The organism is Metabacillus sp. Hm71, assembly GCF_051842955.2.
Lineage (GTDB): Bacteria > Bacillota > Bacilli > Bacillales > Bacillaceae > Metabacillus.
In genome coordinates this window covers 5,878,794-5,936,464 of sequence record NZ_CM200278.1, presented here as the reverse complement: position 1 = coordinate 5,936,464, position 57,671 = coordinate 5,878,794, and the positions used below count along the sequence as shown (strand labels likewise).

Here is a 57,671-nt window from a genome sequence, read left to right as displayed (position 1 = left end):
GGCACACTCTACAGCTGATACTGTACGTCCGGCGTTGCAAATTATTAAAACAAAGGAAGGAATTAAAAAGACTTCCGGCGTCTTCATTATGGTTCGCGGTGATGAGAAATATGTATTTGCTGATTGTGCGATCAATATTGCGCCAGACAGCCAAGATCTTGCGGAAATTGCTGTTGCGAGTGCGGATACAGCAAAAATGTTCGGTATTGAACCACGAGTTGCTTTGCTAAGCTTTTCAACAAAGGGCTCAGCAAAATCACCTGAAACAGAGAAGGTGGCAGATGCCGTCCAGATCGCCAAAGAGCTTAATCCAAGCTTAACATTGGATGGAGAGTTTCAATTTGATGCAGCATTTGTTCCTTCTGTTGCTGAAAAGAAGGCACCTGGTTCTGTTCTGAAAGGTGATGCAAATGTATTTGTATTCCCAAGTCTGGAAGCTGGAAATATCGGCTACAAAATTGCTCAGCGCTTAGGGAATTTTGAAGCGGTGGGACCTATCCTTCAAGGGTTAAATAAACCGGTTAATGATTTATCACGCGGCTGTAATGCAGAGGATGTTTATAAGTTGGCATTGATAACGGCGGCGCAGGCATAAAACGATTTTATTTCATAAGAAAGGAGGATGTCTCAAAAGGGTCAGCCCCTTCCTGAGGCATCCTCTTTATTTGCTAAATTCTGTAGATCCGTAATCTGTTATCGTTAATTGGACATTATACTTAATTGGTACCTTGCTAAAGGTTTGGTCCCAATCCTTTTTGACCTTCTCCCACATTTGGGGGTAATGTATTCTCAATTGGTTTCCGAAGCCGGCAACGTCCACTTTATAATCTTCTTGCATAAGTTTTAACACATGATCTACTAATGAATTTACCTTTTCTTCAGCTGCTTTTTCAGCATTCTTTAAAAAAGTACTTTTAGATTCTTCTTCTGAAACCATCCAATTTTCAGATATACGCCCCTCAGATTCAATTTTCACATCAAAAGAAATGTTGTTTCCCTTTACATGAGGGATGATTTTACTTTTCATCGTCTCTACTTCATAAAGGATTTGCTGATCAGTCTCTTTATCAAAGGTTTTGACTAAACCGCCTTTTCCCATGCCAGTAATCCATGTTAAGCCTTCCAATTCCTCTTCATTCAAAAATCCTCGAAGCTTTTTACTTTTTGCTTCAATCACTGCTGCCCCTGAAAATTTCACCTCTCCGTTTGTCGAGATCACATTTTGCAACAAAAAGCTGGAACTTGATTGCAGCTTTCCCACTAATTTTGCAAGTGATACCGGAGCTAAAATTTTTGTTGTTCGATATTCATTATCAGAAATGCCAATGAGCCGAAAGGTTGGAATTTCTTCGGGTGCATTTGTTTCCAATGTAACGCTCGCCTGGCCTTTGCTTATAAGCAATAAACAGCTGGGCCTAATCTCATTATCACGGAGAAATTGATCAAGTAATTGTTCTAAACTGTATTTTCGTGCCAGGTTCTCACTTATGACAATGACTTTTAAATGCTGACTGAAAATGGGGCGCTGACTTCTTAATGAAAATTCCCGAGTCATTTGATGGACGGAATCGCCAGTTTCAGAAATATTAATATATGCTTTTTGTTGACCTTTCCCATCACTTTTTGATTCCGCTCCATGTGGATTAACGAATTGATAGGTCAGGGTCAGAATATCCCTTTTGGGGTATAATCCATCCTGTTCCTTGAGCTCTTTCTCTATAGAAGATTCTTTTCCTTGATCTAATGCCAAGCCTACACTTAAGCCGACATCTTCAATTTCATGGCTGCTCCAGCATCCAGTCAGAGAAAGGAAGGGAAAAACAAATAGTACGCTTAAAAGGAAACGAACCTTACTATGCCCCATACTTCCCACCCCTCCATTTTGAAATAATAAGAAGAATCAGAGGAAGCAGACCAAATAAGTACAGTGCAATAGTGCCGATGATATCGCCTAATTTAAATAACTCATCAATACTTTTTGGAATCGTGGAAATGATGTAGATAATCGGAATTAATACATAAATAAAAGGATGAATGCTTTTTTGAAAAAGATGAGCAAGTCCTAGTGCAGCAATATAAAAGGCAATTGTAAAGCTAGTAAAAATCTGCATGATCCAGATTACGAGCAGCAAGGACTCAAACCGCTCAAATATCAAACCAGGTATTTCAAAACTTCGCATAAGATCAATAGTAGGCCATGTTCTTAATATCACTCCGTCGACAGAAAATGCTCCAATGACCATTATTACGGTTATCACGTAAAAGAAGATAGGTATCGATATGCCAACTAATACGGCTTTTACGGCCTTGTTTGGCTTTTGCATAAATGCAATAAGGAAGAGTATGTATTCAACTCCGGTAAAAGCAAGTGTAGTTGTCTTTATGCCTTTTAGTACGGGTATGACTCCTGATCCTAATACTGGGCGTAAATGATCAATTTCAAACAGTTTAAAGCTCATCATCGTAATCAGCAAAAAAAGGATGACAGTGATAGGTAATATAATTTCAAACAGCCTGGCCATCGGATTAATCCCGCCCATGATGAGATAGAGACCCACCCACATGAATGGCATAATAACAGCCCATGAAGGGGTGCCTTCCAACAACAAGAAGCCGGTTACTTCTGCAAGTGCCCTGACTTCAAATGCAGAAACCGTAAAAAAGTAAATAACAAAAATCAGACTAATAAACCGGCCTGCCCATTTTCCGACAATGTCTTGACTATATTGATAAACGGTTTTTTGGGGAAAACGCTGACATAACTTTACCATAATGATTCCTGCTAAAATCGCAATTAACCCGCCCAAAATGACGGATATCCAAACATCTGGCGTTTTCATCTTCTCAACAGAAGTTCTGGGCAAGGTAAGAATCCCTACAGCAAGTATACTATTACTCAGGATAACAGCAACTTGTTGTGTGGTGATTTTTTCCTTTTGATTGATCATTATCGCTGTTTCACATCCTTTCGTTGAGTAAACTATTTGCGTGAGGGATCTTTTGGATGCATCATTTTCGGACGGCGTTTCATCATCTGGAACGGCATACGTACAATAAAATCTTTCCAGTCGCTTAAGCGATATGGAACTGCTGGAGTGATATAAGGTACCCCGAAGCTTTTAAGCCTGACCAAATGGCTGCATAGCAGGAGAAAAAACAAAAGAACCCCGTACAATCCAAATACAGCTGCGAAAAACATAACCACAAAGCGAAGGAATCGCAATGAAATCCCTGTACTGTACTGTGGAATGGCAAAGGAGGAAATAGCGGTAATAGCCACCACAATGACCATGATAGGGCTGACAATCCCTGCTTGTACAGCAGCTTCCCCAATGATAAGACCTCCGACAATCCCAATTGCTGGACCAATCGGTTTAGGCAGTCGCAATCCTGCTTCCCGCATGATTTCAATAGCTAACTCCATAAAAAGTGCTTCGATAAGGGCTGGAAATGGAACGCCTTCCCGCGTTCCAGTAATTGAAATGGCCAACTTGGTCGGGATCAACCCGGGGTGAAACGAAATAAACGAAATATACAAGGAGGGTCCCAATAATGAAATAACCGCTGCACCAAATCGCAATATTCGGATAAGCGTTCCTGGAATCCAGCGTTCATAATAATCTTCCGGTGATTGTAACATCATGCTAAATGTAACCGGTACAATTAAAGCAAAAGGTGTCCCGTCCAGTAAAATTGCCACCCTTCCCTCCATCAGAGCACTTATGACACGGTCTGGGCGCTCCGTACTCTGTACTTGCGGAAATGGACTTAGATAATTATCTTCAATAAGCTGCTCTACGTAACCTGAATCAGCTACATGATCCATCTTTATTTTCTTGATTCTTTTCTTTGCCTCTTCTACTAAATCTGGATCCGCAATCCCGTCCATATAGACAATGACCAGTCCTTTTTTTGCTCGGCTTCCTACCTGAAAATGAATGATGGATAAGCTTTCATTTTTGCCATGGCTTCGTAAAAGGGCGGTATTATCGCTTAACTTTTCATTGAAGCCGATCCGTGGACCTCTTACCAATGCCTCTGATACCGGTTCTTCAAAATTCCGGGCTTTTATATTTGTTGTGGCAAAAATGAAGGCACCAGTCGAGCCATTGATTAATAGTGCAGTCGAGCCGATTAAAACCTCTGATACCACTTCATGAATGTTTTGGACTTCTTTTAAATCACTGATTGAAAGAACATGATTTTTTAAAAACTCTTTTAAGCTATTTTCTTTTATTGCGGATTGTTCTTGTTTATAGTCTTCAGTAAGCTCTGACATCAAAGGTTTCATAATTTGCTTGTTGATGAAATCCTTATCGGATAACCCTTCAACAAAAATAAGCACAGACCTGATGCCGGTACGGCTGATGTGAAACTCTCGAAAGCGGATATCTGAATTGTGGCCGATTTCTTGCTGGATATGTTCCAAATCCGAGTCTATATCCCCTGTCAGTTGACTTATTTCTTCCTGAGAAAACGCAGATTTCTGGTCTTGATCACTTTTAGCGGAAGAATATTGCTTTTTCCGGCTTGATTTTCGCCATTTCATTCTCATCACTCTTCCTCAAACGTACGAACCCAATTGAAAAATCTGGAGATGACAAATGGGACGAATAATGCAATTAATCCCTGAACAAAGATTTTCCAGTCTGGAAGATACGAAACCACCGTTTTCCACATATGACCACCCTCTACCTAGAAACGCTAAGATTTAATCATTATTATTTGCCGTATTTTACTAGGATATGCGGTGAATGAACTCTTTGAGATTTTGATATACAAATAAAACTTCCTCTTATGTAAATTGAAAGTGATATAATGGAGGGGCAAAAATGTAAAAAGTTAAGGGAGAAATACATGGTATGAACCTTTCATCATCAGCGTCATTAATCAGTCAACCTGAGTGGCGTATCATAGATCAATCCAGTCTTGGTCCGCAATTTGAGGCCAAGCACTCATTTGCCATTGATGATACCTTGTGCGCAAGTGTGGGCAAGCATGAATCACAGGCAACTGCCCGGACGTGGGTGCATCACAATACGATCGTTCTTGGGATTCAAGATACAAAGCTTCCGTATTTAGAGGACGGTGTGCAATTCTTGAGAGAACAGGGTTACCATGTCATTGTCCGAAACTCAGGAGGACTTGCAGTCGTATTGGATCAAGATGTCTTAAATATTTCACTAATCTTCCCGGATCAAGAAAAAGGAATTGATATCAATCGCGGGTATGATGCGATGCTCGAATTGATTAAATATATGCTTGGTGACAATGGCGATAAAATTGAAGCTCGTGAGATTGTCGGGTCCTATTGCCCTGGAAGCTATGATCTAAGTATAAACGGCAAGAAATTTGCCGGCATCTCACAGCGGCGGCTGCGCGGCGGGGTGGCGGTGCAAATCTATCTATGTGTATCTGGCAGCGGCAGCGAGCGCGCTGATTTAATCCGCCAATTTTATGAGATTTCTTTAAAAAAGGAACAAACAAAATTTAGTTATCCTAAGATAAACCCTGCTACGATGGCATCGTTAAGTGAATTGCTGCAAATTGATTTAACGGTTGAAAAGCTGCTATATAAGCTATTAACAGCTTTAAAAGAGCACAGTCAGCGGCTGCTGTCTTCATCTTTAACGGCAGGGGAGCAGCTAGTATTCCAGCAAAATCTATTGAGAATGATAGAACGAAATGAAAAGGTTTTTCTAAGGAAGAATGAGGGATAAAGCATGAGCAAAATTGAAGTGATTGTTTTAAATGAGCGTGATGCCCAAATGGCTGAAGCGTATGGAGCGGATCGGCTTGAATTGGTTACAGCCATTGATGAAGGCGGATTAACACCGAGCTATGGAGTCATTAAACGGGTTGTCCATTCTGTCAATATTCCTGTTATGGTGATGATCCGTCCCCACAGCTATACCTTTGTCTATCAGAAGGAAGAATGGGAGGCAATGAGAGAAGATATTAAAATTGTCCGGGAATTAGGAGCAGCAGGAATTGTATTCGGAGCATTAACGGAAGAGGGAACGGTGGATTTTCCTATCCTTGAAATGGCAGTAAAAGAAGCTGGCAGCATGTCGGTTACCTTTCACCGTGCTATTGATGAAGCCATGCCATTAGACATTTATAAATCTCTTTGCGGTTCACATCTTAAGATCAATCAAGTTTTAACCTCTGGGGGTAAGCCTAGCGTAATAGAAGGATTACAAACATTGCGTAATTTGGTGGGGGACTCTGTGACTGACACTGAAAAACCGGTCATTATGCCAGGTTCGGGACTTACTTTGAACAATATTGAATTTATCCATGAAACACTGAGTGCTCCATATTATCATTTTGGCTCAGGGGTGCGAATCAATGGGGATTTTCGTCATACCATTGATGGTAAAATCCTTCAAAAGATTAAAAGGATCGTCAGTAGCTAAGCTTAATGTAGAAATGTAAGGGTCATTAGAAAAATAAAATGATGGTAACTGGTATTGAATCACAAGATTATGAAAATCTTGTGATTTTTTGTTTAGAATTAAAAATTCCTTACTTTAAAAAAGGGGAATATATAGGCTTTTACTTAGTATAAGCTTAATTTGTAAAGGTTTACATATTGCTAAATAATTTACATATTTACAGTTTAAGAGATGGACAGATATTATAGGCAGGAACTATGTAACAATATGTCAATTAAAATCATGTCATTTTAAAAAATTTAAGAGATTATGGGGGGGGTAATATTTATGGGTAATACCGTTATTTTCTATGATTCTAGTTTTCCAATAGATGGCCAAAGACCGGAAAGATCATTTTTTGAAAGCTTTCGCAATGAAATCATCCTTGCAGATGCTCTTTCATTAGCAGAAGTATTAGCAAATAGTGAAGTGGATTGTTTTGTCAATATGCATGGCCCTTATTTTCCAAAAAGTGCTTGGCAAGCAATATATGATCATCTTAAAAGCGGTAAAGGAATTGTCCATATTGGCGGAATTCCGTTTCGGATTCCATGTTATCTGGCCAATGGCAATTGGGAAAAAGAGCGTGTACAAACGGCTTACCATCAGCAATTAAATATTCATGAGGCTTTGCATGTTAAATCCGAACCGATCGCTTTTTTGCAGCATAATGAGGATATTCCTGTGTTCTCAGGTAAAGAGGATCTATTTCCAATTGAGGATACCTGCAATTTTGTGCTGCATGTAACAAAATCCAGTGCAATTGAGGCTGAAATGGGTTCAGTAGGTCCGATGGATGCACGGATATATCCGTTGCTTAAAGGCGTTTCAAAGAGCGGGCGTGAGGTAGCTGCCCCTGGTGTCTTAATTGAAAATACGAGAGGGAAATTCACCGGAGGACGCTGGATTTTCATTAATCAGAAAGTTAATGAACAATTTTGGATAGAAAAAGGCGCAAAGGCTATCGAGGAATTAGCTTTGTTTGCAACAAATGGAGTAACCGAAATGTGGCTGAAAACAAACTATGCCACGTATGATGAAGGGGAACGCCCAAAAGTAACCTATCAATTACAGTCGTTTAAAAACGAGGTTACAGAATGGACATTAACTTTTACTGTTACAAAAAATAAAGAGACAATCTTTTCTAAAACAGAAGCAGTAACTGCATCCCAACAATTGAATGCCCTTTCATTTATATTGCCTATAGATATTATGCCAGGATTGTATGAGCTAACATGCCATGCTGTATCAAGTACTGGTGAAACCCGAATTCTTCATCAAGGTTTTTGGGGAATGGATAAGCAGCTTTTAACAATAGGTGATCCATTAACATGTGATAGAGATTATTTCCAAAAAGATGGGCGCCCGATGCCAATTGTTGGCATGACGTATATGACATCAGATGTTGCCCGATACTTCCTATTCTTACCTAACCCTTATGTATGGGATCGGGATATGGCACAAATGAAGCATGCAGGTATAAATTATATTCGGACAGGAATTTGGACGGCATGGCGCAACATGATGTTTATCGATGGTCATGTTGATGAAAATGTCCTGCGTTCGATTGATGCTTTTATCTTATGTGCGAAAAAGCATGATCTTGAAGTAACGTTTACTTTCTTTTCCTTTACACCGGAAACATGGGAAGGAGAAAACCCATACCTGGACCCGCGAAGTGTTGAGGCGCAAAAACGTTTTATTACGTCAATCGTTTCAAGGCATACCAAAACGAGCAATATTCATTGGGATTTAATTAATGAGCCCTCATTATTTGATCCGAGCCGTACATTCTCAGGCCCTAGATCACTCCATGATAAGCACGATCGTAAAGCATATCGAGAATGGATTAAGAACCGTCATAGCTCTATTCGTGAGCTTCAGGAAAAATGGAACATGACAGAACAGGAATTGCCATCTTTTGATACGATTGAACCACCTGAACCAAGTGAGATCAATTTTGGGATTAAAGATATGCTTTTTGGAAAAAAAGGCTTAAAATGGCTTGATTATACGTTGTATACGATGGATATGCATAACAAATGGGCAAAGGAGCTTACAGATTCGATTAAGCAGTTAGCGCCAAATCAGCTTGTTACGGTTGGACAGGATGAAGCCCTTGGTTCACAGCGGCCATCACCTCTATTTTACAGTGATGCGGTTGATTATACAACGAACCACACATGGTGGCTGCTCGATCAATTAGTCTGGGATGGAATTTTTACGAAAACCCCTGCTAAGCCAAACCTGATTCAGGAAACGGGAATTATGTATGTAGAAAATCCAAATAATCAAGCGAAAAGGAGTGAAGAGGAATTACGTAACATACTTGAAAGAAAATATGCTTATTCCTTTTCGACTGGTGGAGCTGGCGCTGTACAATGGCTCTGGAACACAAATTACTATATGAACAATATTAATGAATCAAATATCGGGGCAATTCGCGCAGACGGTACCGAAAAGCCTGAAACAAATGTTTCTTATGATTTCGGTGCGTTTATAAAAGATACACGTGATTTATTTAAAGACAGGGTGCTGGAAGAAATCGCCGTCGTATTCCCATATTCAAATGATTTTTCAAATCGAAAGCTGGCTTTAGATGCAACAATGAAGCTTACGAGAACATTGGCGTATGAAATGAATACACCTTTTCGCGCATTAAGCGAATATCATCTTGATGCATTAAAAAGCGAAGCGCCAAAGTTGATTGTTATTCCAAGTCCGCACAATTTTAGCAGCAAGGCACTTACACACATTTTGGAAGTTGTAAAAGAACAAGGTATAACACTATTAATTACTGGACCTATTAACTTAGATGAATATTGGCACGATACAAATCGAATGACTGACATCATTGGTTCAACCAGTATTGAAAATATCCTTCGCGAGGAAATGCTTGAAATAAATGACAAACAATATCCAGTTTCATTTGGAGGAGAACGAATTGCTGAAGCGATGAAAGAGGTTTTAATATCTGATCAAAATTCATCTTCAGTAAAGGAATTTTCATATGGGAATGGTGAAGTGATCTGGTGTCCATTGCCTGTTGAACTGAATGATCGAAGTGAACCGATCATCGCATTATATGAATATGTAATAAAAAAAGCCGGCATCCATCATCAACTGGAATGGCGAGAGGGTGATGTGCCTGGGAATTATGGAAGAAAGCTATCTTTTAAAAATGGCTCATTATTTATTTTTGTGTCCGAATTTGCTAAAGATCTGCAAGTGAAAATTAAAGATCTTGAAACAAATAGAACCTATTCCTTTAGGCTTGAATCCGAACGAACGGTTATGTTTTCAACAGATAAAATGGGGAATCTTACTTCTGTTTACCGTCCTGATGAGGTTGAAATAATAAGCTGAAAAGGTTTTTTAGTATCCTTATTTGCAGATAAATGGTGCACAAATAATCAAATAAATGCTATAATAATTAAATATATGCTATACTAATAGTAGAAATCGGCAATAAGCCGGTTTCTTTTATCTTGTTTTCGACAAATACTATTTTTTGATGGAAGCGCTTCCTTTTAGGGCTGAAAAATTTTTAAGTGGGAGATTTACTTCCCCTGCTGAAAACAATAATCGTCTTCCTAATGCTATTATTCTATCTATTTAGCTTTCTGCCAAAAACCTTTATTGCAGAATTTTCAATTATTTCTTTTCCTCTTTTTAAGATTTTAACAAGTGTTCAAATTAGAGGAAAAAAGATTTAGCATAGACATTTAGGGGGTGGAATTGTGTTGCATAAGAGGATCAAATCACGACTATTATATAAATATATCGTCTCCTATCTGCTAGTTTTCCTTGTTCCATTTCTTGCCATGAGCACAATTATTTACTTTCATTCTGTAGCAAGTCTTCGCGATGAAATTGAACAATCCAATATAAATAAACTGGAACAAGTAGAAAAGCTAACAAATGAGCGAATGAAAGAACTAGCAACTCTTGCAGCAAGAATTTCATATGACCCAAGACTTACTCCGTATATGTTCAGTCATGGTTATTACAGTAGTGAAGCAATTGATGAATTAAAAAAATATAAAGCAAACAGTTCGATCATTGAAGAACTATTTGTTTATTATCATGATGATGAGACAATCTATTCCACTAGCGGTTCATATACGATAGATGCTTTAATGCAGAAAAAATATCGGTTTGGTGAATGGGAAAAAGAAGAACTTATTCGTGATTTACATACGAAAATGCCATTTATAAAGCCTGTTAACAATGTAGTGATTAAGAATGAAATCAATGATAAACATGAGAATATGATTGCTTATTTATTTCCGATCGCACCAAACAATCCCAACCCTTATGGCACAGTCATGTATTTTATTGAGGAATCGACGATGACAGATCTGATTCAAAACATATTAGGTGAATCTAGGGGCAATGTATATATTTTCAATGAAAATAATCAAGCTATTGCTTCTGTTATTAATGATGAATCGATTGATTCAGAACAATTGGATTCTCTTCCTTTTAATCATTACGGTGTTGATAATGTTGAATTAAATGGAAAAGATTATTCGATTGTGTCTGTTAAATCAGAGCTAAGCGACTGGAAGTTTATAACATTGATGGAAGCTGATCAGTTTTTTAAAATTTTAGACAATACGACGATCTTGATTTTTGCCATGTTAATTGTCCTTTTAATTGTTGGCTTTGTATTAGCTGTTTTTCTTGGGAAAAATCAATATAAGCCGATTCAAAACTTGTTTGAAATAACAACCAAAGTAAGAAAGAAAACAGCTGATCTGGAAGGCGGAAATGAATTAGAGACCCTTCGCAAGACGATTGCACATGTATTTGAAGACCATCAGATTTTGAATGAAACGATGTATATGCAAAAACCTTTTGCCAGAGTTCAGTTTTTAGTGAAACTATTAAAAGGTGATATAAGTGATGGAAAAGAAATAGATTCATTACTGCATTCGTTAAATATTCAAATGAAGGATGGCCACTACTTTGTGACGATCGTTTATTTTGAAAAAGGAACTTTTAATGAGGATAATTTGGAAGAGCGGGAAAAGGTGTTTAACAGCTTATCAAATATTTCACTAGAAAACGCCACAGCACATGGTATAGATTTATTTTATCATGATGCAATGGCACTAATTGTAAGCATGGATCAAGTAACAAATGATGCTTATAATGAACGTCAAAGGCTTGTGCCGCAGATTCAACAGTATATTCATAAGGTTTGCCTTATTGATCCAACCATTGGGGTGGGGGGGCTTTATGAAGAAAAAAACCGAATAAACCGATCCTATATTGAAGCCCTTGCAACAATAGAATATAAATTTGCAAAGCCACAAGGCAGCATCATCTATTTTGAGGAAATCAGCGTTCAGCCGGAACAGTCACTTGGCTATCCGATAGAAGAACAAATGAAGCTTGTCCAAAGTTTAAAGCAAGGGGACCAGATTGTTGCTGCTGAAACATTGCGCAACATGTTTACAAATCTGGCTGGTAAAGATCTGTCAATCCAAGTGTTAAAATGCATCTGTTTTGATATTATCAATGCAATTGTAAAAACAGTTTCTGAAATGGGATTGAGTAAATATATCCAGGACTTTAATGTCATAGCAGATTTTAATTCGATAGAACAATTGCACAAACAGCTGCACACGTTAGTTTTAACGATATGTGAAGAGGTTGATAGCAAGAAAGAAAGCCATAATGATAAACTGCGAAATGACATTTTGGATTATATTAAAGACAACTATCATATGTGTGAGTTATCTTTGGAAAGTGTAGCGCTTAAATTTCAACTATCTGTATCTTACCTTAGCCGTTTTATTAAAGGACAAACAGGTGTTACATTTACGCAATATTTACAGGATCTCCGCATGGAAGATGTAAAGAGGCAATTAAAAGAAACGGATAAGCCAATTAAAGAAATCGTCGTTCAAGTAGGTTATTTGGATGTCGCAAATTTTACCCGGAAGTTCAAGAAAATAGTAGGAGTAACACCTGGGCAATATCGAAATTTAAACAGGTAATCGAATACATGAATGACTTAAGGCTATGATTTTTATTAATCATGGCCTTTTTCATTTCTCATCGAGTATTAGCGGGTAAAAGCCCTTCCAAACGGGTTTTGTTATAGTAGTAAGTCAGTGTATCCAAAATAGTCTACGAATTTACGAATAAGGAGCTAGTATTGTTTATGATAACTTTTTATCAGTAGTATTTCCCTCGAAATACTACCGAAAAGGCATTTTAGTGAAAATGTAAAGGTATACATATTGAAATAAAATTGACATATTGCAAGAGGTAGTTGCAAAGTGTTGAAATGTAAGCGGGATCATAGTCGTCATTAATATCCTGACAATACTTAATGAGATTAACATATTAATGGGTGTGATGATTTTCTCTGTGCTTCCAATGATTAAAGTCTATCCATTTTTATAATGCTATTTTGTTAAAGGTGTTATGATAGGCTCGCTGAAAGGGGTAGGGAGTATGGCCTTCTAAACAAAATGTTATTTTGTCCAGGTATTTGCATCTTAACGAATAACTTAAAGTTATCTATGAAGTATCAAATAAAATGGGCATTAATTATTGATTGGGATTAAATAGGAATAGATGGAATGTATTTTTATTCATAAAAAGGAGGATAAAAGTGTCTAATAAACAGCCCAATATTCTTTTTATTTTAACAGATCAACACCGTGTTGATACTTTAAAAGCTTATGGAGGGGAAATTTGCAAAACACCAAATATTGACCTTTTGACAGAGGAAAGTGTTGTATTTAATGGTGCATATGCCAGTTGTCCTGTTTGTACACCTGCCCGTGCTTCACTTCAAACTGGATTATATCCTCACAATCATGAAATGAGAAACAACACCTATGAACCAGGGTGTAGATTTAATGAATTACCAAATTCAACCGAATTACTTAGCAATAAACTTAAAAAGCAACATTACAGTTTAGGTTATACAGGTAAGTGGCACCTAGGATCGGGACCTACCGAAGTTGGATATGAGGGGGATGATTTCCCAGGACATGGTGCAGGTGGACATGATTATGTACAATATCACGATTATTTGAAAGAACATGGTAAAGAGGTTAAGTTAGAAAATAAAATAACTGGACATTATAAAGGACATTGGGCAGCAGAAGTCGTATCTCCTGTTGAAACTACCGTGGAATATTTTTTAACAGATCGAGCCATTCATTATATCGATCAATTCAGACAAAAAGCTAATCCTTTTTATTTCCAGTTGAACTTTTGGGGTCCTCATGAACCATATATAGCACCTACAAAATATTTAGACTTATACCGTGATATAGAAATTGAACCTTGGCCAAATTTTTACGATAAATCCACGAACAAGCCTGCCATTCATAATGTGAAACGAGCTGGTACAACTGAATGGAAAAAGTTTGAACCTTATATAAAGCATTATTATGCCAACGTTAGTTTGATCGATGAACAAATTGGCAGACTTCTCAACTATTTAAAGGAACATGGTCTGTATGAGGATACAATCATCATTTTTTCTGCGGATCATGGAGAATCCCTTGGTATCCATGGAGGATTATGTGATAAAAATTTCTTTATGTATGAGGAAACTTGCCGAATTCCACTGATCGTTAAGCCTGCAAAAAAATTAGAGCAGACGAGATATGAAGATCGTTTTGTTGGAACTTGTGATATTTACTCGAGCATACTTGATTGGGCAGGAGTTCCTGAGGAAGAAATAAATAGTGACGGAAGATCGTTTGTTCCTCTTGTAAATAATGAAAATGTTAGTAATTGGCCCGACCATGTCGTCACTGAAGGAAACGGTCTTGCCGAAATATTGTACACACAGCGTATGATCCGACATGGTCATATGAAGTATGTCTTTAATTGTGGGGATACGGATGAATTATATGATCTGCAAAATGATCCTTACGAACTTATAAACGAGATTGAAAATCTTGCATACAAAGACACACTCCAATCATTGAGGGAACTGTTGGCAGATTGGATGGAGAAACATAATGATCGAGTTTTAGAGCAATACAAGGATTTATGCAAATGATTCAAAATATGAGGAATGGGTAAATTTTGCAAAAGGTGGTTGGCGTTTTGAATAAACCTAACTTTATTATTATTTATTGTGACAAATAGTTTGCTAAGGTGCACATTCCTCATTCTTTTTTCATTTATTGATTTTTTAGTATAAATGAGTGGGGATGTGTGTTTTTTTAAGCTTCGAAAAGATATATACACCAGAAAAAAACATTCGGCAACTAGTTATTTCAGTATTTTTTTATAAGTTACATATAACAAACATATCGAATCTGCATTTTATGGTTTACCGCCTACCCCCATCGTAACAAGTTTAATCATCTATGCTGCCATTAAATTAGCATCTCATATGGTGTGATTTTTGCATCGATCTTCTGAAATAGGAATTCCCCCTAAACACTGCTATGAAGGCATTTAGATAAGAATGTAAAGGGATACATATTGGTGCAAGAGTGACATATTACAAGAGTTGAGAAGCCTTGGAATGTAAGCGTAATCACGTCCGCTGTTATCACATTGACAATGCTTAATAAAAATAACATATTGATTACATTTCCTAAAAAACGCTACCATGAAAGCAGTTTCATACAAAACCAGAAGGAGGGGTTATTGAATGAGTTCAGGTACGGCAACTTCCCCATTACAACAGGAAGAAGAATTTAATAGTGGTTCTGCAAAACCCCATAAATTAACGGAAAAAAAACCTGAAAAAATGAAAAGGAACAGGAAGATCTTACAAAATTGGCAGCTTTATCTATTTGTATTGCCGGCATTTTTATACTTTCTAATCTTTCATTATATTCCGATGTACGGGGTGCAAATTGCATTTAAAAATTTCATTCCAACTTTAGGGATATGGGGAAGTGAATGGGTTGGCTTAGATCATTTTATTAGATTCTTTGAATCCTATTATTTTTGGGATCTAATCAAAAATACATTAGGAATTAGCATTTACGAATTAATTATTGGCTTTCCATTACCGATCATTTTAGCGCTGGCTTTAAATGAGGTAAAAGACAGTATATTTAAGCGGACTGTACAGACAGTAACATATGCCCCTCATTTTATTTCAGTTGTTGTTATGTCCGGAATGATCATCGCATTTCTTTCTCCAGAGACAGGGATTATAAACCATGCGATTAAACTACTAGGTTTTGAACCGATCGCATTTTTGAGTGAACCAGCTTGGTTTAAAACAGTATATGTATTATCAGGTGTATGGCAAAGCACAGGGTGGGGGACGATTATTTACCTTGCCGCTCTTGCTGGTGTGGATCCACAGCATCATGAAGCTGCAATTGTTGATGGTGCGTCGCGTTTACAGCGGATCTGGTATATAAACATTCCGGCACTTGTTCCAACCATGATTATCTTGCTCATTATGAATGTCGGCAGCATCATGGCCCTGGGATTTGAGAAAGTTTTACTATTGCAAAATCCACTTAACCTTGAGTCTTCGAATGTGATTGCAACATTCGTTTATCAAGCCGGTTTATTAGACGCACAATATAGTTTTGCATCAGCAGTTGGTCTGTTCAACGCAGTTATAAATGCAATTTTACTAATCATAGTAAATAAAATTGCGAAAAAAACCAGTGAGACAAGCCTATGGTAAGAGGGGGGAGAGAAAGATGAATTCTTCAATACACGAAACGAAAACAGATAAACTATTTAAGGCGTTTGTTTATGTTTTTCTGACTGCTGCACTAGTGATCGTACTTTATCCATTAATTTATATTGTAAGTGCATCCATAAGTAATCCAGCATCTGTAAACTCAGGGGAGATGTGGCTTTTTCCTAAAGGTATTACATTCGAAGGCTACAAGCTAATATTTGAAAATGGCGCTATTTGGAGAGGGTATCTCAATACAATTTTTTATACTGCTTTAGGTACTTTCATTAACTTAGCAGTTACGATCCCAGCAGCATATGCACTGTCACGTAAAGATTTTGCAGGCAGAAATATTCTCATGGGTATGTTTGTACTGACGATGTTCTTTAGTGGCGGGTTAATTCCAACCTACTTAGTTGTAAAGAATTTGGGACTTATTGACACAATTTGGTCGATGGTGTTACCGAATGCAGCAGCAGTATGGAATATCGTGATTGCACGTGTGTTTTTCCAAACTTCCATACCAAAAGGATTAGAAGAAGCAGCAATCATTGATGGAGCCTCAAATTTTAAAATGTTTATCAAAATAATTTTACCACTATCTGCACCAATTATAGCTGTTATGGCGTTATTCTATGGTGTAGGCCACTGGAACGGATATTTCAATGCATTAATCTACTTATCTGACAAAGAAATGTTTCCGCTTCAATTAGTATTAAGAGAAATACTGGTATTGCAGGAAATGTCATCACAAAACACAAATTTGACAGGCAGCATGGCAGAGGCATTGCATAGCAAGCAGCAACTTGCCGCAATTATTAAGTATGGTGTGATGATTGTCTCTACGCTTCCAATTATTATTGTTTATCCATTTTTACAACGCTATTTTGTTAAAGGTGTTATGATAGGCTCGCTGAAGGGGTAAGGAGAATGGCCTTCTTAACAATATGTGATGATTTAAGGGGGTGATCAGGCAATAAAAAAGATTCATAAGCAAGTATCTTTGTTAATAATGAAAGGGGATGCAAGGATGAGAAAATTGCTGGCACTACTTTTAACAACTATTTTAATCCTTACGGCATGTAGTTCAAAAGAAGACGTAAGCAAAGAAGAGAATCCATCTTCTGCAAAGGTTGAAGTAAATAAAGAAGGATTTCCAATTGTAGACAAAGAAATCGAATTAACATTAATGGCACCAGGCACAGGTTTGGCAGAATGGAAAGACATGCCTACATTACAAGAATATTCAAAGATGACGAATATCAATTTTGAATATACAACACCGCCTCTGAGTGACTTTCAAACAAAATTAAATTTAGCATTTGCCAGCGGGGACGTTGCAGACATTATATATGGAGCTGGATCAAGTAATCTGACACCTGCCATGGAAGTTGACTATGGAAAACAAGGAGTATTATTACCTTTAGAAGATCTAATAGAAGAATATGCCCCTAATATTCAAAAAATTTTAGAAGAAAACCCCGATATTAAAAAATCTATTACGACAGTGGATGGACATATATACTCATTACCAGCAGTAAGTAATGGTCCAACATCTAGCTGGCCAAGAGGTCCTTTATGGTATAACGGTCAATGGCTTGATGCATTAGGAGTTAAAGAGCTTCCTAAGACAACAGATGAACTTTATGAATTATTAAAACGATTTAAGACAGAAGACCCTAATGGCAATGGAAAAGCGGATGAAATACCTTTAATTGATGTTAAAATGGATAGCACCCGTCCATGGCTGCTAGGTGCTTTTGGTATAAAGGAATGGGGGATTGAAGAAGTTAACGGCAAGGTTAGGTATGCACCAATGACAGAGAACTATAAGGAATACTTAACATTCATGAATAAACTTTATGAGGAAAAACTGCTAGATCCAGAAACATTCTCTCAATCAGATGAACAGAAAAAAGCGAAAGGACAGAATAACAGAATAGGGTTATTCCCAGATTGGTACCCATTCTTTACAACAGGAGAAACGGAAGAACAATCAATGAATAACCCAATGTTCTATCCTTTGACTAGCTCTGTTTCCGAAAAAGCTGTAATACCACGCAGCCCTGGAATTGGAAGGGGTACTTTTTCAATCACGAAAAATAATCCAAATCCGGAAGCATCTATCCGTTGGGTTGATTACTTCTATTCAAAAGAAGGCTATGCATTTCTAAATATGGGACCTGAAGGACATCTTTGGAAATGGGCTGATAAAGAAGGCGGTAAGAGAGTAAAACTTGATGTGCCAGAAGGCTTTAAATCCTCAGAAGATTATCGCGGAACATTAACACCAGATTACGGGATAGCTACCCCTTCGTTAAGTGGTCCAATTGAAGGAAATGAACAAACAGATTTTGATAAATTTATTGCAGCAGAAACAAATGAAAAGATTGAGCCATTTGCAAAAGTTCCTTATCCGCTAGTTTATTTAACACCAGAGGAACAGCAACAAGCAAATACGATTGAAGTTGACCTGGAATCGTATGTCAAGCAAATGGAAGCAAAATTCATTACTGGTGTTGAGCCGCTGTCAAATTGGGATAAATATGTAAAAACGATTGAAAATATGAATATTGATCAATATGTTCAAATCTATCAAGATGCTTATGATCGCTGGGCAGATAGTTAAATAAAGCATTTTAAAGATGGCTCGTATGGTCCCAACGCGGGAAGTATGCATACGGGCCTTCAAATATCTCACTTGGTTAAGTTAGAGGCGGCAAAGATGTTGCTGACAGAAGAGAAGTGAATGAAAGATGACTGAACGATCAAAGCTCGATGCTGGGATACTAGCAAATTCCAGTATCTACTACTACATTAATAGCAACCTAGTTTTGGAGGTATAAACTTGGAAGATAAAAAGGTTATCCATATCATTTCTCATACTCATTGGGACAGGGAATGGTATTTGCCATATGAGAAGCACCACGTCCTCTTAACAAAATTGATGGATAGACTGTTGGAAACATTGGAAAGTGATCCTGATTTTAAAAGCTTTCATCTTGATGGACAAACCATCATTTTAGATGATTATTTACAAATTCGTCCTGAAATGAGGGAAAAGCTTCAAAAGTTCGTCAGAGAAGGAAGGCTTCAAATCGGTCCTTGGTACATTTTGCAGGACGAATTTTTGACAAGCAGTGAAGCCAATATTCGTAATCTTCAATACGGGATGAAAGATGCAGCAGGGTGGGGAGGTATTTCAAAGGTTGGCTATTTTCCAGATTCATTTGGAAATATCGGCCAGGCTCCGCAAATTTTAAGCCAGGCTGGTATTAACAATGCTGTCTTCGGAAGAGGTGTGAAGCCAACAGGATTTAACAATACGGTCAGTGAAGCAGAAATTTATGAATCACCCTATTCAGAAATGCTCTGGCGCTCCCCGGACGGCTCATCTGTTCTCGGAATTTTATTTGCAAATTGGTACTGCAATGGGAATGAAGTACCAACAGATGAAAAAGAAGCTCAAAAGTATTGGGAGCATCATATTGCATCCTTAGAAAAATATGCAGCAACCCCACATATGCTCATGATGAATGGTTGTGATCATCAGCCAATACAAATCGATTTGCCGGAAGCAATTGGAACGGCTGAAAAATTATATCCGAATATCGAATTTGTTCATTCGAATTTTAATGATTATGTTGACCAGCTTGCTGCATCACTGCCGGGAAATTTAAAAGTCATTGAAGGGGAGCTGCGGAGCCAGCAAACAGACGGATGGGGGACGCTTGTTAATACAGCATCCGCACGCGTATATATTAAACAAATGAATCAACATGGTCAGGCACTCCTTGAGAAAGTGGCGGAGCCTTTATGCTCATTCGCCTATTTACATGGAGGAGAATACCCTCATCACTTAATTGAATATGCATGGAAAACGTTAATGCAAAATCACCCGCATGACAGTATTTGCGGCTGCAGTGTTGATGAGGTTCACCGTGAAATGGTCACACGATTTGAGAAAAGCAAGCATGTAGCTGAGATGGTAATTGATGAAAGCCTTACGTCTATTTCTGAAAAAATTAATACAATGAGTTTTGAAAAATGGGGAGAAAATGCGCTGCCATTTACAGTCTATAACACGACTGGATGGGATCGCACCGGAGTAGTTTCTATTACACTTGATGTAAGAAGAGATTATTTCTCAGCAGGAGTAAACCAGCAAGACCTTAAAGAATTTCCGTTAGGAGAAAGAACGTTAGTAGATGATACAGGTACCGAATATGACTGTAAGGTAGAAGATTTAGGGATTGCTTTTGATTATGATCTGCCAGCAGAAAAATTCCGCCAGCCATACATGGCAAGACGGGTTCGCCTTACTTTTGAAGCAGAAAAAGTACCAGCACTTGGGTTTAAAACCTATGCTTGGATTTCGTCAGCAAGGCAAACGGATCATTGTTCATTGATCATAAATGAAAATGAAATGGAAAATAAATATGTACACGTAAAAATTAATGAAAATGGTTCTCTGACTGTAACCAATAAAGCAAATGGACGTACATTTGAAGGGCTATGTGTCTATGAAGATACAGGTGATATTGGAAACGAATATATGTATAAGCAGCCGAATAGTGAACAAGCTCTTACAACCAAAGACGTAATGGCAAAGATAAACATCATGGAAGATACACCATTCCAAGCTGCATACGAGATTGTGCATGAGTGGAAAATTCCTAAAAGCGCATCAGATTTATTGGATCAAGAGCAAAAAGAGCTTGTCTGGTTTACTGGCAGAAAGTCGAGACGTGTAGAGGAATTGGTCCCATTTACAATTAAAACAATTGTAACGCTGGAAAAGAACAGCAAAGGTATAAATGTTAAAACATCATACAATAACCAAGCGAAAGACCATCGTCTCAGAGCATTATTTCCAACAAACATAAATACCGATGTACATTATGCTGATTCAATCTTCGAAATAGCAAAACGATCCAACGAGCCGTCGCAGGAATGGAAGAACCCGGATCATTCACAGCATCAGCAAGCATTTGTTGATGTTAGCAATGATATTGAAGGTTTAACGATTGCCAACCTTGGATTAAATGAATATGAAATGATTCGTGATGGCCGGAATACAATCGCGGTAACATTGCTGCGCTCTGTAGGCGAGCTTGGCGATTGGGGCTATTTTCCGACACCAGAAGCACAATGTTTAGGAGAACATTCTATTTCATTTCGCATCTATCCACATGAGGGAAAAGCTGGTGCAGCTAGAGTTTATCAAGATGCATACCAATATCAAGTACCTTGGTCATTGAAACAAACAGGTCTTCATGATGGTGAATTACCGCCTGTTCATTCATTTGTCCAGTGGGAATCTGCCAATCTAGCATTTTCCTCTATGAAAGTATCTGAACAATCTGGTGATGTTATGCTGCGGTGGTTCAATATGTCTGATGAAAGCGATACTCTTATCGTCAAGGCATCAGAAACTTATAACAATATATATAAAAGTAATGTGATCGAAGAAAAAGGGAAATCATTACATGTTGATGGCAGGAAAGCTGTTCACGTTTCAGTTCGTAATCATGAAATTGTTACACTGGGATTTGAAAAAAATTAATTTTATAAATGAGTTCAGAAAGTGTACAGCATGAAACAATGCGCAGTTTTTTGCATATCCCATTACGATAAGACTACTAAAAAAGGAAGTAGGTACTTTTATGCAAGGACAATTACCACAATCAATGAAAGCATTAATTGATAAAGTTAAAACTTCATTCCCGCATGATCAAAAAGTACAAGATATGTTTGAAAACTGTTTTTCAAATACCTATGAAACAACAATTCGACCGCAAGCAGATGGAACAACCTTTGTCATTACAGGTGACATACCTGCAATGTGGCTGCGGGATTCGGCTGCACAGGTTCGCCCGTATTTACTGCTTGCTGAACACGACAAGGAAATGGCCGACATGATAGAAGGTGTCATAAAAAAACAATTGTCGTTCATTATCCATGATCCTTATGCAAATGCGTTTAACGAGGAAGCAAATGGAAACAGGTATCATGATGACAAGACTGAGATGACGCCCCTTTTATGGGAACGGAAATATGAAATTGATTCACTTTGCTACCCAATTCAGCTGTCGTATCTATTCTGGAAATCGACTGGGAGAATCTCTCAATTTAATGAATTGTTCCGGACAGCGGTTGCGAAAATAATCAAAACCTGGAAAACGGAGCAAAATCACGAAGAGAAATCCAACTACCTATTTGAAAGGGATAACTGCCCCGCGCAGGATACATTATCACATAAAGGAAAAGGAACACCTGTCGCCTACACCGGTATGACCTGGAGCGGCTTTCGTCCCAGTGATGATGCTTGCAAATATGGCTATTTAATTCCAGCTAACATGTTTGCTGTTGTTGTCTTAAAGCAATTAAAGGAAATCGCTGAAGAAGTCTTAAATGATAAAAATCTTGCGGAGACAGCCTTTGAATTGGCAAATGAAATTGACCATGGCATCCAACAATTTGGTAAAGTGGAGCATCCCATTTACGGAACGATTTACGCCTATGAAACAGATGGACTTGGAAATTACAATCTAATGGATGATGCCAATGTACCTAGTCTTCTTTCCCTTCCATATTTAGGCTATTGCGATATTAATGATCCAATCTATCAAAATACAAGAAAGTTTATTTTAAGTTCTGAAAACCCTTACTATTATCAGGGTAAGGTAGCGAAAGGGATTGGCAGTCCACATACACCTAAACATTATATTTGGCATATTGCTCTTGCCATTCAAGGGATGACTGCTTTAACAAATGAAGAGAAAGAAGAAATTCTTGATCTATTTACACACACTGATGCAAATACAAACTTTATGCACGAAGGATTTCATGTCGATAAACCTGAAAAATTCACAAGACCCTGGTTCTCATGGGCTAATTCGATGTTTAGTGAATTTTTGTTAAGTCAATGCAATCTGTTTGTGAAAGGAAGTCCATTAGCAAACAGGTAATGGGATAAACAGAGGTGATAATGAAGGTGAAAAAAATGAATGCTGAAGTTCTTGTTGAGGATTATCGAAATGGTTTTCTTGAAAATATTCACCCCGGCCATATTTGCGGAGTTGACGCATCAGGGCATATCAAATATAAGGTTGGAAATTCAGAGCATTTGACATTTTTGAGGTCTGCATTAAAGCCAATACAAGCGATTCCAGCAATTGCTCATCATATTCAGGAGCATTTTAAGCTGACGAATCGGGAAACCTCCCTGATCGTTGCATCACATCGAGGTGAAGCTTTCCATATCGAAGAGCTGGAGAAATTACTGGCTAAAATCGGGGCGGCAGAAGAAGAATTGTTATGCCACCCGACATATCCGCTAAACCCAAATGCAAAGGATGAACTCTTACTAAACAATCGACCGAAAAGAAAACTATATCATAATTGTTCTGGAAAACACCTGGGAATGATTGCCCTCGCAAAAGTGCTAGGTGTAAGTGCAGCAGGATATTTCGAATTACAACACCCAGTACAGCAGGAAATCCTTCGTGTCCTTTCAATTATTTCCGGGTGCAGTACTGATCAAATTAGGACTGGAGTGGATGGGTGTGGTGTTCCAGTCTATGCACTGCCACTTAAATTTATTGCAGCTGCATACCTGCGATTTGCAAAACCAGAGCTTATTTCTGACCAATCCATTCAAGATGCAGTGATCAAAATAACAAGCATGATGAATGAACATCCAGATATGATTTCCGGAACGAATGCGATTTGTACAACTTTGCTAATGGATGACAATATCGTTGCAAAAGGCGGAGCACAAGGGGTTTATTGCTTTGGGTTAAAAGAGGAGAAATTAGGCTTTTCATTAAAAGTTATGGATGGAACAGAGGAACAATGGCCATTAATCGTCGCAAGTATTCTTGAACAAATCGAGTATAAAAACAAGGATACGATTCAAAGGCTTTATCAATTGTCTAATAAAGAAATCTATAACGACAACAACAAGCTTGTAGGGAATAAAGAAGCTGTATTTAAATTAGTGGAAGTTTGATGGGGAGTGTACAAACAGTGAAGATAACAGAGCCTGTGCGGGCGTTTCATTTAAGATTCGGGTCACATGACTTGGTTGAACCGTTTAAGGAATTTATTGAGAAGGTATTGGCTCCAAAAGGAATAAACCATTTAGTGTTGGAAAGTAATACATCTTTTGTATTTGAATCACATCCAGAAGTCACTGGCGGAACATTAACAAAGCAGGACGCAAGAGAAATAGCAGCAGTATGCAAAAATAACGGGATACGACTTATTCCATTATTCCAATGTCTTGGTCATCAAGGATGGGGCGGTGCACCGAATTCAATTTTGAAAGCGCATCCTGAATTTGATGAAACACCGTATGTGCCATTGGATGCAGAGTGGCCGGATATTTTCTGCAGAAGCTGGTGCCCGCAACATCCAGAAGTTAATCAACTTGTTTTTGAGCTAATGGATGAACTTATCGACGCTTTTTGTGCTGATGCATTTCATGTTGGCATGGATGAAGTATATGAAATAGCAGATGATAACTGCCCTCGCTGCAAAGGAAAGGATAGAGCAGAATTATTTGCCAAGGCCGTCAATGATTTGCACAGTCATTTAGTAAAGAAGCGCGGCGTTGAAATGTTTATGTGGGGAGATCGTTTAAACGACAGTGAAAAGCTGGGCTATGACCAATGGGAAGGGGATATGTTTGGTACACATAAAGCAATTGATCTTATTCCTAAAGATATTGTGATAATGGATTGGCATTATGAAAAATTAGCTGCATACCCTTCAATTGCGAATTTTATAGAGAAGGGCTTTACGGTCATTCCAGCTTGTTGGTTCAAAACAGCTGCTGCTGTTGATTTTTTAAACGAAAGCAAACGTCAGGCACAAGAACTAGGATTAGAAGATAAGCTGCCAGGTATGGTTGTAACATCATGGAACGGCTGGGACAAAGAATCTTTTGAAAGATTTATAAATATGACGCCTGCTCCTAAAGAATGTGATGAAAAATTAGAAGAGCTTGAAGAGCTATATCGAACATTGTCTGCCATTACGGAAAAGTTAAATAGTAGAATTTAAAAAATTATTAATTAAGAGGTGTTATGTGATGAAAGTAGGTTTAAGTACGTATAGTTTGCTAGATGCCATAAACGCGGGAGAAATGGATATTTTAGATGTTATCGAGTGGATTGCCGACAATGGCGGTGAGCATATGGAAATCGTCCCTTATGGATTTACGTTAGTTGATAATTTGGAGCTTGCCGATCAAGTACGAGAAAAAGCAAAAGAAGTTGGTATTGAGTTATCAAACTATTCAATGCCGGCTAATTTTGTCCAGGATTCGGAGGAGGAATTTGAAGCAGAGGTTGTACGGCTAAAGGAACATGTAGATCTTTTAGTCCGCATGGGCATCAAACATATGCGTCATGATGTGACGGCATTTACGCTGCCGCCTGAGAAAATGACAATCGAATACTTTGAAAACAGCCTGCCGCAAATTATTGAAGGAAGCCGCCGCATCGCCGACTATGCAGCAGAATTTGGAATAACAACGACGATTGAAAATCATGGGGTAGCTGTCCAGCATAGTGATCGTGTCCAGCGCGTACTGCATGCAGTGAACAGACCTAACTTTAAAACGACATTGGATGTAGGCAATTTCATGTGTGTCGATGAAAATCCGATTGTAGGTGTGAAGAAGAACCTCCCATATGCATCACTTGTTCATTTTAAGGACTTTTACTTCCGCCCTTACTATAACGATCCCGGTGCAGGAAAATGGTTTAAAACGTCTAACGGGAACTTTCTAAGAGGGGCAATTGTTGGACAAGGTGATATTGAAATAAGAGAAATAGTAAAACTGATTAAAGATTCCGGTTATGACGGATATGTAACATTAGAATTTGAAGGAATGGAAGAATGCAGAGAAGCATGCAAAATTGGAATGGATAATCTAAGACGTTTCTGGGAGGAAGCTTAATTCCTAAATCTTGAGATAATCATAGAAAATAAATTTGAATGGGGATGGGAGTATGACGGCAGAAACGAAAGACCAGGATGTAAATCATGGTGTCCATAATTACAGTGCGGAAGAGAAATGGGTTAAACCGGAAGACCCGGTGTTATTAGAACGTTTGGAATGGTTTAAAGACCAAAAATTAGCCTTGATGATGCACTGGGGGCCATATTCTCAGCTTGGTGTTGTAGAATCATGGGCTCTAAGTGATAAAGACAGTGATTGGTCCCGTACAGGTATTGACTGGGAGGAAGATGGCGAAGAATTTAAGCGGCAATATTTCAATTTAAATAAAACCTTTAACCCTGTTCGATTTCAACCAGAAGTTTGGGCTGACTTAGCCGAAGAAGGCGGTTTTAAATATTTGATTTTCACGACGAAGCATCATGATGGCTTTAGTATGTGGGATACGAAAGAGACGGATTATCGTATTACTTCATCAGAATGTCCTTTTCATAGTCATAAGTATGCTGATATATGCAAACATGTTTTTAATGCTTTTCGCAAAAAGGGCTTGGGTATTGCAGCATATTTTTCTAAGGCAGATTGGCATACACCTTACTATTGGGCACCCGGCATGGCCCGGGGCAGGGAGATGTGGCGCGGTCCGTCATATGATCCAGATGAATACCCATGGTTGTGGGATAAGTTCGTGAACTTTACCCATAATCAAATAATGGAGCTAATGTCCAAATATGGTCCAATTGATGTATTGTGGTTAGATGCAGGATGGGTTGGGAAAGGAAAACAGGACATCCGCCTCGGAGAAGTGGTAAAAAGAGCACGTGAAATACAGCCCTGGTTACTAACGGCTGACCGTACGATAGGGGGAGAGTTTGAAAACTATATAACTCCTGAACAAACGATTCCAGACACTCCGATGAATGTGCCATGGGAAAGCTGTATCACAATGGGAACCTCTTTTTCCTTCAGATATGAGGATACGTATAAGTCTACTCGAGAAATTGTTCATACGTTGATCGAAATTGTATCTAAAGGTGGGAATCTTGCTTTAAATGTGGCACCACAACCTGATGGTCGCTTACCTGAAGGAGCCATTAAAAGAATGAAAGAGCTTGGAGCTTGGTTGAAGGTTTACGGTGAAGCCGTCTATGGTACACGCATTTGTGCACCTTATTTCAAAGAAGGTTTCGCTTTTACAAGAAAAGGTGAAACGGCATACTGTTTCCGATTGTATCAAAGCGAAGATCAACGTTATAAAGATGAAACGATTTACATTCCATATACTGAAAAGGTTTTTCGGATCGATATGCTTGATGGTGAAGAAAATCTTGAATTTAGCCAAACAGAAGAGGGACTATTTGTAAGTATGCCAAGAATGACGGCAAAGGAAGAAAATACTCCAATTGCTCATGTATTTAGGTTAACTTAGTCAGAGATTTTGATACATGGAGGGCAAAACGGAATAATTTTGGAAGAAGTTTAAAAGGAGTTAACAAATATGGAGAAAATAAAAGTCGGTGTAATTGGCGCAGGTTCTATTTCTGAAATGCATTTTGAATCCTATAAAAATAATCATGATGTTGAAATCTATTCTGTTTGTGATAGGAATGAACAAAGAGCACAAGAAAAAGCAGAGAAATATGGTGCCAAAAAATATTATAAAAGTTATCAGGATTTACTAGCAGATTCAGAGGTTGATGCGGTCAGCATATGTACATGGAATAACTCGCATGCGGAAATTTCAATTGCTGCCTTACGTGCAGGGAAGCACGTTTTAGTTGAGAAGCCATTATGTAAAACTGTTGAAGAAGCATACGCAATAGAAAGAGCCGTTAAGGAGAATGGCGGAAAAGTGCTTCAAGTAGGGTTCGTTCGCCGTTTCGGGACAAATACACAAGTACTAAAGAATTTCATTGATTCAGGAGATCTCGGTGAAATTTACTATGCAAAGGCATCCTGCATCAGGGCATTAGGAAATCCGGGAGGATGGTTTGCTGATAAGGAAAGATCAGGCGGGGGACCCTTAATTGATCTTGGTGTTCACGTAATAGACCTGTGCTGGTATTTAATGGGGAAACCGAAAGTCAAATCAATCAGCGGAAACACATACAACAAATTAGGCAACCGCTCAAATATTAAAAACAAATCCTTCTACAAAGCAGCGGATTATGATCCTGACAAGAATACGGTTGAAGACTTAGCCAATGCCATCATCAGATTTGAAAATGGTGCATCTTTAATGGTCGATGTAAGTTTCACTCTCCATGCTAAGGAGGATTCGATCGCAGTTAGCGTGTTTGGAGATAAAGGCGGAGCAGAAATTGAACCTAATCTTCAAATTGTTACGGAAAAACATAATACGATTATTAATTGTACTCCACAAATTGATTCATTATCATTTGACTTTCATAAAGGATTCCAAAATGAAATTGATCATTTTGTATCATGCATCAAAAAAGAGACGGAAACAATCAGCCCTGTTCAAGATGGTATGGAAATGATGAAAATCTTGGCAGGGATTTATGAATCGAGCAAAAAAGCGACAGAGATACACTTCGATTAGTAGGTAATTGTGAATATAAAAGTGCACGAAGGACTTTATAAAGATATTGACTTATAAAGTTGCAAAAAACCGGTGGCCCTTAAGTGGGGATACCGGTTTTTGACATAGCTCAAAGCTCGGAACTGTATTTTTCAGCTGTCTCCAATCTATCAAGAATTCTCCTTTTCCGATAAAGCATCATGCCGGTCTCTGCCAGATCATGAATCATCAATCGATTGGTGATCGCACCAAAGACCATCCCTGCGATCGGCACCATTTGCAGAAGCTTTTTCCAGCCGAATTGATCACGGTACGTATAAACAACCTCACGCCAGCCTTGGAGCTGGGAAATCATTTCATTCTTTGTCATGTGATCGCGATGATAAAAGGTAGATAATTCATTTAAAATGGCTTGTTTCCCCACAACGTCAGCCGAGGAAAACTGAAGGCATTTTACAATGAAAATTCGCTCATTACGGTCTTTCGGGTCATAGCCATATGCGATCGCGATTTCCTGAAGTGTTTTTAACGATAGTCCGAGCAGAACGGGAATATCAACGGCCAATGTGAAAATGCCGCCTACCCCTGTTGTAGCCCCTTGAATGGTGGCCAGCTGGCTTCGGTTTGTCTTTAATTCCTCGCTTACCTCATCCATCGCCGCTAACGGCAGGGTAGAAACATCGGATAACGCAATGTCTTCACGCTTCGCATGTTTTTCCAGCTTCGCTAAAATGACCTTTTCCTGTGTTAAGTATTGTCCTCCTGTTTGCACGAAAGCCCCCAGCTCATCTAGCAAGGTACCGATTTTCTTTTGGATAAAAGCAGGTGTAACTTTATCTAAAAGCTTAAAAGGAAGTCGTCCAAGTCTTTCCCAAAACCAAAGTCCTTTTTGATCCTGCTCCCATTTCTCAATAGACTGCAGCTCAGTTTGTAGCCATTCTCTCGTTTCCAACGTCATACCAACCTTTTTTCTTTTATTTTTTCCAACTATTGGGCAGTTAAATGCTATGATGGTTGTCTTACCCCTTACATTATGATACAGTTTTTATTACGTTTTTAGTGGTGAAGAAGTTCCAGTATCATTAATTTTTTTATTATTATCATACCTCTAATTTTTAGGGCATTAAATTTTAGAAAAACTTGGCTTAACGTCAAGTCCTAATGGCGAATGCCTTAGTTTTTTGTACTATCATCCATAAAATCTAACAATTTCTGGTGTACAAAAAAGACGCGAGAACTTTCTCGCGTCTTTGTAAGGGTTATCTTTTATTCAGCCAACTTCTCTAAATTCCCATTGCGGTCCATTTTAAAAGTTGTTGCTGTTGAGCGGTCATCTTCATCGAATAATACTAGTTTTCTTGCGCGGTTCATGATTTTCATTAATGTTTCATAGTCTTCTTGGACCGTAACTGTATCCTGCTCAAGTCTCTCAACCTTTTTCTTCAATTCTTCGTTTTGCGAAATGAGCTCTTCATTTTCACGCTTTAATCGTTTATTCTCACTCATAAGAGCTTCTGAATACTCATTATTTGATTTGTAAGAATGTAAGAAAGCAATGACTTGATCCATTGTGATTTTGTTTGATGATCCAGCTGGTTGATTTACAGTTGGTTTAGGTGCTGATTTAGGTAAGTTTGCTTTTACATCTTCATCAGCAGGCATAACCTCTGCCATATGACTCTCTAAAGCTGACATCATCGTAAGCTCTTCTTGTTCATCCGCATCAATAGAAGGAACATCAGGAGAATAAAGAAGCTGTTTCTTCACTGGCTGGCCTTTGCCAAGAGCTCTCATACGTTGCTTACGTTGCTTTTTAGCAAGCTGTAAGGCTTTCTCATAATCATGGCGGACAACAGCATTCCAACGGAATCCACATGCTGCAGAGGTACGGTTTAACTTATCGCCCACCTCTTCAAAGGCATTTAATTGTGTGCTGCCCTCGCGCACATGTCTTAAAACAGTTTCTGCTAGTAATAAATCATTCTCTTCAGACCAAGCATCTTGTCTTTGTTTCATTTTTTCCAACTCCCTGTGTAAATAGATAATATAACTAGTTGATTGTTAATTATGATGGACAATTTTGCGGTATTTTATACAATTTTCTTAAGAGGATAGTAGACTTTTTATGGAATTTTTAGATTCTACTAGTAAGGAAAAACAAACCAATGCTGTAAAATGGCACCTAGTTGTTCTTGTACTTGCATTGAGGTTGGATAAGCGGTAAAATACCTTTTAGTGTAAACGGAAGATCGGATAGCAGAAAGGGTTGTAAATGAAGATGGCAAATGAATTTAGAATTTGTGACGACTGCCAAGCAACAAATATAAAAACGCTAGTGCCGCGTTTAAAAAAAATAGATTCAGAAGCTGTGATTGATATTGCCTGCCAATCTTACTGTGGTCCAGGAAGAAAAAAATCATTTGCATTTGTCAATAATCGTCCAGTTTCAGCATTAACCGAAGATGAGCTCATTGAAAAAATTGAAAAGAAATTAAAAAAATAACATCACCCTTGTTCACTTAAACAGCGGTGATTTTTTATTGGAAAAAGTCAGGAGATTTTGGCTGTAAATGTCGTCTTGAAATCGATATAATAGAAGACAACATAGAGAAAAGCATGACTTATTCTACTTACTTAACTTTTGAAATAGACAAGTCTGAACGGAAGAGGGAAGACAATGAAAAACGGAAAGTTGTCTGAGGAAAAGGTTTTTAAAGATCCTGTTCATCGCTATATACATGTTCGCGATAAACTGATTTGGGATCTAATTGGAACGAAGGAATTTCAGCGGCTGAGAAGAATTCGGCAGCTGGGAACGACCTACTTAACCTTTCATGGTGCCGAGCATAGCCGATTTAATCATTCATTAGGTGTGTACGAAATTGTGCGCCGGATTGTTGATGATGTGTTTAAGGGACGTCCAGAGTGGAATGATGATGAAAGACTATTATGTCTTTGTGCGGCTTTGCTGCATGACCTTGGGCATGGTCCGTTTTCCCATTCATTTGAAAAGGTGTTCCATCTTGATCATGAGGATTTCACCCAAGCGATTATTTTAGGAGATACCGAGGTTAACGCTGTATTAAAACAAAATGGGGCTGATTTTCCTAAAAAGGTTACCGAAGTTATTGCAAAAACGTATGAGAATAAGCAGGTTGTTAGTTTAATATCCAGCCAGATTGATGCAGATCGCATGGATTACCTGCAGCGGGATGCTTATTATACTGGAGTAAGCTATGGACATTTTGACATGGAACGGATTTTGCGCGTGATGCGTCCTCGTGAGGATCAGGTAGTTATAAAAAGCAGCGGCATGCATGCGGTTGAAGATTATATTATGAGCCGCTATCAAATGTATTGGCAGGTTTATTTTCACCCTGTTACAAGAAGCGCTGAAGTGATTTTGACGAAAATTCTCCACAGAGCAAAACAGCTACATAAGGAATATTACACCTTTAAGCATAATCCTATTCATTTTTATTCCATGTTTGAAGACGAACTCACATTAGAAGACTATTTGAAATTAGATGAATCTGTTATTTTGTATTATTTTCAGGCATGGCAGGAGGAGCAGGATCCGATATTAAGTGACCTTTGCAGTCGGTTTATGAATCGCAAGCTGTTTAAATATGTTGAATTTAATCCAAATGTCCAGATGATGACATTGATTGAGCTGACAGCCTTATTTAAGAAGGCGGGGATTGATCCTGAATATTATTTAGTCGTGGATTCTTCTTCAGATCTTCCTTATGATTTCTATCGCCCAGGTGAAGAGGAAGAACGATTACCGATCCATCTGCTTATGTCGAACGGAGATATTAAGGAACTCTCAAGGCAATCGGAAATTGTTGATGCCATTTCAGGAAAAAGAAGAACTGATCATAAGTTATATTTTCCGCTGGATTTAGTTGAAGATTTTTCTACGAAGCGAACGGTAAAAAAGAAAATTCTTGAGCTTTTAAAACTTTAACAAAGATGATTAGAGAAAAAGAAAGTTAGGAGATGACGGGGCATTGATGAAGGAACATGCAAAGCTGATGAAGGTTATTTCGTCAGCTGGGGAAATCATTGGTCGGAAAAAGCTGCAAAAGATGATTTATATTGCGAAAAAGATTGATCTTCCTTTCTATGAAAAATATAATTTCCACTTTTACGGTCCGTACTCAGAGGAGCTGACACTTCGGATTGAAGAGCTTTGCAATCTCGGGTTTATTAATGAAATTCATGAAAAAAAGGGCGGATATTTTCAATATCGCTATTCATTAACCGAAACAGGCAGTGAATTTTTAGGTCATTATGATTTGGACATGCCGCCGCTAAAGGGCTGTATTCTCGACCTAAATGAACAAAGCTCACGGTTTTTAGAGCTTGTTTCCACAGTTCTTTACTTTGAGGGATTAGGGCAGGAAGAGGTAAAAGAAAAGGTCTTTACCTTAAAGAGCAAGCAGCGGTATACGGAAGAAGAAGTTCTTGAGGCGTATCGCTATATCGATAAAATAAGAGGGTTAGTAAAAGAAGAGCTCGCCGAACAATAAGGGGCGAGCTTTGTTTGCTTAATGTTTAATAAGTTTCAGACACAAGGCGCTTCTGCTTTTTTATTGAAAGATAAAGTATACATTTTTACTTAGTTTTGGTATCTAGCTCCAGCGCCTAGCCCCTCTAGGGTCTTGCGCTTTTCTTAATCGCTTAGTCTCTTCCCAGCGATTGCGTAATTTTCCTTTTTCATTTCTTCAATAAAAACCGCGATTTTTTCTGCAGGGGCACCGGTTGTTTCCGAAACAGCAGCTGTTACTTTTTCAACTAAAGCTCTTTTTTGGTCATCTGTTCTACCTTCAAGCATTTTTACTGTTACATATGGCATTGTTTCTCTCTCCTTTACTAATTATGTATGAAAGGGCTTTGTCCCATTTTGAAGGACTGTCAACCCCCGACTGCTTTATTATGCTTAATGACAAGCAAATGAATGCGAATAAGCCCTTAATTATAGTATACTTTAAGCAAGTTGGTTTGTATAACATGTTAGGCTGGCAGGACTCATTTTTGAATGTTGAACTTTTAAGTCTAAAGGAGAGAGAGATGGACAATTTAAGTAGTATAAATAGTTTCCTGGCATTTCCGCTTGAAATGATTCCATATGTTGTCATTACCCTCATGATCGCTTTCACGTTCCATGAATATGCTCATGCCTATGTAGCTTATAAATTTGGTGACCCAACGGCAGAGAGACAGGGCAGATTAACGCTTAATCCAATAGCCCATTTAGATCCGTTTGGAACGCTGCTCATCTTTATTGCAGGCTTTGGCTGGGCGAGACCTGTTCCTGTGAATCGCTATTTCTTTAAGAAGCCGCGCCTGGCAGGTGTTCTTGTCTCGGTTGCAGGTCCGCTAAGCAATTTGGTGATTGCTTTCCTTGGAACAAGTATTTGGTACATACTTTTGGCAACAGATGCAATAACAGCACTACCTAATCAATATGTGGAAGGGCTGCAGGATTTTTTCAATATATTCGTTTCACTAAATGTGATGCTGTTTATTTTTAATCTGCTTCCATTTCCGCCATTGGATGGTTATCGAATCATTGAAGACCTTGCACCGTCAAATATTCGCGCAAAGATGACTCAGTATGAGAGCTATGGCATCATTATTTTTTTAATACTTGTCATTACACCACTTGATGCATATATCATTCAGCCGATTTTTGATGTTGGCCGAACAGCTGTGATGAATATGTTTCACTTTCTGTTAAGTCCAATATTATAGGAAGAGATGATGAAGGAGGTATCTTAATGGAAGAGAACAAAAAGAAAAAAAGTATTGGTTTTAATATCATTAAAAATGATCCAACAGACGGCCATGGCGGGTTTGGTGTCGGGGCATTAAGTCTTGATAATGTCTCCCCTGTGTTTATTGATATTGAAGAAGGTGAGGCCTTTGTTGATATCGGGGCCATGCATGCTAGAAGTGTTGTTGAAAAGGGGATAAAATTCCTGCCGAATAAAGAGGATGTCCCTAATGGAAAGCCTTATTGGCTAGTCTGGGTGACGATCGACCGCAAGTTAGATGGACCGTATTATGCAGGGGTCACTGCTTGCGAATTGACGGTTAACCGTGAAATAAGAAGAGGATACAAATCACTTCCTGAACATGTGAACCGGATGGATAAATCGTTAAAACGTCATATTATTGTTGATCATATGGATGACCGTTCAAAGGAAATCCTTGCTAGCTTCTTAAAGAAACATGATCATAAAATGTGGGATCTTTCTGAGCAAAAATTAAAAGATGATTTAAACGCATAGGAATTTTGTCAAAAGTGTGACAGTTTCGTGAACAAATTGGTAAATTCTTGTGGTTCTTCATTAAAATTAGTAGACTAAAAATACAGTTATAAAACTAGGACATAAAAAATCCCGAACCTTAAGCAGTTCGGGGTTTTTTATGTCTTTTCAAAGTTTAAGAAAGTATAACTTTTTGTACTTAGTATTTGCGTCTAGCTCCAGCGCCTAGCTCCTCGAGGTCATAAACCACTCATGAATTGAAGGCAAAGAACGCCTTCTATTTATGAGCGTCTTATTTGCCCTAGGCTGAGCAAGGCGCTTGCGCTTTTTTATTACCACCATTTAAACATCCGATCAAACCAACTGTTCTTTTCTTTTTTATGATCTTGCTTCTTTTCTTCCTTGTTTATTGTTTGATGCTCTTGGCAATATTCTGTAGGCTCTGTGCCTTCAATATAATAGGTTAATCTTCGAACAGGACAATCTTTTGTAGCAAGCTTGCCGCTGGCAGGGTTTATATAGACGCCAACAACGCCATCAGGCGGACGGAATGCTCTGACCGATTCATCTTCCAACGCTTGTTCCATGAATTTTGCCCATATGGTTTTTGCGTAGCTGCGCTCTTGAACAAGATCGATTGTCTCGTCCTTGTCATAACCCGTCCACACTCCTGCTGCAAGCTGCGGAGAGTAACCAATCATCCAGCTATCTGTTGACGTCGTCCCGGACTTACCCGCATAGTCTCTAGTTAAAATATCTGCAATGCTTTGTCCTGTGACAGATGTATAATCATTTAAAGCTGTGTCAAACATCCCTTTCATCATATGGGTGGTTACAAAAGCAGCCTGCTCATTTAGAACCTGTTCTTTTGTTTTATCGGCTTTATAAATGACTTCACCATTTGCATCTTCCACCTTTGTGATAAAGGTAGGTTCAATTTTTTTTCCGCCATTTCCAAGCATGCCATACGCATTTACCATCTCAACTAAACGTACAGAGGATGTTCCTAATGCTGCTGACGGAACCTTTTTCATTTTAGAAGTAAGGCCAAACAAATCCCCTGACTGGATTAGCTTCTCCATCCCAAGGAAAAGATGAGTTTTTACGGCGAAAATATTGTCAGATAATGCAATGGCCTGAAGCATTGTAATAAAGTCATTCGCATAATACCCATTATAGTTGCTTGGCTTATAGGTAGCATTGCCGTCATCATAAGAAAATGTCGTTGGCTCACTCATCATTTCTGTAGATGGTGTAAACCCATTTTCGACCGCCGTATAATATAATAACGGCTTAATTGTTGAGCCTGGCTGCCTTTTTGCCTGTGTTGCACGGTTGAACGGACTTTGTTCGTAATCGCGTCCACCTATCAATGCTTTTACATAACCCGTTTTTGGTTCAATCGCGATAAAAGCAGCTTGAATCTCTGATTTCTTTTCGATCGAATTTTTCACAAGATCATCAGCAATTTTTTGCATTTCAGGATCTAAGGTTGTATAAATTTTCAATCCTTTTGTTTCAATGATTTGTGCATCGATATTTAATTGATCTGCCAATGAGCTCATGACAGCATCTTGAAAATACGGGGCGATTCCTTTTTGAACATTTTCTTCTTTTGTCTTATAAGTTAGTTTTTCCTGTAAGGCTTGATTCAGCTGCTTTTCTGTGATATACCCTTCTTTTTCCATCGTTTCCAAGATCATCGTTTGGCGTTCCTTCGCTCTTTCTTGGTTTGCATAGGGAGAATAAACGCTCGGACCCTTTGGAATGCCTGCCAGCATAGCGGCCTCTGCTAAAGATAATTCACTGGAGTTTTTTCCAAAATAATATTTTGCTGCTGCTTCAATTCCGTATACACCATGACCGTAATAAATCGTATTTAAATAACCTTCTAAAATCGCGTCCTTACTGTAATTTTGTTCAAGACGTATTGTATAAAAGGCTTCCCGTGCTTTTCTTATCCATGTTTTTTCATGCTCTAAAAACAGATTTCGGGCATATTGCTGGGTAATCGTACTAGCTCCCTGAACCTTTGCCATTGCTCTTAAATCTGCCAGGGCAGCCCCAGCAATCCGTTTATAATCAAACCCGTTATGATCATAAAAGCTGCGGTCCTCAATCGCAATAGTTGCTTGCAGGACATGTTCGGAAATATCATCTAGATTCACCCAATACCGCTTCTGTCCATTATGCATTTCCCCGATTTTTGACCCGTCACTTGCATAAATAATTGTTGATTGTGGCACTGTTAAGGAAGGAGGACCTTGCCATTTTGCATATAAGACAATACTTAAAATGATCGTCGAAAAAAAGACTAATAATAGCAAACTAATAAAAATAAGTGCACGGATGGTTTTTAATGTAATTCTAATTCGTTTAGGTGTGATCACATCCATCTTAGCTCACCTCCAATCGGTTTTTCTTTTCTTAGGAAATTATAAAATTCTTGAACTGTGGATAAGGCTTTGACATCCAGCTCCGAAGCACAGGATGTGCAAGTGCAGTCAGTGCGACAGGACGTCGCGTTTTTGACTGCCAGCGCCTATCGCCTATCAAACTTCAGATCATCTCCCTACGATAAGTCAACATCGGTTCGCTTCGCTTACCGTGTTTCCTTTATCTCAGTCGATGCTCCTCCAGTTTGTACGGCGATGACCAAGGCGCTTGCGCTTTTGTTCTTTCCAGACATAGATACTATTAGCCATTATTAGTTTTTTATTAGTTTTTTAAACATTTTGCGAAAAAGTCATGATTTTTTTCTTGATTTTTTGCTAGATTCATCTATAGTTTTAAAAGGAATAATGAAAAGTTTTCCGGATGTTCTGAACAACTCCCGGTTAAAATATAGTAGAGCTTAAGGCTGAAAGGATGGTAAAAACATGAGTGAATTATGGTATACAGAAAAGCAAACAAAGAATTTTGGAATCACATTAAAAATTAAACAGACGTTACATACAGAACAAACTGATTTTCAATACTTAGAAATGGTTGAGACAGAAGAATTCGGCAATATGCTTTTCCTTGATGGTATGGTTATGACATCTCAAAAGGACGAATTTGTTTATCACGAAATGGTGGCACATGTTCCTTTGTTTACACACCCTAATCCAGAAAATGTGCTTGTTGTCGGCGGCGGGGACGGCGGCGTCATCCGTGAAGTTCTTAAGCACCCTCAGGTTAAAAAAGCAACGCTTGTTGATATTGATGGCAAGGTAATCGAGTATTCAAAAAAATTCCTGCCTGAAATTGCTGGAAAGCTTGATGATCCGCGTGTTGATGTAAAAGTAGGGGACGGCTTCATGCATATTGCAGAAAGCGAAAACGAGTATGATGTCATCATGGTTGATTCGACAGAACCAGTTGGACCAGCTGTAAACCTATTTACGAAAGGCTTCTATGCAGGAATTTCAAAAGCACTTAAAGAAGACGGTATTTTCGTTGCGCAAACGGATAATCCTTGGTTTACACCAGAATTGATTACAAATGTTCAACGTGATGTAAAGGAAATCTTCCCGATTACACGCCTTTACACAGCGAACATTCCAACATATCCAAGCGGTTTATGGACATTTACGATCGGTTCAAAAAAATATGATCCGCTTGAAGTAAGCGAAGACCGCTTCCACGAAATTGAAACAAAATATTACACAAAAGAATTGCACAAAGCTTGCTTCGTCTTACCGAAGTTTGTAAGTGACTTAATTAAATAAGAACAAAAGCGGAAGCGCCTAGGGCAAATAAGACGATTTAGAATAGAAGGCGCTTTTTGCCTACAGTTCTAAATTGGCTAGATCCTAGAGGCAGTCAAAAACGCGACGGCCTTATCTCTTGACTGCACTTGCACGTCCTGTGCTTCGGGGCTAGGCGCTGTAGCTTGACAATAAAACTTAGTAAAGTGAGGGAATCGTTCTCTCACTTTTTTAAGGAGGAAAAAGAACATGAGATTTGATGAAGCTTATTCAGGTAATGTATTTATCAAAAGCCACCCGAATTATGAGGAAAGCGAAGCCGTTATTTACGGTATGCCGATGGACTGGACCGTCAGCTACAGACCGGGCTCACGCTTTGGCCCAGCGCGCATTCGCGAGGTTTCAATCGGCCTTGAGGAATATAGTCCATATTTAGACCGCGAACTGGAAGAAGTGAAATATTACGATGCGGGTGATATTCCGCTCCCATTTGGCAATCCGCAGCGAAGCATCGAGATGATTGAAGAGTATATTGACCAATTGCTGGCGGATGGCAAATACCCATTAGGTATGGGCGGTGAGCATTTAGTTTCATGGCCGGTGATGAAGGCGATGTACAAAAAATACCCGGACTTAGCTATTATCCATATGGATGCCCATACAGATTTGCGTGATGAATATGAAGGAGAGCCGCTTTCCCATTCAACACCGATTAAAAAAATTGCTGATCATATTGGACCGACGAATGTATACTCATTTGGCATTCGTTCCGGGATGAAGGAAGAGTTTAGATGGGCAAAAGAAGTGGGCATGCACATCTCTAAATTTGAGGTGCTTGAGCCATTAAAAGAAGTGCTGCCAAAGCTTGCCGGCCGTCCTGTTTACGTGACGATTGATATTGATGTTCTTGATCCTGCCCATGCGCCAGGCACAGGCACAGTGGATGCAGGCGGCATTACGTCAAAAGAGCTGTTAGCAGCAATCCATGAAATTGCAAAATCAGATGTGCGTGTAGTAGGGTCTGATTTAGTTGAAGTTGCCCCAATATATGATCATTCTGAACAAACAGCGAATACAGCAAGCAAGATTATTCGCGAAATGATTTTAGGCTGGGTTCAAAAAAAGGGATAAGCGATCTTATATACCAAAAGAGAAGTGTGTTTGCAGCACTTCTCTTTTTCATTACTAGTAAAGGAAAATGGAAGAAATAATCTTAAAATTTGTAATCCTGCCGTTATATCTGTAATAACTAAAAGGGTTTTCAAAAGACGTCAATAGGAAAATACTAATAAAAAACTGGTTTGAAATCCAGTAAATGGGATCCCTTAGATCAATGAATAACGCATCCTCACTCTATGAAACCTCCGATCAATTCTATTAAATAAATAAATTCCGCTAATAATGTTCAAAGGCCGATAAACCATCTTGTAAAATCCTTCCTCAAATATTACAAAAAACACATGTTAAGATAGTTCCGTAGAAAGCAAGAAATAGGGAGGATGAAAAAATTGAAGAAAAAAATGATTTTATCAGTCGTAGCAGGGGCAGCATTATTAATGGCTAACCCAATCGCAAATAAAGCTGATGCAGCTTCGAACTCTATGAATGCGGAATCTAAAGTTTATTATTACCAATCAGGTAATATCAATTTTGATCAAATTGATGAATATATTAACAATTTACTAAAAAACTATCAAATTGAACAACCAACAGAGCAGCCAACTGAAACAGAGCAGCAGCCTAAAGAAGAAACGAATACAGTGGAGCAGCCTGCACCAGAACAACCAGAAGCAGCACAGCCTGCTGAACAGCAGCCAGCTCCAACTCAAACAGAGCAAAAACCAGCAGAGCAAGCTTCATATCAATTAAGTGAATATGAACAACAAGTAGTAGACATAACAAACCAAGAACGTGCGAAACAAGGCCTACCTGCACTTAAAGTCGATCTAGAGCTAAGTAAGGTAGCGCGTGAAAAATCAGCGGATATGCAAAGAAATAACTATTTCTCACATACAAGCCCAACATACGGCTCACCGTTTGACATGATGAAGAAATTTGGCATCACATACAAAACGGCTGGTGAGAACATCGCAAAAGGTCAGCGCACTCCACAAGAGGTTGTCAATGCTTGGATGAACAGTGAAGGACACCGCAAAAACATTCTAAGCTCAAACTATACTCATATCGGTGTCGGCTATGTGGCTGAAGGAAATTACTGGACTCAGCAGTTTATTGGAAAATAAGAATAGATTTAAAGTGGCGGCTAATGGTTAGCCGCCTTTTTATGTTTTAGTCTTACTTTTGTGTAAATAACTTATAGTTGTAAAAGCGTTAAAACTTGTTTGGAAATTGCTTGATGATCCCTTCTGTAAGGACATCAGAAAATTTAATCATGTGGTTTAGTCCTTCGTCAAAAGCCTTTATACTTCCTGTCCAATTTTTATCTAATCTTGCTACAAGATCATCTGTCACCAATTTTAAGTGAGTATGCAGCATGTCCTTCAACAAAGCTTTATCCCAATTTGGGTTTGCTTTGCTGAGAAAATCAGTGATATCATCAGCGTTTTTAAACCATTCTTTATTAAATTTCGCCACATTAGTTTGGTTTCCGCTTTTGGCGGCATCAATGATCTTTCCTGCGATCAATATATGTTCCCTCAATAGTTCAGTTAGCTTATTGCCAGCTTCTTCGCCATAAAATGGCTTGATTGCATTCCCTATATCTGATTGGTTTTTTAATAATCTCTCTAGGACTTCTTCTTGATCGTCTAATCCTGCAACGGCACTAACGGTATAAGCTCTTGTCCATATCGTATGGTCTATCCAAAATTTTCTTAAGTCTTCCTTTAATTGAATTGCATTTTGACTGACAGTAAGATTTTGTCTGTTTGAATTTTCATTAGCCTCTACTTCAAAAGCAGGAAGAAAAACAGAGAAAGACAGTATTAATAGTGCTATTAAAATTGAATATTTTTTCATTAGGACCTTCTCCTTTTAAAAAATATATGTTTGCGGATTACTATTTGTTTTTTTGTCGTTATTTCATTCAGAAATCTAGAAAGGAATATCTTAAAAACTTCTCTCTTGCGTTGTTGCAAATGGTTCTTTACAATAGTAAAGTTATAGAAGAATGATGGAAAGGGAGTGTCTGGATGTCAGAAAGCACGCCTGTTCAAATCCATGTTTTGTCGGAAATCCACAATGAGAACGACAAAGAAAAAGATACAATTGAAATCCGTACCAAAGGGGAATTTGTCCTCAAAGGGAAAACTGCTTATTTAAGGTATGATGAAGAGCATGAGCTTGGTTTTGTAAAGACAACGGTAAAAATCGCGCAAGGTGAGGTCACGGTCATGAGATCCGGCGCGGTGACTATGAAGCAGCGCTTTATACAAGGGAAGCCAACCTTAACTGATTACTCGACTCCATTTGGAAAGCTGCAGCTTGAAACAAAGACAAAATCTTTGGAGGTCAAATCCAATGGACTTGAAGGCAAGCTCGTGATCTTATATGATTTGCAAATAGATGAGAAGGAAAAACACGTACATACACTAATGCTGACATACAAGGAGGAACAATGATGAATATTGTAGAACAAGTCAAAGAACGTTTAAAGGAAGAGATCAAGGCTTCTGTCATCAAAGCGGGACTTGCTGAAGCGGCGCAAATTCCCGACGTCCTTTTAGAAATCCCAAAAGAAAAAGCACATGGCGATTATTCAACAAATATGGCAATGCAGCTTGCGCGTGTGGCAAAAAAGGCGCCTCGTATGATCGCAGAAGACATTGTTGCGAATTTTGATAAAGAAAAGGGATCAATTGATAAAATTGAAATCGCCGGCCCTGGCTTTATTAATTTTTATATGAACAATAGCTATTTAACTGAATTAATCCCAACTATTTTAAAAGCAGGCGAAAGCTATGGTGAAACAAATATCGGGAACAATGAAAGGGTTCAAGTGGAGTTTGTTTCGGCAAACCCAACTGGAGATCTTCACTTAGGCCATGCGCGCGGCGCGGCAGTAGGGGATTCCTTATGCAATGTGCTAGCGAAAGCAGGCTATGATGTATCACGCGAATACTACATCAATGATGCAGGGAACCAAATTAACAATTTGGCGCGTTCTGTTGAAGCCCGTTATTTGCAAGCTTTAGGCAAGGAAGCTGAAATGCCCGAGGATGGCTACCATGGCGAGGACATTGTCGGAATCGGTAAAAAGCTTGCCGAAGAATTTGACGACCGCTTTGTGAACGAAGACAGTGATGAGCGTTTAGGCTTCTTTAGAGAATATGGTCTTAAATATGAGATGGACAAACTAAGAGCTGATTTAGAAGAATTCCGTGTAGCATTTGATGTATGGTATTCAGAGACATCGCTCTATCATAATGGGAAAATTGATGAGGCACTTGCAGTATTAAGAGAAAAAGGCCATATCTATGAAGAAGACGGAGCAACTTGGTTCCGGTCCACAACATTTGGTGATGACAAAGACCGTGTATTAATTAAAAAAGACGGTTCTTATACGTATTTAACACCAGATATTGCATATCACAAGGACAAGCTCGACCGCGGCTTTACAAAGCTGATCAATGTATGGGGAGCAGACCATCACGGCTATATTCCGCGGATGAAAGCAGCGATTGAAGCACTTGGCTACAGCAAAGAAACACTTGAAGTTGAGATCATTCAGCTTGTTCACCTATACAAAAATGGCGAAAAAATGAAAATGAGTAAACGTACTGGTAAAGCTGTCACAATGAGGGAGCTAATTGAAGAGGTTGGTCTTGATGCCGTACGTTACTTCTTTGCAATGAGAAGCGCTGATACGCATATGGATTTTGATCTTGATCTTGCTGTATCAAAATCAAATGAGAACCCAGTTTACTATGCACAATATGCACATGCACGGATTTGCAGCATGCTCCGCCAAGGTGATGAGCAGGGCTTAACGTATGTGGAAAACTTAAAGCTTGATGAGATTTCTTCTGAAAAGGAATTTGATTTATTGAAAAAGCTTGGAGAATTCCCTCAAGCAGTTGCAGAAGCAGCCCAAAAGCGGATCCCGCACCGCATCACAAACTATATTTATGATGTCGCATCAGCCCTTCACAGTTTTTACAATGCTGAGAAGGTATTGGATCCTGAAAACACAGAAAAAAGTCGTGCAAGACTTGGCTTAATGAAAGCAACACAAATTACATTACAAAACGCTCTTACATTGATTGGGGTTTCGGCTCCTGAAAAAATGTAGGTCGAAGATAAGCTGACTCATACGGGTTTCTTCCTCTCCAAAACATTAAAAGTTTGGTAGAGGGCCCTTAATTGAGTCAGCCTTTTTATTTTGTATTCTTTCAACAAAAAAAGCTTGATTATTAAATTTAAAACGTTTACACTAAAAAATAAGTTAAGCGCTTATCTTGAAAATCGTTTGTTGAATGAAAGAGAGTTTAGCAGCCGCCAGATTCTTTTTTTGTAGAGTATTATGACTGCTTTCTACAAATATATGATTTCTTTTATTTTTGGTTATTTTGTTAAGCGCTTACCTTGAAAAGGAGGAAAATAAGTAGTCGTATTAATTGTCTACAACATTGTTTTGAAATCAATTCAAATGGAGGGGTACAAATGATTTGGGTCATATTTGCGACATTTCTGATTTACACGGTTTTTGTCATGTGGTTTTCTTGGTACAAAACAAAGGGGACGGATCTGGATAGTTCAGATGGCTACTTTCTTGGCGGGAGAAGTCTGACAGGGATTGTCATTGCAAGCTCGATCATTTTGACTAACCTGTCTACAGAACAAATTGTCGGATTAAATGGCCAGGCATTTAGTGAATCAATGGTTGTTATGGCTTGGGAAGTATCAGCGCCGCTGGCATTGATATTTATGGCGTTTGTTTTTTTACCAAGATATTTAAAGACAGGTATTACAACGATTCCAGATTTCCTTGAACAACGCTATGATAAGCGAACAAGACAAATCATTTCCGTCTTGTTTATCCTGGGCTATGCGGTTGCTTATTTGCCAACGGTTTTATATTCCGGTGCATTAGTTCTAGATAGCATTTTCTCCTTAACGACAATTACAAATATGAGTCCGTTTATGATTGTTTTACTCATCTCAGTGGCTATTGGTGTGATTGGCTGTGGATATGTCATTTTAGGTGGTCTGAAAGCTACCGCAATGAGTGATACGATTAATGGTGTTGGATTAGTAATTGGAGGTTTGCTTATTCCGCTCCTGGCACTAGTTGCTCTTGGCGGCGGAAATTTAGCTGATGTGGCCAATAAGCTTTTAACAGCAAATCCGGCAAAATTAAATGCAATCGGCAACCACTCATCATCCGTACCTTGGTCGGTGTTACTAACCGGCATGTTATTTAACAATCTGTTTTACTGGACAACGAATCAAACAATTATTCAACGAAGCTTAGGAGCAAAAAATTTAGCTGAGGGGCAAAAGGGTGTCCTTTACGCAGGCTTATTTAAAGTGTTTGGGGTAACCTTCTTAGCCTTACCGGGAATTATCGCTTATCTGCTATATGGCAATGAGATCACAAATCCGGATATGGCTTATCCTTTACTAGTAGTTGATGTATTGCCGGTTGCTTTATCAGGGTTTTTGGCAGCGGTGTTATTTGGGGCAATTATGAGCTCGTTTAATAATGCTTTGAATGCCTCGATTACATTGTTTACATTGGACATTTATAAACCAATTTTCAAACCTCAGGCAAAGGAAAAGGAGCTTGTCAATGCAGGGAAAATTTTCTCGGCCATCTTAGCGGCGATATCAGTTATCGTGGCACCTTTTATTATTTTTGCTCCATCTGGACTTTATGCTTATTTACAGGAAATGTTCGGATTTTATAATTTACCAATCCTGGCGATGGTTATTGTAGGATTTTTCAGTAAAAGAGTACCAGCCAGTGCACCGAAAATAGCGATTATTGTGCATGTCGTGTTGTATGGCATATCAAAACTGGTATTAGGGCATATCAACTTCCTTTATGTGTTATCCGTGTTATTACCAATCAATATTTTAGTTATGGTGATTGTTGGAAGATTAAAGCCTAGAGAAACGCCTTTCGAGCTCCATGATGCAAATGTGGTGGATATGAAGCCTTGGAAGTATGCAAAAACATTTTCAGCTTTCATTCTGGCAGTGATGATCGGTGTTTATGCTTTCTTCTCACCAATTGGCGTTGCAGAAGTAAATGGCAGCTATTCAATATGGTCTGTTGTCTTTTTCCTTGCCGTAATCTTATTAATTGGCGGAGTCATCTGGTTCTGGCGAAAGACAGAGAAGCGATTTGAACCAACTGAAACAAAGCAAAAAAATGCTTCTTGATTAGTGATGAAAATCATAGAATTAATAATATGTTTAAATCGAAATGAATGAAGTTAAGCGCTTCATTTCGGAGTTGATGGATATGATAAAACGAACAACTTTAAAGCAGTAGATAAGCGCTTAAATGATAATGTGATATGAACAAAACGAAAATGGAAGGTGTTTATAATGATGAAAAAGGTAAAAGTAGGAATCGTTGGTCTTGGCCGATTAGGACGTCAGCATGCAGAAAATCTCTGCTTTCGAATTCCGAACTGTGAGCTTACAGCAGTATGTAGTGTAATCGAAGAGGAAATAAAAGAAATTCAAGAAAAATGGGGAATTCCATATAGCTATACGAATTATGAGGAAATGCTCACAAACAAAGAATTAGATGCAATTTTTATTGCATCACCATCAGGCTTTCATTGTGAGCAAATCATCAAAGCGCTTGATGCGGGCTTCCATGTCTTTAGTGAAAAGCCGCTTGGCCTTTATCTTGAGGAAGCATTACAGGTTGAAAAGGCGGTTGAAGCACATCAAGATAAGGTGTTTATGCTTGGATTTATGCGCAGATATGATCGGTCTTATGCCGCTGCGAAACAAAAAATTGATAAGGGGGATATCGGTGACCCGATTTTAATTCGCTGCTATGGACTAGATCCAGCAAGTCAGATGGACAATTTCTTGAAATTTGCACGTGCAAATTACAGTGGTGGCCTTTTCTTAGATATGTCGATTCATGACTTGGATTTGGCTAGGTGGTATATGGGAGCTGAGGCACAGGAGGTTTGGGCAATTGGCGGAGGCTATGCTCGACCGGAATTTGAAGAAATTCAAGATGCGGAAACAGGTGCCGCAATGGTCCGTTTTGAAAATAATGCGATCGGCATTTTTGTTGCTGGCCGAAATTGTGTACACGGCTACCATATCGAAACAGAAATCATTGGTACAAAAGGCAGTATCCGAATTGGTACACTTCCAGAGCGCAATCAAATTGTTCTGCTTCAGGAAAATGGCGCAGTTAAAGAATGCTATGATGGATTTTTAGAGCGTTTTGAACAAGCCTATTTAAGTGAGGTTGAAGAGTTTGTAAATTGTATATTAGAAGGAAGAAAGCCGGCGGTTACAGTCCAAGATGGGGTAGAATCAACCAGACTAGGCTATGCCTGCAAAAAATCGTTTGAAACTCGTAAACTAGTAAATTTACAGAATGAAAAGGTAACAATATAAAAAGAGAATTTTGACTATACCTACTTTTGTTTTTCAGGTGCATACCTTTTTCAACTGTGGTACTCTTTTAGCAAAGAAGATTAAACCATAGGGAAAGTAGAGATGAGACAAAAGGGATGAAGGTAACAATCTATGACGTTGCTAAAAAGGCGGGCGTATCGATCGCTACTGTTTCAAAAGTCATAAATAATACAGGAAATATGCGGGAGTCCACAAGAAAAAAGGTAAAAGTGGCAATGAAAGAACTTAATTATCACCCCAATGTCATGGCATCTGCTTTAATGGGAAAACGAACGGAAACATTGGGACTATTGGTGCCTGATATATCGAATCCTTTCTTTTCTGAAATGGCCCGAACCATCGAGGATCGCGCCCATGAACGGGGAATGAGCGTCATCATGTGCAGCACAGATGAAAGCGCTGAGAAAGAAAAGAAATATATTGAGTTATTGCAACGAAAGCAAGTCGATGGTTTTATTGTCGGTTCGACGTTTCAAGACAAAGCTGTGCTGCAGGATCTTATAAAGAATAATATTCCGCTTGTTATGCTTACACAGGACGATGCCTCACTGGATGTTTCAAAGGTTTCAGTCGATGACTTTATCGGAGGCTATGAAGCGACATCCTATCATTTTGCCAATGGACATCGCAGGGTAGCCATTATTGCGGAAAACGCCCATAGCAGCAATCTTCGCATCTATGGCTACCGGGAGGCACATGAAGCATATGGCATAGCAATTAAGGAAGAGTATATTGTGCGGACGAGTGCATCAATTCCGAATGGAAAGAAATTTTTCGAACAGCTTTTTAGCCAAACAGATATTGCTCTTCCGACAGCCATTTTTGCATGTAATGATCTGCTTGCTATTGGCGTCATTCAAGGGGCAAAAGAAAGAGGTCTTGAGATTCCAAGGGACTTATCGATTATTGGCTTTGATAATACGATTTTAGCTACTACCACAGTGCCAGGACTAACGACGATCGCGCAGCCGATCTCACTGATGGGCAAGAAAATTGTAGATGTGCTGATCGAAGAAATAAATGCCGGACAATCATTGAAGGAGCGAATCCTTTATAACCCTGAATTAATTGTCAGAGGTACTACTGCAATGGTTAAAACCATAGGCTGATGCTATTTATATAGTGATCAGCCGCTTTTGTTTTAAAAGAATTTTGACATTACCATTGAATCGCAGCTCCGCCAATCCGTTTTACCCCTCTTACTCTCGATAGATCCTCACAGAGCTTCAGCGCGGCTTTATCCTTCTGTTTCGCCTCAATCATGAAGTCAACATCGACATTCAATTCCTTTAGTATCTTTACAAAAGGCAGCAAAAATTCAGGATCGACATAATCAGCATGGCTTCTAAATTCATTATCCGATTTAGGTGAGGACACATGAATTTTCGGCTTATGGCCAATCCAGTCCCACGTTTGAAAGATTTCTGGCAGCAGTTCCTCAACAGCCTCATCTTCTGCTTTATTCGACATAAAATGATGATAATCAAATAGCATTGGAATCCGTTCTTTTTTGCATATCATTAAAGTTTCTGATGCAGTGTAGGTTTTATCATCATTTTCAAGGGTCATTCTTTTTTTGATCGCAGCAGGGAGCTTTTTAATATTAACATGAAATCGTTCTGTTGCTGCTTGCTTGTTTCCGTAAGCACCGCCAACATGGATGTTAATAATCGCTTCCTCAGCAAGACCCATGGCGTCAAGCATGTCATAATGGTAAGTCATATCGATCACAGCATTTTCCGTAATATGTGCCTTATCGCTCGTAAACAGCGTAAATTGATTTGGATGGAAGCTTGTGCGAAGCCTATGCTTTTTGACAAGCTTACCAATTTCTTTAAATAAATCCTTAAAAGGTGTTTTGTAATCCTAAAGCACCTCTGGATGGGTAGCTAACGGAACAATTGAGGAGGAAAACCGATATAAAGATATTTCTTGGGCAATATTGTAATGAATCATCCTTATTGTGTGTTCAAGATTTTGCTTTGTCACATAAAAAAGCTGTTCCTTTCTATCGGATTCAGTGAGCTTTTTCCATCTCGTAAATGTTAATGCTTTTGCCGGCGAGCAATCCCAAAGAGAAAGAGCATGTGACACATATCCAAACCGGATAATCATCCAATTCCTCCTCTCAAAAAGAAAAGCGTCTTGCTGATCTGATAAAAACGGCGGCAAGACACCATCAATTCTATAAAAAATGCGAAACAAGTGTCGCAACAGCTTCCTTGCCTCTTTGCATAAACGGACGTTTTTGATAGGCTGCATAAGTTAATTGTTCAGAACGGTGAAAATCTTCATAGATTTGTTTTTTTACACCTTGGATAAACTCTTTGTCATAAATTAAGCAATTCATCTCATCATTTAAATACAAGCTTCGTTTATCAAAATTGGCAGTTCCGATGTCACATAGATGATCATCAATGACAATTACCTTCGAATGATAAAATCCATGGTAATAACGATAAATCTCACATCCTGCTAAAAGAAGCTTGTCAAAGTAAGGAAAGGAGGCTTCCATGACTAATGGATGATCCTGCTTCATCGGTACCATAACCTTTACTTTTACTCCTCTTGCTAACGCAGCAAGCAATTCATTAAAGATCGTTTTTCCAGGAATAAAGTAAGGGGAGCAAATAATAATTTCCTTTTTTGCGTCTTTAATAAACGTAATAAAATGATGAGTTAAGTTTTCTCCATATGTCGAAATAAACGTGTGGGTGTTCTTTCCAGCTGGCTGATCAAGAAAATAGTAAGAATCGTTCAGAAGATGTTCTCCAGTAGCATCATACCAATCTTTTAAAAATTGCTCCTGTAAATCTGTTACCCCTTCACCTGTAATCTTTAAGTGATAATCCCGCCAGAACCCAAACTTAGGGTCTTTGCCGATATATTCCCTTGCGATATTAAAACCACCTAAATAAGAGGTCTTTCCGTCAATAACGGTAATTTTTCGGTGATTTCTCGCTTGGAATGTATAAAAAAGGTACGGTAGCTTTGGTTTATGAGTGTAAGCAAACATAACCCCATTTGCCCTAAGTTCATAGATTTTTTGTTTTTTTAGCTGAAGACTTCCTACATAATCAAGCAAAAGGCGCACTTTAATCCCTTTGCTGGCTTTTTCGCATAATAAGGATAGAAACTCCTGACTGATTCCATCATTTTTAACGATATAAAATAATACATGAATGCTATGTTGGCTATTTCTTATTTCATTAAAAAAGTCTTCATACAGGCTTTGACCATCAGTAAAAAGCTGAATATCACTTTTCTTAGGGGAATACTGGGTATATTTCGATTTTGAAAGATGATCCTTTCTTCCTAAATGATAATCAATCGTTAACCAACAAATAATGACAGCTAAAATGAAGCATATGAAAATTAACAGGTTCACGTTGCATTCCTCCTAACTGCAAGAGACTTTATAGTAGTCTTTTCGTAATGGCTTTTTTTTATGTATTTTGAACGTGTGCTGCATATTTTGGCCTATACCTTAATATCATTTCATTGTGAAGAGTGAAAAAGTATTGACTGAATGCTCATTCATTATTTATGATAGGAATATAGGATAAATGAACAAAGGGGAGAAAGACCAGTTAGCAATTGGGGTGCTGAAACTGGCAGATTGGGGGAAAACGAATGGATGCATTATTATGGGTGAATTTTATTGCATTCGCAATTGTAACCGCTTACGCAATCTATTTATTTAGCTACCTGATTAAAACAAGACTAGCTTACATCAAGCTTGGGAAAAAGGTTGAGTTCGATGGAAAGGTGAAAGAAAGGCTTCAAAAAATATGGGTAAATGTATTTGGCCAGAAAAAACTTTTAAAAGATAAAAAGAGCGGAATCATTCATGTCATGTTCTTTTATGGGTTTATTCTCGTTCAGTTTGGGGCCATTGACTTTATTATGAAAGGGCTTATACCTGGAGCCCATTTACCTCTTGGACCGCTCTATCCAGCGTTCACCTTTTTCCAAGAAATTGTGACATTTATGATTTTAGTTGCTGTCGTATGGGCATTTCATCGCCGCTATGTTGAAAAGCTTGTGAGATTAAAGCGTGGCTTTAAGTCCGGATTAGTATTGATCTTTATCGGCGGACTTATGCTATCTGTTCTTCTTGGAAATGGAATGAGCCTTATTTGGCATCAACATGAGCCTACCTGGACTGAGCCGATCGCCTCTGCCATTGCATTCCTGCTTAGCTTTGCAGGAGAAACAGGTTCTATCGTCATCTTCTACATCGCCTGGTGGATCCATTTATTATTCCTGTTAACGTTTTTAGTATATGTTCCGCAATCAAAGCATGCTCACTTAATTGCAGGACCGGCAAATGTGTATTTTAATCGCCTATCTGCTCCCGGAAAACTTGAAAAGATTGATTTTGAAGATGAATCACAAGAAACCTTTGGCGTAGGAAAAATTCAGGATTTTACCCAGACTCAGCTAATTGATTTGTACGCATGTGTTGAATGCGGCCGTTGTACAAATATGTGTCCAGCTACAGGCTCCGGTAAAATGCTTTCGCCGATGGATTTGATTTTAAAGCTGCGTGACCATTTAACGCTTACTGGGGCTGCAGTGACCCAAAAGCAGCCATGGGTGCCTGCTGCAGCTTTTAGTCATACAAAAGGCAATCAAATTGCGATGATGGCCGCAAGCTCCGGTGCTCAGGAATCGGCCGCTGCTGCTGTTGATTACAATCCATCATTGATCGGTGATGTCATTACAGAAGAGGAGATCTGGGCATGTACAACCTGCCGGAACTGTGAGGATCAATGTCCGGTTATGAATGAGCATGTGGATAAGATCATTGATATGCGCCGTTACCTTGTGTTAACAGAAGGGAAAATGGATGCAGATGCCCAGCGTGCGATGACAAATATCGAACGCCAAGGCAACCCATGGGGCTTAAACCGCAAAGAGCGTGAGACATGGCGCGAGGCCCGCGAAGATGTGTCTGTCCCGACAGTAAAGGAAATGAGCAAGGCTGGTGAAGAGTTTGAGTACTTATTCTGGGTTGGCTCAATGGGCTCCTATGATAACCGCAGCCAAAAAATCGCGTTATCCTTTGCAAAGCTTCTCAATGAAGCGGGTGTGAAGTTTGCGATTCTCGGTAATAAGGAAAAGAACTCTGGAGATACTCCGCGTCGCCTTGGAAACGAGTTTTTATTCCAAGAGCTTGCAACTAAGAATATCGATGAATTTGTTAAAAACGATGTGAAAAAAATCGTCACCATTGATCCGCATGCTTATAACATCTTTAAAAATGAGTACCCTGACTTTGGCTTAGAGGCTGAGGTGTACCATCATACAGAGCTGTTGGCGCAATTGGTGGCTGAAGGCAAATTAAAGCCGGTGCATCAAGTCAATGAAACGATTACCTTCCATGATTCCTGTTATCTGGGAAGATATAACGAGGTATATGATGCTCCAAGGAATATCCTTAAAGCCATTCCTGGAGTGAAGATTATTGAAATGGAACGAAATCGTGAGAAAGGCATGTGCTGCGGCGCTGGCGGGGGACTTATGTGGATGGAAGAAGACACAGGGAGCCGGATAAATGTCGCGAGAACAGAACAGGCACTCGCTGTGAATCCATCTGTTATCAGCTCAGGCTGCCCATACTGCTTAACCATGCTAAGCGATGGCACAAAAGCGAAGGAAATCGAGGATCAAGTCAGCACATATGACGTCGCAGAACTGCTGGAGAAATCTATCTTTGGGGATCGAAAAGAAGTTTCTTAAAACAAGGGGGGACTAATCCCCTCTTTGGTCATGCTTTCTGACTGAGCGAGCGTTCGGTCAAGCTTTGCGAAAGCGATTACTTTTATACTTATACAATTATTTTTTTAATATAAAAATGTTTAAAGGGGAGAAAATCAATGGGAAAAACAGTGATTTTAAGCGGAGTAAGAACACCGGTTGGCAAATTTGGAGGTGCGCTGTCAACATTAACAGCCTCTGAACTTGGCGGGATTGCCATTAAAGAAGCATTAAAGCGTGCAGAGGTTGAAGGCACTCAGGTTGATGAAGTGATTCTAGGTAATGTTCTTCAAGGAGGGCAGGGGCAAATTCCTTCACGTCAAGCAGCACGTCATGCCGAGCTTCCTTGGGATGTAAAAACAGAGACAATTAATAAAGTATGTGCATCAGGACTAAGAAGCGTGACCCTAGCAGATCAAATCATTCGTGCTGGTGATGAGGAAGTAATCGTTGCGGGTGGAATGGAATCAATGAGCAATGCGCCGTACATTTTGCCAAAGGCGCGCTGGGGACTAAGAATGGGAGATGGCACGGTGAAGGATTTAATGATTCACGATGGCCTAACATGCAGTTTTACAGGCGTTCATATGGGCACATATGGCAACAGCACATCTGCAGAATTAGAACTAAGCAGACAAGAGCAGGATGAGTGGGCATTAAGAAGCCACCAGCGCGCGATATATGCGCAAGAATCTGGGCTTCTTCGTGAAGAAATTGTACCAGTTACTGTACCTAAGCGTAAAGGAGAGCCAATAGTAGTAGAAAAGGATGAGGCACCACGCAAAGATACTTCGATTGAACGGCTTTCAAAGCTGGCGCCTGTGTTTGATCATGATGGCACGATTACGGCTGGAAATGCGCCAGGAATAAATGATGGTGCGGCTGCACTTGTTTTAATGAGCAGCGAACGGGCTGAAAGAGAAGGACGCAAGCCATTAGCAACAATTATCGGCTACACAGCGATCGCCGTTGAAGCGAAGGATTTTCCAAAAACACCTGGTCTTGTTATAAATGAGCTATTAAAGAAAACAGGCAAAACCGTTGATGATATAGATTTATTCGAAATTAATGAAGCCTTTGCCGCAGTGGCATTAGCTTCAAATCAAATTGCTAATCTTGACCCGGAAAAAGTGAATGTGAACGGAGGGGCGGTAGCAATCGGACATCCGATTGGCGCAAGCGGAGCAAGAATTATCATTACCTTGATTCATGAGCTAAAGCGCAGAGGCGGAGGAATTGGCATTGCTGCCATTTGCAGCGGCGGCGGCCAAGGTGATGCGATTATGATAGAGGTTTAATTGATAAAGCTGAGGGGACTGCCCCAAATATTAGACCCTTGGGGCATTCCTCCGTGTTTTATATTAATAGATTAATAGGGGGATGTTTAGCATGAGTATTAAAACAATCATGGTGATTGGCGCCGGGCAGATGGGCTCAGGGATTGCCCAGGTATGCGCGATGGCAGGCTTTGACGTTGTGCTTCATGATTTATCAGAGGAATTGGTCAATAGAGGGGTAGCATCGATTGAGAAGCAGCTGCAAAGGCAGGTCGAAAAGGAAAAAATCCAGCCGCAGGAAAAAGACTTTGCACTACAACGAATTACCCCTTCAATCAGCCTCTCAAATGCAGCTTCAGCAGATCTTGTCATTGAAGCAGCGGTTGAAAAGATGGACGTAAAGACAGCGCTTTTTCACGAGCTTGATCAACTGGCACCGGAACATACGATTCTAGCGACAAATACCTCATCATTGCCGATTACAGAAATTGCCGCAGCAACAAAGCGGCCGGAAAAGGTCATAGGCATGCATTTTATGAATCCAGTACCAATTATGAAGCTCGTGGAAATTATCCGCGGCCTTGCAACAGCTAATGAGGTATATCAGCAAATCGAGGAACTGACGAAAACCTTAAAGAAAGTCCCCGTTGAAGTAAATGACTTCCCAGGCTTTGTCTCAAACAGAATTTTAATGCCAATGATTAATGAAGCCATCTACACTGTTTATGAGGGTGTTGCTGCACTTGAGGCGGTCGATGAAGTGATGAAGCTGGGAATGAACCACCCGATGGGACCGCTTACCCTGGCAGACTTCATTGGCTTAGATACTTGCTTATATATAATGGAAACCCTTCATGAAGGGTTTGGCGATGATAAATACCGCCCATGCCCGCTGTTACGTAAATATGTAAAAGCAGGGTGGCTCGGCAGAAAAACAGGCAAAGGCTTCTACACGTATTAAAAAAGACTGACTTATTCCAAAGGGGTGGCATCACGTGAGGTTAGAATTTACGGAAGAACAAGTCATGATGCGGAAAATGGTTCGGGATTTTGCCAAACATGAGGTGGAACCAGTTGTCGAGGAAATGGAAAAGGGTGTTTTTCCGCGAGAAACCCTGAAAAAAATGGGGAAGCTTGGGCTTATGGGAATCCCGGTTCCCCAACAGTATGAAGGGGCTGGAATGGATTATACCTCCTCTATTATCGCAATCCATGAAATTTCAAAGGTAAGCGCAGCACTTGGCGTGATTTTATCTGTTCATACATCGGTTGGCACCTATCCGATTTTAGCCTTTGGAACAGAGGATCAAAAGCAAAAATATGTAACAAAGCTGGCCAAAGGTGAACAATTAGCTGCATTTTGCTTAACCGAACCAAGTTCCGGCTCAGATGCAGCCAGCATGAAGGCAAAAGCAGTGAAGCAAAATGATCATTTTCTGCTTAATGGCTCAAAGATGTTTATTACAAACGGCGGTGAAGCAGATATTTATATTGTTTTTGCCAGAACGTCCAGCGGTTTGAGAAGCGAAGGGATTTCAGCTTTTATCGTTGAAAGGGATACACCAGGCTTTATCATCGGAAAAGATGAACATAAGATGGGACTCAACGGTTCGAGAACCGTTCAATTAATCTTTGAAAATGCGAAGGTGCCTGTCGAGAATCTCCTTGGTAAAGAAGGTGAAGGATTTAAAATTGCTATGGCAAACCTTGATGGCGGGAGAATTGGAATCGCAGCTCAATCGCTTGGTATTGCCGAGGCTGCACTCGAAAAAGCTACCTTATATGCAAAGGAACGAGAGCAATTTGGCAAACCAATTGCAAGTCAGCAAGGAGTAGCCTTTAAACTGGCAGACATGGCAACAAATGTGGAAGCGGCAAAGCTATTAGTCTATCAAGCTGCATACTTGAAACAACATCAGCTTCCCTGTGGCAAGCAGGCGGCGATGGCAAAGCTGTTTGCTTCAAAGATCGCGATGGAGGCTGCGATTGAGGCAGTTCAAATTTTTGGCGGTTATGGCTATACAAAAGATTATCCGGTTGAAAGATATTTTCGTGATGCAAAGGTCTGTGAAATCTATGAAGGCACAAGTGAAATCCAACGCATTGTCATAAGCAAGCATTTACTAAAGGCGTGAAGTAGATAAGGGGATGAGCATATGAATTTTAAGCTGTCTGAAGAACATGAAATGATCAGAAAAATGGTGAGGGATTTTGCAAGGAAAGAGGTTGAACCATCTGCCGCAGAACGTGATGAACAGGAACGCTTTGATATGGACATCCTCAGGAAAATGGCAGATTTAGGCTTGTTAGGTATTCCATGGCCGGAAAAGTATGGCGGGATTGGAAGCGATTATTTATCCTATGTGATTGCAGTTGAAGAGCTATCAAGAGTTTGTGCCTCAACAGGTGTAACACTATCTGCCCACACTTCTTTAGCAGGATGGCCGCTCTTTAAATTTGGCACAGAGGAGCAAAAGCAAAAATATTTAAAACCGATGGCGTTAGGAGAAAAAATCGGTGCCTACGGTTTAACTGAGCCAGGTTCGGGGTCTGATGCCGGCGGAATGAGAACAAATGCCAGATTGGAAGGCGATACGTATATTCTTAACGGCTCAAAAATTTTCATCACAAATGGAGGAATCGCCGATATCTATATCGTTTTTGCGGTAACAGATCCCTCTAGCAAGCATAAAGGGACAACAGCGTTTATCATCGAAAAGGATTTCGAAGGCTTTTCAATCGGGAAAAAAGAAAGCAAGCTGGGAATCCGCTCCTCGCCAACAACAGAGATCATCTTTGAAAATTGTAAAGTCCCTAAAGATAACGTACTAGGGAACATCGGAGAAGGTTTTAAGATTGCGATGATGACATTGGATGGCGGTCGAAATGGAATTGCTGCACAAGCGGTCGGCATTGCTCAAGGAGCGTTGGACGCGGCCGTTGCCTATGCAAAAGAACGAGAGCAGTTTGGAAAACCAATTGCCGCTCAGCAAGGAATCAGCTTTAAGCTGGCCGATATGGCAACAAATATTGAAGCAGCTCGTCTCTTAACCTATCAGGCAGCATGGCTGGAATCTGAAGGACTGCCATATGGAAAGGAATCAGCGATGTCTAAGCTATTTGCAGGCGATACGGCAATGAAAGTCACAACAGAAGCAGTCCAGGTGTTTGGTGGTTATGGCTATACAAAGGATTATCCTGTAGAACGATATATGCGCGATGCAAAGATTACGCAAATCTATGAGGGAACACAAGAGATTCAAAGGCTCGTAATTTCAAGAATGCTGACAAAATGATGAGATGCACCTTACTTAAATGAGAAAGGTGGGAGATTGTTGAAAAAACGCGAGGTGCATGCATCTGTCAAGGATGAGAGATTAATTGAAAAAAGGCGGGAGCAGATGATAAAGGGAGCGGTAACTCTTTTTAAGGAAAAAGGCTTCCACAGGACGACAACGAGGGAAATCGCACGTGCAGCAGGTTTTAGTATTG

Annotated in this window: 45 protein-coding genes and 1 pseudogene (2 of these 46 cut by a window edge); 35 read left to right on the top strand and 11 right to left on the bottom strand. The window is 39.2% G+C overall.

The genetic code is table 11. The features are described from left to right. Positions 1-595: the 3' portion of a phosphate acetyltransferase gene (gene pta, locus ACSVDH_RS28880; RefSeq protein WP_439252510.1), read on the top strand. It extends 374 nt beyond the left edge of the window; 595 of the gene's 969 nt are visible here — the last part of the coding sequence; its start codon lies beyond the left edge, outside the window; its stop codon occupies positions 593-595. A 66-nt stretch (positions 596-661) separates the two neighbouring features. Here pta and ACSVDH_RS28875 read toward each other — a convergent pair whose 3' ends face one another. From ACSVDH_RS28875 to ACSVDH_RS28860, 4 genes are read right to left on the bottom strand one after another with little or no spacing between them, the layout of a single operon-like run. Then, positions 662-1,864, bottom strand: a complete 1,203-nt coding sequence (locus ACSVDH_RS28875) for a Ger(x)C family spore germination protein (RefSeq protein ID WP_439252511.1) — start codon at positions 1,862-1,864, stop codon at positions 662-664. Next, positions 1,854-2,948 carry a spore germination protein gene (locus ACSVDH_RS28870; protein ID WP_439252512.1) on the bottom strand — a complete coding sequence of 365 codons (1,095 nt, stop codon included), beginning with the start codon at positions 2,946-2,948 and terminating at the stop codon, positions 1,854-1,856. The genes ACSVDH_RS28875 and ACSVDH_RS28870 overlap by 11 nt, the downstream gene beginning before the upstream one ends. A 32-nt stretch (positions 2,949-2,980) precedes the next feature. Then, positions 2,981-4,549 carry a spore germination protein gene (locus tag ACSVDH_RS28865; protein WP_439252513.1) on the bottom strand — a complete coding sequence of 523 codons (1,569 nt, stop codon included), beginning with the start codon at positions 4,547-4,549 and terminating at the stop codon, positions 2,981-2,983. A gap of 5 nt (positions 4,550-4,554) precedes the next feature. Beyond that, positions 4,555-4,680: a hypothetical protein gene (locus ACSVDH_RS28860; protein WP_439252514.1), complete on the bottom strand. Its 126-nt coding sequence runs from the start codon at positions 4,678-4,680 to the stop codon at positions 4,555-4,557. A gap of 182 nt (positions 4,681-4,862) precedes the next feature. Here ACSVDH_RS28860 and lipL point away from each other — a divergent pair, with 182 nt between their 5' ends. The 15 genes from lipL (at position 4,863) to ACSVDH_RS28785 (ending at position 28,613) form a co-directional block, all read left to right on the top strand. Continuing rightward, positions 4,863-5,720: an octanoyl-[GcvH]:protein N-octanoyltransferase gene (gene lipL, locus ACSVDH_RS28855; protein ID WP_439252515.1), complete on the top strand. Its 858-nt coding sequence runs from the start codon at positions 4,863-4,865 to the stop codon at positions 5,718-5,720. 3 nt (positions 5,721-5,723) lie between these two features. Beyond that, complete coding sequence (locus tag ACSVDH_RS28850; RefSeq protein WP_439252516.1) at positions 5,724-6,419, top strand: copper homeostasis protein CutC; 696 nt, start codon at positions 5,724-5,726, stop codon at positions 6,417-6,419. A gap of 306 nt (positions 6,420-6,725) precedes the next feature. Further along, positions 6,726-9,803, top strand: a complete 3,078-nt coding sequence (locus ACSVDH_RS28845; protein ID WP_439252517.1) for a beta-galactosidase — start codon at positions 6,726-6,728, stop codon at positions 9,801-9,803. 374 nt (positions 9,804-10,177) lie between these two features. Then, on the top strand, positions 10,178-12,445 hold the full coding sequence (locus tag ACSVDH_RS28840; protein WP_439252518.1) for a helix-turn-helix domain-containing protein: 2,268 nt from the start codon (positions 10,178-10,180) through the stop codon (positions 12,443-12,445). A 623-nt stretch (positions 12,446-13,068) separates the two neighbouring features. After that, positions 13,069-14,478 (top strand): sulfatase family protein, encoded by a 1,410-nt coding sequence (locus ACSVDH_RS28835; protein ID WP_439252519.1) that lies wholly within the window; start codon positions 13,069-13,071, stop codon positions 14,476-14,478. 702 nt (positions 14,479-15,180) lie between these two features. Continuing rightward, the gene (locus tag ACSVDH_RS28830; protein ID WP_439252564.1) at positions 15,181-16,083 is read left to right on the top strand and encodes an ABC transporter permease; all 903 of its coding nucleotides are present in this window, start codon (positions 15,181-15,183) and stop codon (positions 16,081-16,083) included. Positions 16,084-16,099: 16 nt separating this feature from the next. After that, positions 16,100-17,005 carry a carbohydrate ABC transporter permease gene (locus tag ACSVDH_RS28825; RefSeq protein ID WP_439252520.1) on the top strand — a complete coding sequence of 302 codons (906 nt, stop codon included), beginning with the start codon at positions 16,100-16,102 and terminating at the stop codon, positions 17,003-17,005. Positions 17,006-17,110: 105 nt separating this feature from the next. After that, complete coding sequence (locus ACSVDH_RS28820) at positions 17,111-18,709, top strand: extracellular solute-binding protein (RefSeq protein ID WP_439252521.1); 1,599 nt, start codon at positions 17,111-17,113, stop codon at positions 18,707-18,709. Between the two features lie 219 nt (positions 18,710-18,928). Beyond that, positions 18,929-21,646 carry an alpha-mannosidase gene (locus tag ACSVDH_RS28815; RefSeq protein WP_439252522.1) on the top strand — a complete coding sequence of 906 codons (2,718 nt, stop codon included), beginning with the start codon at positions 18,929-18,931 and terminating at the stop codon, positions 21,644-21,646. Between the two features lie 100 nt (positions 21,647-21,746). Next, a complete protein-coding gene (locus ACSVDH_RS28810) occupies positions 21,747-23,051 on the top strand; it encodes a glycoside hydrolase family 125 protein (RefSeq protein WP_439252523.1) in 1,305 nt (434 codons plus the stop codon). A gap of 20 nt (positions 23,052-23,071) precedes the next feature. Further along, positions 23,072-24,094, top strand: coding sequence for an asparaginase (locus tag ACSVDH_RS28805; RefSeq protein ID WP_439252524.1), 1,023 nt, complete (start codon positions 23,072-23,074; stop codon positions 24,092-24,094). Positions 24,095-24,111: 17 nt separating this feature from the next. After that, complete coding sequence (locus ACSVDH_RS28800) at positions 24,112-25,149, top strand: family 20 glycosylhydrolase (protein WP_439252525.1); 1,038 nt, start codon at positions 24,112-24,114, stop codon at positions 25,147-25,149. A gap of 28 nt (positions 25,150-25,177) precedes the next feature. Next, on the top strand, positions 25,178-26,050 hold the full coding sequence (locus tag ACSVDH_RS28795; protein WP_439252526.1) for a sugar phosphate isomerase/epimerase family protein: 873 nt from the start codon (positions 25,178-25,180) through the stop codon (positions 26,048-26,050). Positions 26,051-26,102: 52 nt separating this feature from the next. Next, positions 26,103-27,479 carry an alpha-L-fucosidase gene (locus ACSVDH_RS28790; RefSeq protein WP_439252527.1) on the top strand — a complete coding sequence of 459 codons (1,377 nt, stop codon included), beginning with the start codon at positions 26,103-26,105 and terminating at the stop codon, positions 27,477-27,479. Between the two features lie 69 nt (positions 27,480-27,548). Next, a complete protein-coding gene (locus tag ACSVDH_RS28785) occupies positions 27,549-28,613 on the top strand; it encodes a Gfo/Idh/MocA family protein (RefSeq protein WP_439252528.1) in 1,065 nt (354 codons plus the stop codon). Between the two features lie 109 nt (positions 28,614-28,722). Here the strand turns inward: ACSVDH_RS28785 and ACSVDH_RS28780 are convergent, their stop codons facing one another. Further along, positions 28,723-29,550: an EcsC family protein gene (locus tag ACSVDH_RS28780; protein ID WP_439252530.1), complete on the bottom strand. Its 828-nt coding sequence runs from the start codon at positions 29,548-29,550 to the stop codon at positions 28,723-28,725. Positions 29,551-29,858: 308 nt separating this feature from the next. After that, on the bottom strand, positions 29,859-30,608 hold the full coding sequence (locus ACSVDH_RS28775; RefSeq protein ID WP_439252531.1) for an RsfA family transcriptional regulator: 750 nt from the start codon (positions 30,606-30,608) through the stop codon (positions 29,859-29,861). A 262-nt stretch (positions 30,609-30,870) separates the two neighbouring features. Here ACSVDH_RS28775 and ACSVDH_RS28770 point away from each other — a divergent pair, with 262 nt between their 5' ends. The 3 genes from ACSVDH_RS28770 (at position 30,871) to ACSVDH_RS28760 (ending at position 33,127) form a co-directional block, all read left to right on the top strand. After that, complete coding sequence (locus ACSVDH_RS28770; RefSeq protein ID WP_299094419.1) at positions 30,871-31,095, top strand: YuzB family protein; 225 nt, start codon at positions 30,871-30,873, stop codon at positions 31,093-31,095. 174 nt (positions 31,096-31,269) lie between these two features. Beyond that, positions 31,270-32,562 (top strand): HD domain-containing protein, encoded by a 1,293-nt coding sequence (locus ACSVDH_RS28765; RefSeq protein ID WP_439252533.1) that lies wholly within the window; start codon positions 31,270-31,272, stop codon positions 32,560-32,562. A gap of 43 nt (positions 32,563-32,605) precedes the next feature. After that, positions 32,606-33,127 carry a YwgA family protein gene (locus tag ACSVDH_RS28760; RefSeq protein ID WP_299094415.1) on the top strand — a complete coding sequence of 174 codons (522 nt, stop codon included), beginning with the start codon at positions 32,606-32,608 and terminating at the stop codon, positions 33,125-33,127. A 143-nt stretch (positions 33,128-33,270) separates the two neighbouring features. On the opposite strand, the gene thmT is transcribed toward ACSVDH_RS28760, so the two are convergent. Further along, entirely contained in the window at positions 33,271-33,453 is a 183-nt protein-coding gene (gene thmT, locus ACSVDH_RS28755; protein ID WP_299093397.1) for a 2-hydroxymuconate tautomerase, read from the bottom strand. Between the two features lie 233 nt (positions 33,454-33,686). Between thmT and ACSVDH_RS28750 the strand changes: the two genes are divergently transcribed. Together ACSVDH_RS28750 and ACSVDH_RS28745 are read left to right on the top strand one after the other, a co-directional pair. Then, the gene (locus ACSVDH_RS28750; protein ID WP_439252566.1) at positions 33,687-34,352 is read left to right on the top strand and encodes a site-2 protease family protein; all 666 of its coding nucleotides are present in this window, start codon (positions 33,687-33,689) and stop codon (positions 34,350-34,352) included. Positions 34,353-34,378: 26 nt separating this feature from the next. Continuing rightward, positions 34,379-34,891 carry a YwhD family protein gene (locus tag ACSVDH_RS28745; RefSeq protein WP_299093394.1) on the top strand — a complete coding sequence of 171 codons (513 nt, stop codon included), beginning with the start codon at positions 34,379-34,381 and terminating at the stop codon, positions 34,889-34,891. A 311-nt stretch (positions 34,892-35,202) separates the two neighbouring features. On the opposite strand, the gene ACSVDH_RS28740 is transcribed toward ACSVDH_RS28745, so the two are convergent. Next, positions 35,203-37,266 (bottom strand): transglycosylase domain-containing protein, encoded by a 2,064-nt coding sequence (locus tag ACSVDH_RS28740; protein ID WP_439252535.1) that lies wholly within the window; start codon positions 37,264-37,266, stop codon positions 35,203-35,205. 483 nt (positions 37,267-37,749) lie between these two features. On the opposite strand from ACSVDH_RS28740, the gene speE reads away from it, so the two are divergent. The 3 genes from speE to ACSVDH_RS28725 all read left to right on the top strand — a co-directional run bounded on the left by speE (position 37,750) and on the right by ACSVDH_RS28725 (position 40,802). Continuing rightward, positions 37,750-38,580, top strand: coding sequence for a spermidine synthase (gene speE / locus ACSVDH_RS28735; RefSeq protein ID WP_299093392.1), 831 nt, complete (start codon positions 37,750-37,752; stop codon positions 38,578-38,580). Between the two features lie 228 nt (positions 38,581-38,808). Then, entirely contained in the window at positions 38,809-39,690 is an 882-nt protein-coding gene (gene speB, locus ACSVDH_RS28730) for an agmatinase (protein WP_299093391.1), read from the top strand. Between the two features lie 377 nt (positions 39,691-40,067). Further along, the gene (locus ACSVDH_RS28725; protein ID WP_522731711.1) at positions 40,068-40,802 is read left to right on the top strand and encodes a YkwD family sporulation-associated protein; all 735 of its coding nucleotides are present in this window, start codon (positions 40,068-40,070) and stop codon (positions 40,800-40,802) included. Between the two features lie 88 nt (positions 40,803-40,890). On the opposite strand, the gene ACSVDH_RS28720 is transcribed toward ACSVDH_RS28725, so the two are convergent. Further along, entirely contained in the window at positions 40,891-41,538 is a 648-nt protein-coding gene (locus tag ACSVDH_RS28720; protein WP_439252538.1) for a glycosyltransferase, read from the bottom strand. 173 nt (positions 41,539-41,711) lie between these two features. On the opposite strand from ACSVDH_RS28720, the gene ACSVDH_RS28715 reads away from it, so the two are divergent. The 5 genes from ACSVDH_RS28715 (at position 41,712) to ACSVDH_RS28695 (ending at position 48,248) form a co-directional block, all read left to right on the top strand. After that, positions 41,712-42,140, top strand: coding sequence for a YwiB family protein (locus tag ACSVDH_RS28715; protein ID WP_439252539.1), 429 nt, complete (start codon positions 41,712-41,714; stop codon positions 42,138-42,140). Beyond that, positions 42,140-43,810, top strand: coding sequence for an arginine--tRNA ligase (gene argS, locus ACSVDH_RS28710; RefSeq protein ID WP_439252540.1), 1,671 nt, complete (start codon positions 42,140-42,142; stop codon positions 43,808-43,810). The genes ACSVDH_RS28715 and argS overlap by 1 nt, the downstream gene beginning before the upstream one ends. Positions 43,811-44,181: 371 nt before the next feature. Next, positions 44,182-45,906 carry a solute:sodium symporter family transporter gene (locus ACSVDH_RS28705; RefSeq protein ID WP_439252541.1) on the top strand — a complete coding sequence of 575 codons (1,725 nt, stop codon included), beginning with the start codon at positions 44,182-44,184 and terminating at the stop codon, positions 45,904-45,906. A 171-nt stretch (positions 45,907-46,077) separates the two neighbouring features. Then, positions 46,078-47,118, top strand: a complete 1,041-nt coding sequence (locus ACSVDH_RS28700) for a Gfo/Idh/MocA family oxidoreductase (protein WP_439252543.1) — start codon at positions 46,078-46,080, stop codon at positions 47,116-47,118. A 116-nt stretch (positions 47,119-47,234) separates the two neighbouring features. Beyond that, positions 47,235-48,248 carry a LacI family DNA-binding transcriptional regulator gene (locus ACSVDH_RS28695; RefSeq protein WP_299093384.1) on the top strand — a complete coding sequence of 338 codons (1,014 nt, stop codon included), beginning with the start codon at positions 47,235-47,237 and terminating at the stop codon, positions 48,246-48,248. A 49-nt stretch (positions 48,249-48,297) separates the two neighbouring features. On the opposite strand, the pseudogene uvsE reads toward ACSVDH_RS28695, so the two are convergent. Both uvsE and cls read right to left on the bottom strand, forming a co-directional pair. Further along, positions 48,298-49,254, bottom strand: a pseudogene (gene uvsE / locus ACSVDH_RS28690) (UV DNA damage repair endonuclease UvsE). Between the two features lie 70 nt (positions 49,255-49,324). Beyond that, on the bottom strand, positions 49,325-50,527 hold the full coding sequence (cls, locus tag ACSVDH_RS28685) for a cardiolipin synthase (RefSeq protein WP_439252544.1): 1,203 nt from the start codon (positions 50,525-50,527) through the stop codon (positions 49,325-49,327). Between the two features lie 245 nt (positions 50,528-50,772). Here cls and ACSVDH_RS28680 point away from each other — a divergent pair, with 245 nt between their 5' ends. From ACSVDH_RS28680 to ACSVDH_RS28655, 6 genes are all read left to right on the top strand, one after another. Then, positions 50,773-52,884: a (Fe-S)-binding protein gene (locus tag ACSVDH_RS28680; RefSeq protein ID WP_439252545.1), complete on the top strand. Its 2,112-nt coding sequence runs from the start codon at positions 50,773-50,775 to the stop codon at positions 52,882-52,884. 137 nt (positions 52,885-53,021) lie between these two features. Then, entirely contained in the window at positions 53,022-54,200 is a 1,179-nt protein-coding gene (mmgA, locus tag ACSVDH_RS28675) for an acetyl-CoA C-acetyltransferase (RefSeq protein ID WP_439252546.1), read from the top strand. 91 nt (positions 54,201-54,291) lie between these two features. Further along, positions 54,292-55,140 (top strand): 3-hydroxybutyryl-CoA dehydrogenase, encoded by an 849-nt coding sequence (locus ACSVDH_RS28670; protein ID WP_439252547.1) that lies wholly within the window; start codon positions 54,292-54,294, stop codon positions 55,138-55,140. Between the two features lie 34 nt (positions 55,141-55,174). Continuing rightward, complete coding sequence (locus ACSVDH_RS28665) at positions 55,175-56,314, top strand: acyl-CoA dehydrogenase (protein WP_439252548.1); 1,140 nt, start codon at positions 55,175-55,177, stop codon at positions 56,312-56,314. Between the two features lie 21 nt (positions 56,315-56,335). Next, positions 56,336-57,475 carry an acyl-CoA dehydrogenase gene (locus ACSVDH_RS28660; RefSeq protein ID WP_299093376.1) on the top strand — a complete coding sequence of 380 codons (1,140 nt, stop codon included), beginning with the start codon at positions 56,336-56,338 and terminating at the stop codon, positions 57,473-57,475. A gap of 39 nt (positions 57,476-57,514) precedes the next feature. Continuing rightward, a protein-coding gene (locus ACSVDH_RS28655; protein ID WP_439252549.1) for a TetR/AcrR family transcriptional regulator crosses the window boundary here: on the top strand, positions 57,515-57,671 show its start. Its footprint extends 467 nt past the window's final position; 157 of the gene's 624 nt are visible here — the first part of the coding sequence; it begins with the start codon at positions 57,515-57,517; its stop codon lies beyond the right edge, outside the window.

Excerpts from the sequence above, each read along its gene's own strand:
- ACSVDH_RS28875 (WP_439252511.1), bottom strand. The coding sequence starts at position 1,864 with ATGGGGCATAGTAAGGTTCGTTTCCTTTTAAGCGTACTATTTGTTTTT.
- ACSVDH_RS28870 (WP_439252512.1), bottom strand. The coding sequence starts at position 2,948 with ATGATCAATCAAAAGGAAAAAATCACCACACAACAAGTTGCTGTTATC.
- ACSVDH_RS28865 (WP_439252513.1), bottom strand. The coding sequence starts at position 4,549 with ATGAAATGGCGAAAATCAAGCCGGAAAAAGCAATATTCTTCCGCTAAA.
- ACSVDH_RS28860 (WP_439252514.1), bottom strand. The coding sequence starts at position 4,680 with ATGTGGAAAACGGTGGTTTCGTATCTTCCAGACTGGAAAATCTTTGTT.
- lipL (WP_439252515.1), top strand. The coding sequence starts at position 4,863 with ATGAACCTTTCATCATCAGCGTCATTAATCAGTCAACCTGAGTGGCGT.
- ACSVDH_RS28850 (WP_439252516.1), top strand. The coding sequence starts at position 5,724 with ATGAGCAAAATTGAAGTGATTGTTTTAAATGAGCGTGATGCCCAAATG.
- ACSVDH_RS28845 (WP_439252517.1), top strand. The coding sequence starts at position 6,726 with ATGGGTAATACCGTTATTTTCTATGATTCTAGTTTTCCAATAGATGGC.
- ACSVDH_RS28830 (WP_439252564.1), top strand. The coding sequence starts at position 15,181 with ATGAAAAGGAACAGGAAGATCTTACAAAATTGGCAGCTTTATCTATTT.
- ACSVDH_RS28825 (WP_439252520.1), top strand. The coding sequence starts at position 16,100 with ATGAATTCTTCAATACACGAAACGAAAACAGATAAACTATTTAAGGCG.
- ACSVDH_RS28820 (WP_439252521.1), top strand. The coding sequence starts at position 17,111 with ATGAGAAAATTGCTGGCACTACTTTTAACAACTATTTTAATCCTTACG.
- ACSVDH_RS28810 (WP_439252523.1), top strand. The coding sequence starts at position 21,747 with ATGCAAGGACAATTACCACAATCAATGAAAGCATTAATTGATAAAGTT.
- ACSVDH_RS28805 (WP_439252524.1), top strand. The coding sequence starts at position 23,072 with ATGAAGGTGAAAAAAATGAATGCTGAAGTTCTTGTTGAGGATTATCGA.
- ACSVDH_RS28795 (WP_439252526.1), top strand. The coding sequence starts at position 25,178 with ATGAAAGTAGGTTTAAGTACGTATAGTTTGCTAGATGCCATAAACGCG.
- ACSVDH_RS28790 (WP_439252527.1), top strand. The coding sequence starts at position 26,103 with ATGACGGCAGAAACGAAAGACCAGGATGTAAATCATGGTGTCCATAAT.
- ACSVDH_RS28785 (WP_439252528.1), top strand. The coding sequence starts at position 27,549 with ATGGAGAAAATAAAAGTCGGTGTAATTGGCGCAGGTTCTATTTCTGAA.
- ACSVDH_RS28780 (WP_439252530.1), bottom strand. The coding sequence starts at position 29,550 with ATGACGTTGGAAACGAGAGAATGGCTACAAACTGAGCTGCAGTCTATT.
- ACSVDH_RS28775 (WP_439252531.1), bottom strand. The coding sequence starts at position 30,608 with ATGAAACAAAGACAAGATGCTTGGTCTGAAGAGAATGATTTATTACTA.
- ACSVDH_RS28770 (WP_299094419.1), top strand. The coding sequence starts at position 30,871 with ATGGCAAATGAATTTAGAATTTGTGACGACTGCCAAGCAACAAATATA.
- ACSVDH_RS28765 (WP_439252533.1), top strand. The coding sequence starts at position 31,270 with ATGAAAAACGGAAAGTTGTCTGAGGAAAAGGTTTTTAAAGATCCTGTT.
- thmT (WP_299093397.1), bottom strand. The coding sequence starts at position 33,453 with ATGCCATATGTAACAGTAAAAATGCTTGAAGGTAGAACAGATGACCAA.
- ACSVDH_RS28745 (WP_299093394.1), top strand. The coding sequence starts at position 34,379 with ATGGAAGAGAACAAAAAGAAAAAAAGTATTGGTTTTAATATCATTAAA.
- ACSVDH_RS28740 (WP_439252535.1), bottom strand. The coding sequence starts at position 37,266 with ATGGATGTGATCACACCTAAACGAATTAGAATTACATTAAAAACCATC.
- speE (WP_299093392.1), top strand. The coding sequence starts at position 37,750 with ATGAGTGAATTATGGTATACAGAAAAGCAAACAAAGAATTTTGGAATC.
- speB (WP_299093391.1), top strand. The coding sequence starts at position 38,809 with ATGAGATTTGATGAAGCTTATTCAGGTAATGTATTTATCAAAAGCCAC.
- ACSVDH_RS28720 (WP_439252538.1), bottom strand. The coding sequence starts at position 41,538 with ATGAAAAAATATTCAATTTTAATAGCACTATTAATACTGTCTTTCTCT.
- ACSVDH_RS28715 (WP_439252539.1), top strand. The coding sequence starts at position 41,712 with ATGTCAGAAAGCACGCCTGTTCAAATCCATGTTTTGTCGGAAATCCAC.
- argS (WP_439252540.1), top strand. The coding sequence starts at position 42,140 with ATGAATATTGTAGAACAAGTCAAAGAACGTTTAAAGGAAGAGATCAAG.
- ACSVDH_RS28705 (WP_439252541.1), top strand. The coding sequence starts at position 44,182 with ATGATTTGGGTCATATTTGCGACATTTCTGATTTACACGGTTTTTGTC.
- ACSVDH_RS28700 (WP_439252543.1), top strand. The coding sequence starts at position 46,078 with ATGAAAAAGGTAAAAGTAGGAATCGTTGGTCTTGGCCGATTAGGACGT.
- ACSVDH_RS28695 (WP_299093384.1), top strand. The coding sequence starts at position 47,235 with ATGAAGGTAACAATCTATGACGTTGCTAAAAAGGCGGGCGTATCGATC.
- ACSVDH_RS28680 (WP_439252545.1), top strand. The coding sequence starts at position 50,773 with ATGGATGCATTATTATGGGTGAATTTTATTGCATTCGCAATTGTAACC.
- mmgA (WP_439252546.1), top strand. The coding sequence starts at position 53,022 with ATGGGAAAAACAGTGATTTTAAGCGGAGTAAGAACACCGGTTGGCAAA.
- ACSVDH_RS28670 (WP_439252547.1), top strand. The coding sequence starts at position 54,292 with ATGAGTATTAAAACAATCATGGTGATTGGCGCCGGGCAGATGGGCTCA.
- ACSVDH_RS28660 (WP_299093376.1), top strand. The coding sequence starts at position 56,336 with ATGAATTTTAAGCTGTCTGAAGAACATGAAATGATCAGAAAAATGGTG.